This window comes from Microbacterium enclense, from assembly GCF_001456955.1.
In the GTDB taxonomy this organism is placed as follows: domain Bacteria; phylum Actinomycetota; class Actinomycetes; order Actinomycetales; family Microbacteriaceae; genus Microbacterium; species Microbacterium enclense.
This window is the reverse complement of record NZ_KQ758468.1, coordinates 1-55,814: the sequence shown is the minus strand read 5'-3', so window position 1 is coordinate 55,814 and position 55,814 is coordinate 1. Positions and strand designations below refer to the sequence as shown.

The 55,814-nt window shown below is 70.2% G+C and carries 57 protein-coding genes, 1 tRNA gene and 1 rRNA gene; 23 read left to right on the top strand and 36 right to left on the bottom strand.

Translation table 11 applies throughout. The features are described 5' to 3' along the window. Nucleotides 1-179: 179 nt before the first annotated feature. On the bottom strand, nt 180-2,123 hold the full coding sequence (locus AS029_RS03685; protein WP_058231260.1) for an ABC transporter ATP-binding protein: 1,944 nt from the start codon (nt 2,121-2,123) through the stop codon (nt 180-182). Nucleotides 2,124-2,332: 209 nt separating this feature from the next. Here AS029_RS03685 and AS029_RS03680 point away from each other — a divergent pair, with 209 nt between their 5' ends. After that, the gene (locus AS029_RS03680; RefSeq protein ID WP_058231259.1) at nt 2,333-3,820 is read left to right on the top strand and encodes an MDR family MFS transporter; all 1,488 of its coding nucleotides are present in this window, start codon (nt 2,333-2,335) and stop codon (nt 3,818-3,820) included. Between the two features lie 184 nt (nt 3,821-4,004). On the opposite strand, the gene AS029_RS17500 is transcribed toward AS029_RS03680, so the two are convergent. Next, nucleotides 4,005-4,142 carry a hypothetical protein gene (locus tag AS029_RS17500; protein WP_167345225.1) on the bottom strand — a complete coding sequence of 46 codons (138 nt, stop codon included), beginning with the start codon at nt 4,140-4,142 and terminating at the stop codon, nt 4,005-4,007. 144 nt (nt 4,143-4,286) lie between these two features. Between AS029_RS17500 and AS029_RS03675 the strand changes: the two genes are divergently transcribed. Beyond that, on the top strand, nt 4,287-4,835 hold the full coding sequence (locus AS029_RS03675; RefSeq protein WP_058231258.1) for a type 1 glutamine amidotransferase domain-containing protein: 549 nt from the start codon (nt 4,287-4,289) through the stop codon (nt 4,833-4,835). Nucleotides 4,836-4,893: 58 nt separating this feature from the next. Here AS029_RS03675 and AS029_RS03670 read toward each other — a convergent pair whose 3' ends face one another. The 3 genes from AS029_RS03670 to AS029_RS03660 all read right to left on the bottom strand — a co-directional run bounded on the left by AS029_RS03670 (nt 4,894) and on the right by AS029_RS03660 (nt 7,522). Further along, complete coding sequence (locus AS029_RS03670; protein ID WP_058231257.1) at nt 4,894-5,199, bottom strand: DUF4190 domain-containing protein; 306 nt, start codon at nt 5,197-5,199, stop codon at nt 4,894-4,896. Between the two features lie 82 nt (nt 5,200-5,281). Next, entirely contained in the window at nt 5,282-6,103 is an 822-nt protein-coding gene (locus AS029_RS03665) for a DNA-formamidopyrimidine glycosylase family protein (RefSeq protein WP_058231256.1), read from the bottom strand. Between the two features lie 12 nt (nt 6,104-6,115). Further along, nucleotides 6,116-7,522: a flotillin family protein gene (locus tag AS029_RS03660; protein WP_058231255.1), complete on the bottom strand. Its 1,407-nt coding sequence runs from the start codon at nt 7,520-7,522 to the stop codon at nt 6,116-6,118. A 172-nt stretch (nt 7,523-7,694) separates the two neighbouring features. Between AS029_RS03660 and AS029_RS03655 the strand changes: the two genes are divergently transcribed. Next, entirely contained in the window at nt 7,695-8,108 is a 414-nt protein-coding gene (locus AS029_RS03655; RefSeq protein ID WP_058231254.1) for a hypothetical protein, read from the top strand. Nucleotides 8,109-8,171: 63 nt separating this feature from the next. On the opposite strand, the gene AS029_RS03650 is transcribed toward AS029_RS03655, so the two are convergent. Beyond that, nucleotides 8,172-9,140: an aldose 1-epimerase family protein gene (locus AS029_RS03650; protein WP_058231253.1), complete on the bottom strand. Its 969-nt coding sequence runs from the start codon at nt 9,138-9,140 to the stop codon at nt 8,172-8,174. Between the two features lie 113 nt (nt 9,141-9,253). Then, nucleotides 9,254-9,424 (bottom strand): CsbD family protein, encoded by a 171-nt coding sequence (locus tag AS029_RS16815; RefSeq protein ID WP_074615838.1) that lies wholly within the window; start codon nt 9,422-9,424, stop codon nt 9,254-9,256. A 174-nt stretch (nt 9,425-9,598) separates the two neighbouring features. Here AS029_RS16815 and AS029_RS03645 point away from each other — a divergent pair, with 174 nt between their 5' ends. Continuing rightward, the gene (locus tag AS029_RS03645; RefSeq protein WP_058231252.1) at nt 9,599-10,906 is read left to right on the top strand and encodes a D-alanyl-D-alanine carboxypeptidase family protein; all 1,308 of its coding nucleotides are present in this window, start codon (nt 9,599-9,601) and stop codon (nt 10,904-10,906) included. A 23-nt stretch (nt 10,907-10,929) separates the two neighbouring features. Here the strand turns inward: AS029_RS03645 and AS029_RS03640 are convergent, their stop codons facing one another. After that, entirely contained in the window at nt 10,930-11,175 is a 246-nt protein-coding gene (locus tag AS029_RS03640; RefSeq protein ID WP_058231251.1) for a hypothetical protein, read from the bottom strand. Between the two features lie 42 nt (nt 11,176-11,217). Between AS029_RS03640 and AS029_RS03635 the strand changes: the two genes are divergently transcribed. The 3 genes from AS029_RS03635 to AS029_RS03625 all read left to right on the top strand — a co-directional run bounded on the left by AS029_RS03635 (nt 11,218) and on the right by AS029_RS03625 (nt 12,063). Beyond that, the gene (locus AS029_RS03635; RefSeq protein ID WP_058231250.1) at nt 11,218-11,466 is read left to right on the top strand and encodes a hypothetical protein; all 249 of its coding nucleotides are present in this window, start codon (nt 11,218-11,220) and stop codon (nt 11,464-11,466) included. Between the two features lie 85 nt (nt 11,467-11,551). Further along, the gene (locus AS029_RS03630; RefSeq protein WP_058231249.1) at nt 11,552-11,800 is read left to right on the top strand and encodes a type II toxin-antitoxin system Phd/YefM family antitoxin; all 249 of its coding nucleotides are present in this window, start codon (nt 11,552-11,554) and stop codon (nt 11,798-11,800) included. After that, nucleotides 11,797-12,063 (top strand): Txe/YoeB family addiction module toxin, encoded by a 267-nt coding sequence (locus AS029_RS03625; RefSeq protein ID WP_058231248.1) that lies wholly within the window; start codon nt 11,797-11,799, stop codon nt 12,061-12,063. Before AS029_RS03630 ends, AS029_RS03625 begins: the two co-directional genes overlap by 4 nt. 23 nt (nt 12,064-12,086) lie before the next feature. Here the strand turns inward: AS029_RS03625 and ychF are convergent, their stop codons facing one another. Continuing rightward, on the bottom strand, nt 12,087-13,160 hold the full coding sequence (ychF, locus tag AS029_RS03620) for a redox-regulated ATPase YchF (RefSeq protein WP_058231247.1): 1,074 nt from the start codon (nt 13,158-13,160) through the stop codon (nt 12,087-12,089). Between the two features lie 39 nt (nt 13,161-13,199). Further along, nucleotides 13,200-13,949 carry a class I SAM-dependent methyltransferase gene (locus tag AS029_RS03615; RefSeq protein WP_058231246.1) on the bottom strand — a complete coding sequence of 250 codons (750 nt, stop codon included), beginning with the start codon at nt 13,947-13,949 and terminating at the stop codon, nt 13,200-13,202. A gap of 146 nt (nt 13,950-14,095) precedes the next feature. Here AS029_RS03615 and AS029_RS03610 point away from each other — a divergent pair, with 146 nt between their 5' ends. Together AS029_RS03610 and AS029_RS03605 are read left to right on the top strand one after the other, a co-directional pair. Next, entirely contained in the window at nt 14,096-14,689 is a 594-nt protein-coding gene (locus AS029_RS03610) for a 3'-5' exonuclease (RefSeq protein WP_058231633.1), read from the top strand. Nucleotides 14,690-14,743: 54 nt separating this feature from the next. Continuing rightward, on the top strand, nt 14,744-16,093 hold the full coding sequence (locus tag AS029_RS03605; RefSeq protein WP_058231245.1) for a DNA recombination protein RmuC: 1,350 nt from the start codon (nt 14,744-14,746) through the stop codon (nt 16,091-16,093). Between the two features lie 9 nt (nt 16,094-16,102). Here the strand turns inward: AS029_RS03605 and AS029_RS03600 are convergent, their stop codons facing one another. Then, nucleotides 16,103-16,315 carry a hypothetical protein gene (locus AS029_RS03600; protein ID WP_055953550.1) on the bottom strand — a complete coding sequence of 71 codons (213 nt, stop codon included), beginning with the start codon at nt 16,313-16,315 and terminating at the stop codon, nt 16,103-16,105. 209 nt (nt 16,316-16,524) lie between these two features. Further along, nucleotides 16,525-17,514: a class II fructose-bisphosphatase gene (gene glpX / locus AS029_RS03595; protein ID WP_058231244.1), complete on the bottom strand. Its 990-nt coding sequence runs from the start codon at nt 17,512-17,514 to the stop codon at nt 16,525-16,527. Nucleotides 17,515-17,691: 177 nt separating this feature from the next. Here glpX and fbaA point away from each other — a divergent pair, with 177 nt between their 5' ends. Next, nucleotides 17,692-18,720, top strand: coding sequence for a class II fructose-bisphosphate aldolase (fbaA, locus tag AS029_RS03590; RefSeq protein ID WP_058231243.1), 1,029 nt, complete (start codon nt 17,692-17,694; stop codon nt 18,718-18,720). Between the two features lie 203 nt (nt 18,721-18,923). Here fbaA and AS029_RS03585 read toward each other — a convergent pair whose 3' ends face one another. The 5 genes from AS029_RS03585 to AS029_RS03565 all read right to left on the bottom strand — a co-directional run bounded on the left by AS029_RS03585 (nt 18,924) and on the right by AS029_RS03565 (nt 22,491). Next, nucleotides 18,924-19,469 carry an MOSC domain-containing protein gene (locus AS029_RS03585; RefSeq protein ID WP_058231242.1) on the bottom strand — a complete coding sequence of 182 codons (546 nt, stop codon included), beginning with the start codon at nt 19,467-19,469 and terminating at the stop codon, nt 18,924-18,926. A gap of 133 nt (nt 19,470-19,602) precedes the next feature. After that, nucleotides 19,603-20,304, bottom strand: a complete 702-nt coding sequence (locus AS029_RS03580; RefSeq protein ID WP_058231241.1) for a zf-HC2 domain-containing protein — start codon at nt 20,302-20,304, stop codon at nt 19,603-19,605. Beyond that, nucleotides 20,301-20,807, bottom strand: a complete 507-nt coding sequence (locus AS029_RS03575; RefSeq protein WP_058231240.1) for a sigma-70 family RNA polymerase sigma factor — start codon at nt 20,805-20,807, stop codon at nt 20,301-20,303. The genes AS029_RS03580 and AS029_RS03575 overlap by 4 nt, the downstream gene beginning before the upstream one ends. Nucleotides 20,808-20,866: 59 nt before the next feature. Further along, entirely contained in the window at nt 20,867-21,433 is a 567-nt protein-coding gene (locus AS029_RS03570; protein WP_058231239.1) for a DUF6264 family protein, read from the bottom strand. Then, nucleotides 21,430-22,491 (bottom strand): 4-hydroxy-3-methylbut-2-enyl diphosphate reductase, encoded by a 1,062-nt coding sequence (locus AS029_RS03565; protein WP_175456626.1) that lies wholly within the window; start codon nt 22,489-22,491, stop codon nt 21,430-21,432. Before AS029_RS03565 ends, AS029_RS03570 begins: the two co-directional genes overlap by 4 nt. Nucleotides 22,492-22,556: 65 nt before the next feature. On the opposite strand from AS029_RS03565, the gene xseA reads away from it, so the two are divergent. Genes xseA through AS029_RS03530 form a run of 7 tightly spaced genes read left to right on the top strand, consistent with a single transcriptional unit; the run spans nt 22,557 to nt 29,035 of the window. Next, nucleotides 22,557-23,951, top strand: coding sequence for an exodeoxyribonuclease VII large subunit (gene xseA / locus AS029_RS03560; RefSeq protein ID WP_074615859.1), 1,395 nt, complete (start codon nt 22,557-22,559; stop codon nt 23,949-23,951). 10 nt (nt 23,952-23,961) lie between these two features. Continuing rightward, the gene (locus AS029_RS03555) at nt 23,962-24,189 is read left to right on the top strand and encodes an exodeoxyribonuclease VII small subunit (protein ID WP_228375872.1); all 228 of its coding nucleotides are present in this window, start codon (nt 23,962-23,964) and stop codon (nt 24,187-24,189) included. After that, nucleotides 24,189-24,821 (top strand): DUF4245 family protein, encoded by a 633-nt coding sequence (locus AS029_RS03550; protein ID WP_058231237.1) that lies wholly within the window; start codon nt 24,189-24,191, stop codon nt 24,819-24,821. Before AS029_RS03555 ends, AS029_RS03550 begins: the two co-directional genes overlap by 1 nt. Then, nucleotides 24,818-25,489: a carbonic anhydrase gene (locus AS029_RS03545; protein WP_082642140.1), complete on the top strand. Its 672-nt coding sequence runs from the start codon at nt 24,818-24,820 to the stop codon at nt 25,487-25,489. The genes AS029_RS03550 and AS029_RS03545 overlap by 4 nt, the downstream gene beginning before the upstream one ends. A 35-nt stretch (nt 25,490-25,524) precedes the next feature. Next, nucleotides 25,525-26,919 carry a class II fumarate hydratase gene (locus AS029_RS03540; protein ID WP_058231236.1) on the top strand — a complete coding sequence of 465 codons (1,395 nt, stop codon included), beginning with the start codon at nt 25,525-25,527 and terminating at the stop codon, nt 26,917-26,919. Nucleotides 26,920-26,966: 47 nt separating this feature from the next. Beyond that, complete coding sequence (locus AS029_RS03535) at nt 26,967-28,382, top strand: sensor histidine kinase (RefSeq protein ID WP_082642139.1); 1,416 nt, start codon at nt 26,967-26,969, stop codon at nt 28,380-28,382. Then, nucleotides 28,379-29,035, top strand: coding sequence for a response regulator transcription factor (locus tag AS029_RS03530; RefSeq protein ID WP_058231235.1), 657 nt, complete (start codon nt 28,379-28,381; stop codon nt 29,033-29,035). The genes AS029_RS03535 and AS029_RS03530 overlap by 4 nt, the downstream gene beginning before the upstream one ends. Before the next feature lie 309 nt (nt 29,036-29,344). Here AS029_RS03530 and AS029_RS03525 read toward each other — a convergent pair whose 3' ends face one another. Continuing rightward, nucleotides 29,345-30,706: an RNA 5'-3' helicase PhoH2 gene (locus AS029_RS03525; RefSeq protein WP_058231234.1), complete on the bottom strand. Its 1,362-nt coding sequence runs from the start codon at nt 30,704-30,706 to the stop codon at nt 29,345-29,347. Nucleotides 30,707-31,101: 395 nt separating this feature from the next. Then, a complete protein-coding gene (locus tag AS029_RS03520; RefSeq protein ID WP_058231629.1) occupies nt 31,102-31,875 on the bottom strand; it encodes an isoprenyl transferase in 774 nt (257 codons plus the stop codon). Between the two features lie 164 nt (nt 31,876-32,039). Between AS029_RS03520 and trhA the strand changes: the two genes are divergently transcribed. After that, complete coding sequence (gene trhA, locus AS029_RS03515) at nt 32,040-32,732, top strand: PAQR family membrane homeostasis protein TrhA (protein WP_058231233.1); 693 nt, start codon at nt 32,040-32,042, stop codon at nt 32,730-32,732. A 68-nt stretch (nt 32,733-32,800) separates the two neighbouring features. On the opposite strand, the gene AS029_RS03510 is transcribed toward trhA, so the two are convergent. After that, nucleotides 32,801-33,073, bottom strand: a complete 273-nt coding sequence (locus AS029_RS03510) for a hypothetical protein (RefSeq protein WP_058231232.1) — start codon at nt 33,071-33,073, stop codon at nt 32,801-32,803. A 63-nt stretch (nt 33,074-33,136) separates the two neighbouring features. Here AS029_RS03510 and AS029_RS03505 point away from each other — a divergent pair, with 63 nt between their 5' ends. Together AS029_RS03505 and greA are read left to right on the top strand one after the other, a co-directional pair. After that, the gene (locus tag AS029_RS03505; protein WP_058231231.1) at nt 33,137-33,532 is read left to right on the top strand and encodes a DUF4307 domain-containing protein; all 396 of its coding nucleotides are present in this window, start codon (nt 33,137-33,139) and stop codon (nt 33,530-33,532) included. Between the two features lie 106 nt (nt 33,533-33,638). Further along, nucleotides 33,639-34,130 (top strand): transcription elongation factor GreA, encoded by a 492-nt coding sequence (greA, locus tag AS029_RS03500; RefSeq protein WP_058231230.1) that lies wholly within the window; start codon nt 33,639-33,641, stop codon nt 34,128-34,130. 588 nt (nt 34,131-34,718) lie between these two features. Here greA and ilvA read toward each other — a convergent pair. Further along, entirely contained in the window at nt 34,719-35,948 is a 1,230-nt protein-coding gene (gene ilvA, locus AS029_RS03495) for a threonine ammonia-lyase (protein WP_058231229.1), read from the bottom strand. Next, nucleotides 35,945-37,135 carry an AI-2E family transporter gene (locus tag AS029_RS03490; protein WP_058231228.1) on the bottom strand — a complete coding sequence of 397 codons (1,191 nt, stop codon included), beginning with the start codon at nt 37,133-37,135 and terminating at the stop codon, nt 35,945-35,947. Before AS029_RS03490 ends, ilvA begins: the two co-directional genes overlap by 4 nt. A 72-nt stretch (nt 37,136-37,207) precedes the next feature. On the opposite strand from AS029_RS03490, the gene AS029_RS03485 reads away from it, so the two are divergent. Continuing rightward, the gene (locus AS029_RS03485; protein ID WP_058231227.1) at nt 37,208-38,449 is read left to right on the top strand and encodes a winged helix-turn-helix domain-containing protein; all 1,242 of its coding nucleotides are present in this window, start codon (nt 37,208-37,210) and stop codon (nt 38,447-38,449) included. Nucleotides 38,450-38,484: 35 nt separating this feature from the next. Here AS029_RS03485 and AS029_RS03480 read toward each other — a convergent pair whose 3' ends face one another. The 10 genes from AS029_RS03480 to AS029_RS03435 all read right to left on the bottom strand — a co-directional run bounded on the left by AS029_RS03480 (nt 38,485) and on the right by AS029_RS03435 (nt 48,517). Next, complete coding sequence (locus AS029_RS03480; RefSeq protein ID WP_058231226.1) at nt 38,485-39,054, bottom strand: LemA family protein; 570 nt, start codon at nt 39,052-39,054, stop codon at nt 38,485-38,487. A 137-nt stretch (nt 39,055-39,191) separates the two neighbouring features. Further along, nucleotides 39,192-39,264 (bottom strand) — tRNA-Leu (locus tag AS029_RS03475). Nucleotides 39,265-39,551: 287 nt separating this feature from the next. After that, nucleotides 39,552-40,946, bottom strand: a complete 1,395-nt coding sequence (locus AS029_RS03470) for an NAD(P)/FAD-dependent oxidoreductase (protein ID WP_058231628.1) — start codon at nt 40,944-40,946, stop codon at nt 39,552-39,554. 8 nt (nt 40,947-40,954) lie between these two features. After that, nucleotides 40,955-42,295, bottom strand: coding sequence for a S8 family serine peptidase (locus tag AS029_RS03465; RefSeq protein ID WP_058231225.1), 1,341 nt, complete (start codon nt 42,293-42,295; stop codon nt 40,955-40,957). Next, entirely contained in the window at nt 42,292-42,810 is a 519-nt protein-coding gene (locus AS029_RS03460) for a DUF501 domain-containing protein (protein ID WP_058231224.1), read from the bottom strand. The genes AS029_RS03465 and AS029_RS03460 overlap by 4 nt, the downstream gene beginning before the upstream one ends. Nucleotides 42,811-42,921: 111 nt before the next feature. Continuing rightward, a complete protein-coding gene (locus AS029_RS17180) occupies nt 42,922-43,521 on the bottom strand; it encodes an FtsB family cell division protein (RefSeq protein ID WP_228375870.1) in 600 nt (199 codons plus the stop codon). Between the two features lie 168 nt (nt 43,522-43,689). Further along, complete coding sequence (gene eno / locus AS029_RS03450) at nt 43,690-44,970, bottom strand: phosphopyruvate hydratase (RefSeq protein ID WP_058231223.1); 1,281 nt, start codon at nt 44,968-44,970, stop codon at nt 43,690-43,692. A 188-nt stretch (nt 44,971-45,158) separates the two neighbouring features. Continuing rightward, nucleotides 45,159-45,836, bottom strand: coding sequence for an O-methyltransferase (locus AS029_RS03445; RefSeq protein ID WP_058231222.1), 678 nt, complete (start codon nt 45,834-45,836; stop codon nt 45,159-45,161). A gap of 206 nt (nt 45,837-46,042) precedes the next feature. Then, nucleotides 46,043-46,894, bottom strand: coding sequence for an SGNH/GDSL hydrolase family protein (locus tag AS029_RS03440; protein WP_058231221.1), 852 nt, complete (start codon nt 46,892-46,894; stop codon nt 46,043-46,045). A 177-nt stretch (nt 46,895-47,071) separates the two neighbouring features. Next, nucleotides 47,072-48,517, bottom strand: coding sequence for an MFS transporter (locus AS029_RS03435; protein ID WP_058231220.1), 1,446 nt, complete (start codon nt 48,515-48,517; stop codon nt 47,072-47,074). Nucleotides 48,518-48,643: 126 nt separating this feature from the next. Here AS029_RS03435 and AS029_RS03430 point away from each other — a divergent pair, with 126 nt between their 5' ends. Then, the gene (locus tag AS029_RS03430; protein ID WP_228375869.1) at nt 48,644-49,387 is read left to right on the top strand and encodes a helix-turn-helix transcriptional regulator; all 744 of its coding nucleotides are present in this window, start codon (nt 48,644-48,646) and stop codon (nt 49,385-49,387) included. Nucleotides 49,388-49,549: 162 nt separating this feature from the next. Here AS029_RS03430 and hisS read toward each other — a convergent pair whose 3' ends face one another. Together hisS and AS029_RS03420 are read right to left on the bottom strand one after the other, a co-directional pair. Further along, nucleotides 49,550-50,800: a histidine--tRNA ligase gene (hisS, locus tag AS029_RS03425; RefSeq protein WP_058231626.1), complete on the bottom strand. Its 1,251-nt coding sequence runs from the start codon at nt 50,798-50,800 to the stop codon at nt 49,550-49,552. A 148-nt stretch (nt 50,801-50,948) separates the two neighbouring features. Beyond that, the gene (locus tag AS029_RS03420) at nt 50,949-51,569 is read right to left on the bottom strand and encodes a nucleoside triphosphate pyrophosphohydrolase (RefSeq protein ID WP_082642167.1); all 621 of its coding nucleotides are present in this window, start codon (nt 51,567-51,569) and stop codon (nt 50,949-50,951) included. Between the two features lie 483 nt (nt 51,570-52,052). Here AS029_RS03420 and AS029_RS03415 point away from each other — a divergent pair, with 483 nt between their 5' ends. After that, nucleotides 52,053-54,725: a phosphoenolpyruvate carboxylase gene (locus AS029_RS03415; RefSeq protein ID WP_058231218.1), complete on the top strand. Its 2,673-nt coding sequence runs from the start codon at nt 52,053-52,055 to the stop codon at nt 54,723-54,725. 81 nt (nt 54,726-54,806) lie between these two features. Here AS029_RS03415 and AS029_RS03410 read toward each other — a convergent pair whose 3' ends face one another. After that, nucleotides 54,807-55,406, bottom strand: coding sequence for a gamma carbonic anhydrase family protein (locus tag AS029_RS03410; RefSeq protein WP_058231217.1), 600 nt, complete (start codon nt 55,404-55,406; stop codon nt 54,807-54,809). A 174-nt stretch (nt 55,407-55,580) separates the two neighbouring features. Further along, nucleotides 55,581-55,697 (bottom strand): 5S ribosomal RNA (rrf, locus tag AS029_RS03405). Nucleotides 55,698-55,814 lie beyond the last annotated feature (117 nt).

The following is a 55,814-nucleotide window of genomic DNA, read 5'->3' as shown; positions in this document are numbered from 1 at the left end:
GCACGCCGACTCCGACGCCGACCCCGATGACTCGCGGCCTGTGCACCCTCACCCGGCCCCCGCGCGACCATTTCCCGCAAGTCAACGCTCACCCAACACACGACGGCACCGCAGTGACGCAGCGCGCGCCAGCACACGTTCAACCAGGGATGCGGCGAAGGTGCGGGGCGGAGGGGTGTTTACGCGGGCGCTTCGTCGGCGCGGCGGGCGGGAAGCGCGGCACGGGCGAAGCCCGCGGCGTCGAGCTGCTCTTCCGCCAGCACGAACGAGGCGGCGAGCTGCTCGGCGGCGAGACTGGCGTAGAGGCCACCGGCGGCCAGCAGCTCACTGTGTGTGCCGGATTCGACGATGCGCCCGGCATCCACCACGTGGATACGGTCGGCACCGATGACCGTCGACAGCCGGTGGGCGATCGACAGGGTGGTGCGGCCGTGAGACGCGTTCTCGAGCGCCTCTTGCACGATGCGTTCCGACACGGTGTCGAGGGCGCTGGTCGCCTCGTCGAGCAGCAGCACGGGCGGGTCTTTCAGCAGCACGCGGGCGATGGCGATGCGCTGCTTCTCGCCACCCGACAGGCGGTAGCCGCGCTCGCCGACGACCGTGTCGTACCCCGCCTCGAACGAGGCGATGACGTGGTGGATGTTCGCGGCGCGGCACGCCGCTTCGATCTCGTCGTCGGTGGCATCCGGCCGCGCGTAGCGCAAGTTCTCGCGCACGGTGGCGTGGAACAGGTAGGTTTCCTGCGACACGATGCCGATCTCGTCGATGATCGATGCGCGGTCCAGGGTGCGTACATCGGCCCCTGAGAACATCACCGATCCACCCGTCGCCTCGTACATGCGGGGCGTCAGGTAGAGGATCGTCGTCTTGCCGGCGCCCGAAGGTCCGACGAAGGCGACGTGCTGTCCGGGCTCGACGGTGAACGACACGCCATCCAGGGTGGGCCGCGCCTGCGCCGGGGCGTCGGGGTAGCGGAACGCGACATCGCGGAACTCGATGCGGCCGATCGGGCCCGGCGCCGCCGCCACCGGCATCGCGTCGGGCACGTCGACGATGGCCGGCTTGAGGTCGAGGTACTCGAAGATGCGGGCGAACAGCGCCGACGAGGTCTGCACGTCGAGCGCCACGCGCATGAGACCCATCAGGGGCATGAGCAGGCGCGCCTGCACGGTGGTGAAAGCGACGATCGTGCCGGCGGTGATCGCGCCGGCGCCTCCGCCGATCAGGTATCCCGACACGAGATAGATGATCGCCGGAACGCTCGACATGATCACCTGCACGACGGCGAAGAACCCCTGCCCGCTCATCGCCCGGCGCACCTGCAGATGCACCTGGTTGTCGTTCTCGGCGTCGAAGCGCGCTGACTCGGTGCGCTGACGGTTGAACGACTTCGACAGCAGGATGCCGCTGACGCTCAGGGTCTCTTGCGTGATCGCCGACAGCTCCGACAGCGACTCCTGCGTCTCACCGGCGATACGCGCGCGCACCTGCCCGACTCGGCGCTGCACGAAGATCAGGAACGGCATGAGCGCGACGGCGATGAGGGTGAGTCGCCAGTCGATGAGGATCATCGCGACCAGCGATGCGATCACCGTGACGGCGTTGCCCAGGATGCTCGTGACGGTGTTCGTGAGCACCCCCGACACGCCGCCGACGTCGTTCTGAAGGCGCGATTGGATGACGCCCGTCTTCGTGCGGGTGAAGAAGCCCAGCTCCATGGACTGCAGGTGGTCGAAGAGGCGCGTACGCAGGTCGCCCGTCACGCGATTGCCGACCGTGGCGGTGAGCCAGGTCTGGCCCACGTTGAGCGCTGCCGAGAGGAGGAACAGCGCGATCATCACGCTGACGAGCACCGCGAGCAGCTGCAGGTCGGGACTCGATCCGTCGACGGGGAACAGTGCGTCGTCGAAGATGCGCTGCACGAGCAGCGGCGGGATGACGGCGACAGCCGCACCCACCACCACCAGCACGGCCGTGAAGGCGATGCGCCAGCGATACGGACGGAACAGCTCGACCACGCGTCGGCCCAGGTTCGCGACGCGCGGCGCCTGGGCGTTCTGCCGGCGCTGGACGTCGGCGTCCACGCCGCGGAACATGCTTCCGCCCACACCACCCGGGTTCATGCGGGCCAGCCTACGTCCGACCACCGACATCGGCTCCGGGCAGGTGCCGCGCAGAGGCGGCCGATAGAATCGGGTTCCTCGCCCTCTGCGGCATCCCTCCCCTCGGTTTTTTCCTCGACGTCGGAATATCTCGACGATCCGCGCCGTTCCCGCTCTTCGCAGTCACCCCCGTGGCGCCACGAAGCCCCCCGTACGAATAGGACCTCGTCATGGCCGCCACCGGCACCATCCGCACCGCCCCGACCAGCGCCGCATCGGCCGCCGGCGTCACCGCCGAGCAGAGCCGGGTGATCTGGCTGCTGCTCACGGCCGCGTTCGTCGCGATCCTGAACGAGACGACGATGAACGTCGCGATCCCGTTCCTCATCCGCGACCTCGGCATCACCGCCGTGGCCGCGCAGTGGCTCACCACAGCCTTCATGCTGACGATGGCCGTCGTCATCCCCATCACCGGTTTCCTGCTGCAGCGTTTCACGACGCGGCAGGTCTTCATCACCGCGATGTCGCTCTTCTCGGCGGGAACGCTCGTCGCGTTCCTCTCCCCCGGGTTCGAGCTGCTCGTCGTCGCGCGCGTCATCCAGGCGTCGGGCACGGCGATCATGATGCCGCTGTTGATGACCACGATCATGACGATCGTGCCGCCCGCTCAGCGCGGGCGCATGATGGGCCGGGTCAGCATCGTCATGGCGCTCGCGCCCGCCATCGGGCCGACCATGTCGGGTCTCGTGCTGCAGTCGCTGGGGTGGCACTGGATCTTCGGCATCGTTCTTCCGATCGCCCTGGTGGCGCTCTTCGTCGGCGCGAAGTGGATCCACAACCTCGGCGACACCCGCAACGCGCCGATCGACATCAGCAGCGTCATCCTCTCGGCGTTCGGATTCGGTGGTCTCGTGTTCGGTCTGAGCCAGATCGGCGGCGGGCACGGCGGCGAGTCCGGTGCGGCCGACGCGTCGATCGTCACGCTGGTCGTGTCGCTCGCGGTCGGCGTGATCGGGCTCGCGGCCTTCGTCTGGCGCCAGCTGCGCCTGCAGCGCGCCGACTCGGCGCTGCTCGACCTGCGCGTCTTCCGCTCGCGCAATTTCACCCTGTCGGTCGCGCAGCTGGGCGTGATGTCACTGGCGTTCTTCGGCGCGATCACCCTGCTCCCGCTCTACCTGCAGACGGTGCTCGAGAAGACGCCGCTCGAGACCGGCCTCGCCGTGCTGCCGGGGTCTCTCGCGATGGGGCTCGCGGGTCCCGTCATCGGCCGCATCTACGACCGGTTCGGAACGCAGATCCTCCTGGTCCCCGGCGCAATCGTCGTCAGCGCGACCCTGTGGTTCTACACCACCCTCGGCACCGACACGTCGTTCGTGCTGCTCATCGTCGTGCAGACGGTCATGATGATCGGCCTCGCCCTGTCGTTCACGCCGCTGTTCACGGCATCCCTCGGTTCCCTCGAACCGCGGTTCTACTCCTACGGCTCGGCGATCGTCGGGACCGTGCAGCAGGTCGCGGGGGCCGCGGGCATCGCGCTGCTCGTGACGGTGATGTCGTCGGTCTCGGCCGCGTCGGGCACCGGTCTCGAGGCGGACGCGGCGGGCACGCGCATGGCTTTCCTGATCGCGGCGATCATCTCGGTGCCGCTCATCGTCGGCGCATTCCTCATCCGCAAGCCCGCCGACCAGCCGGAGGGCACCGCGCCGATCGCCCACTGAGGCGGGCGGACGGCATTCGAGTCAGGATGCCGAGCGTTCACCGGCAGACGGCATCCGGTGCCGCGCTGCTCACGCGTGGGCACAGGATGCCGCGGCTCTCGCGACCACGCGGACGTTCGACCTCGAACACCGCTCATCCCGAGCGAGCCGTCGACCGTCGTTCAAGAAGCCGTGACGTCCCTCTTCAGAGCGAGCAGGAGCCGCCGCCGCAGCACTGCGATGCGGGCCGCGCCTCGTCGTCGGCTTCGACGGCGGGGGCACCCAGCAGCGTGATGAGCGGCTTCTCGGCGGGCTTCGTGTCAGACGCGGTGTCACCAGACATGCGCTCCATGCTACGCCGACGCGCGCCGACGGGGGCCGGACGCCGCCGCTAACCCCAGGCGGCGGCATCCGCAACCCCCGTCCCGGGCTCGACCCCCGTTCCTAGCGTGGATGCGACCCCGATCGAGAAAGAGAGAGTCGACCCATGACCGATCTCAGCGGCAAGCGCATCGCCTTCCTGGCCACCGACGGATTCGAAGACAGCGAGCTGACCAGCCCGTGGGAGGCCGTGACCTCCGCCGGCGCCGAGGCCGTGCTCGTCTCGCCGAACGACGGCAGCATCAGCGGCGAGAAGGGCCACGAGCAGAAGGTGGACCTGTCGGTGTCCAGCGCCTCGGCGGGCGACTTCGACGCGCTGGTCCTGCCCGGCGGCGTGCAGAACGCCGATGACATCCGCATCGTGAAGGATGCCGTCTCGTTCGCGCGTGACTTCTTCGACCAGCACAAGCCTGTCGCCGTCATCTGCCACGGCGGCTGGATCCTCACCGAGGCCGACGTGCTGAAAGGCCGCACGCTCACCAGTTACCCCACCCTGCAGACCGACCTGCGCAACGCGGGCGCGACCTGGGTCGACGAAGAGGTGCACGTCGACCAGGGCCTGGTCTCGAGCCGCAACCCCGACGACCTGCCCGCGTTCAACGCGAAGCTCGTCGAAGAAGTCGCCGAGGGGAAGCACTCGGGCCAGACGGCCTGAACCCCGCACGACGAAGGGGCCGCGGACTGCTCGTCCGCGGCCCCTTCGTCGTGCGTGATCAGCTGCAGGTGTACGCGACGCCGTTGACCTCGTGGATGCCGGGCCCGAGCTCGGCGCAGTTGCCGACGAACGAGAACGCGATCACCATGACCACGATGATGACGACCACGGTCGCAAGCGTCAGCACGGCGCCGATGATGATGCCGACGACCGCCGGGGCGTTCCGGTAGCCGGCTTTCTTCGACTGCACGAGCGCGACGATCGAGATGATGAGCCCGATCACGTTGAACGGGATCGATGCGATGAGGCCGACGATTCCGAGGGTCTTGCCGGGATCGGTGGTGGCGGGCGGCTGAACGGTCATGGGTGCTCCTGGTGGTTGGCGAGGTGGGCCGTCGCGTTCACCATATTGCGCAACACCTGTCCGGCGCACGCACTGCTACCGGTCAGGCAGCAGGCCCCTGACACGACGGGCACCACTGCCCGCCACCCTTCGTACCGGGAATGTCCTCGATCAGGCCGTCGCAGTCGGGGCAGGGCTCGCCCGTGCGTCCGTGCACGCGCATCGACGCGACCTTCGCGGCCTTCTGGTCCGCGATCGGCACTCCGCGCCGGGCGATGACGGCCGACGTCAGGGTGTCGTGCAGCGCGCTCCACAGGCGGGTGATGTCATCGTCCGTCAGCGACGCCGCGTGCGCGGTCGGCGACAGCCGCGCGGCGAAGAGGATCTCGTCGGAGTAGGCGTTGCCGATCCCCGCCAGGGTCTCCTGCTCCTGCAGCAGCGCCTTGAGCTGCTTCCGCCGGTGTCCCAGCGCCGCGGCGAGCATGTCGCGGGAGTAGCCCGGGTCGGCGGCATCCGGTCCCAGCTTGGCGACCGAGGGAACTTCGTCGGCCGCGTCGACGACGTGCAGCTGCACGGACAGCCACTCCCCGGCGTCGGTGATGCCCAGGATGCCGTGCGCGAAGGCGAACCGGGCGATCACGGCCGCGACGGGCGCGGTGTCGTCGTCCGCCTCGGGCGCGGAGTTCCACGTGGCCCAGCCGGCCCGGCCGAAGCCCAGCCCCAGGTGCACGCCGTCGAGATCGACGTCGATGTGCTTACCGTGTCGCGTGATAGTGGTCACCGTGCGGCCGACCAGCTCGTCGAGAGGGCGCGCGCGGGTCTTCAGCGCCCGCCCCTCGACCAGTTCGACGCCGGTCACCTCGTGACCGGTCAGGCGCTCGCGCAGGAACAACGCGAGCGCCTCGACCTCGGGTGCCTCAGGCACGGGCCACCGCGATCAGGCCTCCGACGACGTCGGCGGCGTGGTCGGAGCGGGGGAGGAACGCGTCGACGCCGGCTCCCCCGTCTTCTGCGCCTGTGCGAACGCGTCGGCGACGACGCGTCCCTGGATGATCTGCGTCAGATCGATGCCGGTGGCCGCGCGCACGGCCTCGAACGACGAACGCAGGCCGGTGGCCGACTCGGCCGCGAGATGACCGCTGGCTCCCTCACCGCCGAGCACCGTGATGTTGCCCACGCGGTCGTAGCCCTTGGCGAACTCGGCCATCATCGGCACGAGCGCCTCGAGAGCGCGCTGCGCGAGCAGGGCCTCCTGGTTGTGCGACAGGGCCTCGGCCTCGGCACGGATCGCCTCGGCCCGCGCTTCACCGGCCAGGCGAACGGCCTGCGCGTCGGCTTCGGCACGCACGCGCACGGCGGCGGCCTCCTGCTCGGCGATCTCGGCGCGTGCCTGGGCCGCCTTGATCTGCGCGTAGGCCTCGGCGTCGGCCTCTTTCTGCCGCTGGTACAGGTCGGCGTCGGCGACGCGGGAGACCTCGGACTCCAGGCGGGCCTGCGTGTTCTGCGCCTCCTGCTGCAGAACGGCCTGACGGCGCTCGGCGCGGGTCAACGCCTCGGCCTGCTCGGCCTCGGCGTTGGCCCGGCCGACCTCGGCCTTGGCCGCGGCGCTGTTCTTGTCGAGCGCGGTCTGCTCGATGAGGTTCGCCTCGTCGGTCGCGATCTGGCGAGCGCGGATTTCGCGTACCGCGTTGATGCGGGCGACCTCGGCCTCGCGCTTGACGCGCTCGACCTCGGTGGCGCCGAGTGCGGCAATGTAGCCGTTGCCGTCGGTGACGCCCTGGATCTGGAACGAGTCGAGGATGAGTCCCTGCGACGACAGGTCGCCCTTGATGCCCTCGGCGATCTGATCCGACAGACGCTGCCGGTCGCGCATGAGCTCCTCGACCGTGAGGGTCGCGACCACGCCGCGCAGCGCACCCTCGAGCTGCTCGGTCGTGAACTGCTCGATCGCCTTGTCCTGCGAGGCGAAGCGCTCGGCGGCGCGACGCACCGATTCGGGGTCGGAGCCGATCTTCACCAGCGCCACACCGCTGACGTTCACGGTCACGCCGTTCGACGACTGCGCGGTCGGCTCCATCTTGATCTGGCGCGCCCGCAGCGAGATCATCTCGCCCCGCTGCGTGAGCGGGTTGACGATGGCGCCGCCGCCGGTGATGACCGTGATGCGCGACGACTCGCCGTCGGCGCTCTTCTGCCGCTTACCGACGATGACCAGGGCCTCGTCGGCCTTCGCGACGCGGTACCACCCGCGGATGACGAGGGCGAGCACCGCGATCACGACGATCGCGACCACCACCACGATCGCGACGATCAGTCCGACGGCTCCTAATGCGGCGAGTTCCATGCTTCTCCTTCGACAGGCACCGGCCAGGCGGCGCGGGGAATTCCTCCCAACCTAACGGGGGGCCCCGCGGCCCTGTCCACCCTCTGCACGCACGATCCGCGTCCCGCGGGGGTGGGGAGGAGCGTACCGTTGAGGGTGAGGCGGCCCGAACCGCCGAAGAGAGGTCCCCCACATGAAGATCGTCTCGTCGCAGGACTGGCGCGATGCCATCCGCTTCGACGCCCCCGTCCTGGTCGCCGACGTCGTACCGGGCGACGCCACCCGCTGCGTCGCCTGCGGCGCCGATGGCCCGCTGTACGAGCGCACCGAGCTCTGGGCGGTCAAGCACCGCCATCCCAAGCATCACGGCGGTTTCGTGCGCTTCTACTGCGAGGCGCACAAGCCGGCGGCCGCTCCCCCGCCTGCCGCCGCGCCCGTCGCGAGCGCCCGCGCCCGGGCCGCTGCGGCGCCTCGCGCGCAACGTCGCACCACCTCGCCCAAGCCCACGCCGATCACCGATCGTCCGACGCGGACGATGTGCCCCGACTGCTTCGTCGAGGTGTCCGTCCACGGCGACTGCGGCATGTGCGGCGCGCAGGTCGTCTGACGCCGCCGACACGACAGAACCGCCCCGGGGGTCACCCCGGGGCGGTTCTGTCGTTGGGAGGTCTCAGCGCGCCGAGATCGTCCACCCGGCCTCGTGCGACGCGCCCGGGTCGAGCGACACCACGCCCGTGTCGAAGTCGTAGGCGTCGTCGTTGAAGGCGTCGGGCGCGCAGGTCATCGGCTCCACGGCAAGACCGGCGCGGTGCCCGGGCGTCCCGGGCCCCGCCGGCAGGTCGGCGGTGTGGATCTGCACCCAGGCGCACTCGCCCGCCCAGCTCATCGCCACCCCCGTGCCCGACGGATCGGTGACGACGACGCTCGCGCGGCCGTCGGCATCCCGGATCAGACCGGTGTACGCGTGGTCGATCTCGACCGCACCGAGCACCCGCTCGTCGCGGAAGTCGAAGCGTTCGGCGTCGACGGCGACGGATGCCAGGGCCACCGGCGACAGCCGGTCGGGCGTCACCTCGAGCACGGTGTCGGCCGGCAGGATCAGGCTCCATTCGTCCAGGGTCGCCGGGCCCGCGACGAGGTACGGGTGCGGGCCGGTGCCCCACGGTGCCGGCGTGTCCGACAGGTTCGTCGCGCGCACGGTCTGCGTGAGACCGTCGGTGCCGAGGCGGTAGGTGGTCGAGACGACGAGCCACCAGGGGTACCCCGCCTGCGCCGTGACGGTCGCCGCGAGAGTCACCGCATCGTCCGACGCATCGGTGACGTTCCAATCCGCCCACGAGAGCAGCCCGTGGAGCGCGTGCCCGCGGTTCGGCTCGGTCAACGCGAGCTGGTGCTCGACGCCGTCGAAGCGGTGGATGCCGTCGACGATGCGATTCGGCCAGGGCGCGAGCGTCGTGCCGCGGTAGGCGGGACGCAGTTCGTCGGCGTCGAACGGGACGACGAGATCGCGACCCTCGAAGGTCAGCGAGCGGAGGGAGGCGCCGACACTCGCGATGGCGGCTTCGTAGCCGTGGGCACGCAGGACGACGGGGGTGCCCGAGACGAGCGTGGGCGTCTCGGTGGGAACGACAGTGGTCATGACGCCATTATCGCGGTCTCGGCAACAAGCCCACGGCATCCGGACCCCGATCGGCCGCCGCGAGACGACGAATGCCCCGACCGCGGACGGTCGGGGCATTCAGGGAGGGCGACTTACTTGAAGGCGTCCTTGACGTTCTCGCCGGCCTGCTTGACGTGAGCCTTGCTCTGGTCGGCCTGACCTTCGGCTTCGAGGCGCTCGTTGTCGGTGCCCTTGCCGAACGCTTCCTTCGCCTTGCCGGCGATGTCTTCAGCGGCGTTCTTGATCTTGTCGTCGAGTCCCATGGCGGCTCCTCCCGTGTGGTCCTCGGGTATCTCCCGATGGCTCCAACGCTAGGTCGGGCGTCCGAGCGCGGCGGGGGGCTTGAATTTCTGCTCGGCGTGAGGCACGGTCGCGGGTTAGGTTCGAGGTGTGCGCGCCTCGTCTGCTTCCCTCCCCGTCCGCTCGCAGGCCTCCGCATGAGCTCCCTCGCCGACTTCCACGACCTGCTCGACGATGCGCCCCGCGAGCCGCAGAGCAACGGTCGGGCCGGCCGCATCGCTCTCATCGTCTTCCTCGTGGTCACGTTCCTCGTGCTCGGCGGCAGCGGCGGATACGTCTGGTGGGCGTCCTCGGCCCCCCTGCCGGCCCCGAGCGTCACCTCGCAGGCACCGGTCGCGGCCGCGGGGCCGGCGGCATCCCTCGTCCTTCCCGGCGACGGGGAGATGCTGATGAGCGTCGAGGGCGGCGAGGCCTACCTGGGCCCGGATGCCGCGGGCTCCTTCGCCTCGTCGGGTGGTGACGATGCGCGCCCCATCGCGAGCATCGCCAAGCTGATCACCGCGCTCGTCGTGCTCGATGCCCACCCGCTCGACGGCCCCGGCGACCCGGGGCCCACGATCGCCTTCACCGAGGCCGACACCGACCTCTACGACCAGTTCTACGTGCAGGGCGCGGTCATCGCGAAGATGCCCGACGGGCTGCGCCTGTCGCTGCACGACTCGCTCGCGACGATGCTGCTGCCCTCGGCGGCGAACTACGCCGTGGCCAACGCCCGCTGGGCGTTCGGTTCCGAGAGCGCGTACGTGCAGGCGGCGCGGTCGTGGCTGAGCGCGAACGGTCTGAACGACACGCGGATCGTGGATGCCACGGGCATCGACGACCGCAACACGAGCACGCCGAGCGATCTGGTCGCCCTCGGCCGCATCGCCGCGGCGAATCCGGTCATCGCGTCGATCGTGCGGACGCCCTCGATCAGCGTCGAGGGGGCCGGTTACGTCACCAACACCAACGACCTGCTGGGCACGCTCGGCATCACGGGGATGAAGACCGGCAACCTCGGCGACGGCACCTTCAACCTGCTCTTCACCTCGACGCTCGACGTCGGAATCGGGTCCCCTCTGAACATCATCGGCGTCCGGCTGGGCGGTGCGACGCACGACAGCACCGACAGCGACGTGGCGCGGCTGCTGCAGAGCCTGCAAGACGGGTTCCACGACGTCAGCCTGGGAACCGTCGGCGACGACATCGGCACGATCTCCACCCCGTGGGGGTCCACCGCGTCACTCGTGCTGGCGAAGACGACCGCGCTGCGCACCTGGTCCGACACCCCCGTCACGGTGGATCTCGTCACGTCGACGCCGCAGGACTACGCCGACGGCGAGGTCGTCGGCACGGTGACGTGGACCGCGGGCCCGCAGACGGCGTCATCCGAGGTGAGGATCTCCGGCGAGATCGACGAACCGACCCTGTGGTGGCGTCTGACGCACCCGACCGAGCTGGGTTGACGCGCCGTCACGCTTCACCTGCCTCAGACGCGGGTGGTGATCGTGACGCCACCGCTGCGGTGTACCCGCTCCGCGGTGCGCGACCCGCCGACGATGCGACCGGCTTCCCAGCCGTCGCCGGACACGCGGTCGTGCACGGTCCCCGCGGTGACGTTCGCCCAGAGGTCCCCCGACAGGGCCGGCGGGTCAGCCGTGGGCTCGTAGAGCCACCCGTTCGTCGCGGCGAAGGCCCGCAGGTCGCCGACACGTTCACGCGGCTGCTCGCTCATGCTGCCGACCCTAGCGGCGGCACGGGCGATAGCCTTTTCGCTGTGACCCCGACGCCTCCGCCTCGTTCGTTCGGCACGCACCTGGCGTTCTGCCTCGTCTTCGCCGCGCTGTTCGTGGGCGGCGTCATCCTGACGTTCGTCGCCGCGCCCCTCTTCGCCCTCACGCCGCTGCAGTGGGGCATCGCGCTCGTGATCACTCTGGCGGTGGGACTCGCGGCAGTGTGGGAGCTGCGCTGCACGCTGCAGGCGCGGCGATCCGCGAGGAGCACGCGCAACGGCAGAGCGATCTGAGTCGTCACGGTCGCGAGAGCGCCTGCACTTCGAGCCTCAGCATTCTGCCAGTAGTACCATTTCCGGTACGAGTGAGAGGATGCTTATGGCTATCACCACGAGCGAAGCGCGCCGCGATCTCTTCGGGCTCATCGAACGGGTGAACCTCGACCATTCGGAGATCGAGATCACCTCCAAGCGAGGGTCTGCCGTCCTCATGTCGAAAGACGAGTACGACTCACTCGTCGAAACGAGCTATCTGCTCCGCTCGCCGGAGAACGCGCGTCGCCTCTTGAACTCCCTGCACAGCGCGCGAGAGGGAGACGTCAGCGAGCACGAGCTTCTCGAGCCGTGAGCGATCGAGCGCCCTCGTGGACGCAGGAAGCCTGGGACGACTACCTGTACTGGCAGACGCAAGACAGGAAGACACTCCGGAGGATCAACCAGCTGATCGCAGACGTTCTCCACGGCGATCCGTTCGAGGGGATCGGCAAGCCCGAGCCGCTGAAGCACGCGCTGGCGGGAGCATGGTCACGTCGTATCGATGAGGCCCACCGCCTCGTGTACATCGCCGACGATCTGCGCGTGACGATCCTGCAGGCCCGCTATCACTACTGAGCGGCGGCTCGACGCGGAACGGCTCAGTTGTTGAAGCGGAACTCCACCACGTCGCCGTCCTGCATGACGTAGTCCTTGCCCTCGAGGCGGGCCTTGCCCTTCGAGCGGGCCTCGGCGACCGAGCCGAGCTCCACCAGGTCGGCGAACGAGATGACCTCGGCCTTGATGAAGCCCTTCTCGAAGTCGGTGTGGATGACACCGGCCGCCTGCGGCGCCTTCGCGCCCTGCGGGATCGTCCAGGCGCGAGCTTCCTTCGGACCGGCGGTCAGGTAGGTCTGGAGGCCCAGGGTATCGAAGCCGATGCGGGCGAGCTGGTCGAGGCCCGACTCGTCCTGACCCGTGGATGCCAGCAGCTCGGCGGCATCCTCGGGGTCGAGGTCGATCAGCTCCGACTCGATCTTGGCATCCAGGAACACCGCCTTCGCGGGCGCGACGAGCGCCGCGAGCTCGTCTTTCTTCGTTTGATCGGTCAGCACGGCCTCGTCGACGTTGAAGACGAAGATGAAGGGCTTCGCGGTCAGCAGACCCAGCTCGCGGATGGGTGAGAGGTCGAGACCGGATGCCGAGAGCAGCACGCCGCGCTGCAGAGCATCCTGCGCCGCCTTGGCGGCATCCAGCACCGAGGGGTCGAGCTTCTTGCCCTTGACCTCCTTCTCGTAGCGGGTGATCGCCTTCTCGAGCGTCTGGAGGTCGGCGAGCTGCAGCTCGGCGTTGATGGTCTCCATGTCGCTGGCGGGGTTCACCGCGCCGTCGACGTGAACCACGTCGTCGTCGGCGAATCCGCGGACGACCTGCGCGATGGCATCCGCTTCACGGATGTTCGCAAGGAACTGGTTGCCGAGCCCCTCGCCCTCGCTCGCGCCGCGGACGATACCGGCGATGTCGACGAACGACACCGCCGCGGGCACGAGACGCTCGCTGCCGAACACGTCGGCGAGCTGCTGCAGGCGCGCATCGGGAAGGTTCACGACCCCGACGTTGGGCTCGATGGTGGCGAACGGGTAGTTCGCGGCGAGCACCGAGTTCTTGGTCAGGGCGTTGAAGAGGGTCGACTTGCCGACGTTGGGAAGGCCGACGATTCCGATGGTAAGAGCCACGGGAGTCCAGGTTACCCCGCCCGGACGACCCTCACCGCGTCACGGCCGTCGCGCACGGAACGCGTGGGTGACGTACGGCAGCGCGACCGACCCTCCGTCGGCGAGTTCGGGAAGGGATGCCATGACGCCGTCGACCGCCGCGTCGATGCGCGCGCGCTCCTCGGGGCTCGCCGTGATGATGTCGCTGCGCGAGACGACGAGGTCGCGCAGCTGGGGCAGGGTGATCCGTCGTTCCCATCGCCACTCCCGGTGCTCCAACTCGCCGAACGGCTCGGCGACGCGCGGCCCCGTCGTGGCGAGGAGCACCTCGGCGTTCGAGCCGCCCATCGCCGCGGTGAGCCGCCGCACCCACTCGACGCCGTCGTCGCGGATGTTCCAGATCAGCCCGAGCGCTCCCCCGCTGCGCAGCACCCGTCCGATCTCGCGCGACCCCGGCTCGACGTCGACCCAGTGCCATGCCTGCCCCATGACGACGGCGTCGAGGCCGGCATCCGGCAAAGGCAGGTGCTCGGCCGTTCCCGCGAAAGTCGGCACGCCGCGCACGTTCTCGCGCAGGGTCGTGAGCATGTCGGCATCCGGATCGATGGCCACCACCTCGGCGCCCAGCTCGACGACGGTGCGGGTGAGCTTGCCGGTCCCCGCGCCGACATCGGCGACGCGCACGGCACGGCCGGGTTCGCGCACCTGCTCGAGCAGCCAGGCCACGGCCCCGGCGGGATACCCCGGACGCCCGGACTCGTAGGCGGAGGCCGCCTGCCCGAACGAGGTCGACTTCTCGCGATCGGTCATGCGCCGACCCTACGCCGCCCCCGGCGACATCGACCCGCCCCCGCACCGGCCTTGATCGGCCCGCGGCGGCCTCGATGGTGACGATGGATGCCACGGACACCGGCGCGCCTCACCGTCTCGCCGCCTCGGCGGGTGAGGGTGGAGGCGTGGCACTGGACTTCACCGCGATCGACTTCGAAACGGCGAACTCCAGCGGCGCCTCCGCCTGCGCGGTCGGCCTCGCCCGGGTGCGCAACGGCCGCGTCGTCGCCACCGCCGCCTGGCTCATCAAGCCCCCGACCGGACACGACCAGTTCGCGCCGATCAACGTCGGCATCCACGGCATCCAGCCGTCCCACGTCGCGAACGCGCCCTCGTGGAGCGAGCAGCTCGCACGCCTGACCGCGTTCGCCGGCGCCGATGTGCTGGTCGCCCACAACGCCGGGTTCGACATGTCGGTGCTGCGCCGCGCGTGTGCGGCAACCGGCGACGAGTGCCCGCCCTACCGCTATCTCTGCAGCGTGCAGATGTCGCGCAAGACCTACGCTCTCGCGTCCTATCGCCTGCCGCTGGTCGCCGCCGAGGCCGGATGCTCCCCCTTCGCGCACCACGACGCGCTCGCCGACGCGGTGGCCTGCGCCGAGATCACCATCGATTGCGCCCGGCGCGCGGGCGTCGACGACGTGCACGATCTCGCCGCGCACCTCGGCGTGCGGGTGTCGCAGATCGCGTCGGAGCCGGTGGAGCGCGCCGTCGCCTGAGCCGTTCGGCGGCGTCATCCCGCCGATGTCGGAGGTGTGCTGCATGCTGAGCCCATGGATGCCATCGCCCTCCTCCTCGTGATCGTCGCCCTCGCCGTCGGGGTCGCCGTCGGCTGGTTCGTCGGGTCGTCGCGGGCCACCGTGCGCGCCGCGGTCGAGCAGCAGACGCTCGCGTCCCGCGCCGCCGCGGCCGAGACGGCACGCGCCGGTGTCGAGGCCCAGCTCGACCACCAGGTCGCGCTCTATCGCGAGCTGGCTGGTCAGTCGCGGGCCGATCAGGCCGCGCGTGAAGAACGAGAACGCCGCGACCAGACGGTGCTGCGCGCGCTCGACCCGGTCCGCGAGACGCTCGACGCGATGCAGCGCAAGGTCGCCGACCTCGAGCGCGACCGCGTCGAACAATATTCGGCGCTGGGCGAGCAGCTGCGGCAGTCGCGCGAAGCCGACGAGGCCCTCCGCGCCACCACCGAATCGCTTGCATCGGCCATGCGCTCGGGGGCCACGCGCGGCGTCTGGGGAGAGACGCAGCTGCGACGCGTCGTCGAGGCGGCCGGCCTCACCCGCTACGTCGACTTCGACCTGCAGACGGCGATCTCGAGCGATGCCGGCGCGGGCCGCCCCGACATGGTGGTGCGCCTGCCCGGCGGCAAAGCTCTGGCCGTGGATGCCAAGGTCCCCCTCGACGCGTATCTGCAGGCGAGCGCCATCCCGGTGACCGCCACCGGCGATGAGGGGGCCCGGCGCTCCGCGCTCATGACGAAGCACGCGCGCGCCGTCCGCGCCCATGTCGATGCGCTGGCGAAGAAGGCCTATTGGGCCGGGCTCACCACGAGTCCGGAGTTCGTCGTCTGCTTCCTGCCGAGCGAGTCCCTGCTGGCGTCCGCACTCGACGAAGACCCGACGCTCCTCGAATACGCCTTCACGCGGCGCGTGGCACTCGCCTCACCCGTCAATCTGTGGGCCGTGCTGAAGACCGTCGCCTTCACGTGGACCCAGCAAGACGTCTCCGACGAGGCACGCACCCTCTTCGCCCTCGGCACCGAGCTCTACGACCGCGTCGGCGTGCTCGCCGGCCACGCGGGCGACCTGCGCCGAGCCATCGAGCGAACCGTCGACAGCTACAACAAGTTCGCCGGATCCCTCGAGACGCGCGTCCTCGTCACGGCACGCAAGTTCCCCGGGATCGACGAGACGAAGCTCGATGCGCTGGCGGCCCCCGCCCCGCTCGATGCCGCGCCGCGTCGGTGGACGGCTCCCGAGATGCTCGAGCTCAGCCCGGTGCCCCCGTCGACGGCGCTCACGACAGCCGACGACACCACCCCCGCGCCGCATGCAGGTGCAGACCTCGGCGCCGTGCGCGAGCGTGCCGGATGGGCGGAGGCAGAGCGCTCCGACGACGCGTGAAGGGCCGGCTCAGGCGCCGCCGGGCACCCAGCTCAGCAGGCTGATGACGGCGGCGGAGACGCCGACGAAGGCGCCGACCATCCACCACGCGCTGACCTCGTGGCCTTCTGCGCGGCGAACGCGCAGCAGAACATCGGGGCGGCGGGCCGGGTCGACGGCGCTGGCGATGACCGCCTGAGCACCTGTCTGAGGTGCGGTCTGGTTCGTCGGAGCTGTAGTCACGGACGATCCCCCTTCGGGTCTCGGAAGAACACAGCGTCACCGTTGACACCGGAAACGATTCTGCCAGAGTCCCGCTGGGCGACCGGTCACGCTTGCGTCACGACACGCCCGGCTGTATCTGCACGCTCCGAAACCTGCGCACCGCGCTCCTCGGCTCAGACGCCCCGCGACACCCGCACGTCGGCACCGCGCCGCCTACCGAAGAGGCGTCACAGCCACTTCGAGGTCAGGTGCTCCGACGAGATGCGGCGCAGCGTGCCCGACGCTCCGCGCAGCACCACGCTCTCGGTGTAGAGGAAGTCGCCTTCGCGACGAACACCCTGCACGAGCTGTCCGTCGGTCACGCCCGTGGCGACGAAGATCGTGTTCTTGCCCTTCACCAGCCCGTCGGCCTCGTAGACCTCACCGTCGACCTGGAGTCCGGCATCCCGGCCCTTCTCCTTCTCGTCGTCGGTGCGCGGTGCCAGGACTCCCTGGATGTGCCCGCCGAGCGCCTTGATCGCACAGGCGGTGACGATGCCCTCGGGGCTCCCGCCGATACCGACGCACATGTCGGTGCGAGCGTTGTGGCGAGCCGCATTGATACCGCCGGCGACGTCGCCGTCGCTCATCAGGCGGGTACCGGCACCGGCCTCGCGGATGTCGGCGACGAGCTGCTCGTGACGCGGACGGTTCAGCACCGAGACGACGATCTCGTCGACGGGCTTGCCGAGGGCCTTCGCCAGCAGGCGGATGTTCTCGCCGATGGGCAGGCGGATGTCGACCACACCGACACCAGCGGGACCCGTCACCAGCTTGTCCATGTAGAACACGCTCGACGCGTCGAGCATCGACCCCTGATCCGAGACGGCGATGACCGACAGCGCGTTCTGGCGTCCAGCGGCGGTCAGCGAAGTGCCGTCGATGGGGTCGACGGCCACGTCGCACTGCGGGCCGCGGCCGCTGCCGACGCGCTCACCGTTGTAGAGCATCGGGGCGTTGTCCTTCTCGCCCTCGCCGATCACGATCGTGCCGTCGAAGTTCACGGTGCTGAAGAAGGCGCGCATCGCGTCGACCGCGGCACCGTCCGCGGCCTCCTTGTCGCCTCGTCCGATGAAGGGGACGGCGCGGATGGATGCCGCCTCCGTCGCCCTCACCAACTCCAGAGCCAGGTTGCGGTCGGGGTGCAAAGGGCTCATGTCGGCAGTCAGGCTCACCATGGGGCCACTGTAGCCAGGGATGCGGCGACAATCGCCTGTTTTGCCCCGCTGCGAAGCGAAGGAATCACGCTTTTTACCGAAACGGCAGAACTGCCCGGTTCCTGTCGCGCCCGCGCTGTCACGATCCGACGCCTTCGCTAGGCTGACGTTGTCCCGACAACACCAAGGAGCACCTCCATGCCCGTCGCCACTCCTGAGCAGTACGCCGACATGCTCGACCGCGCCAAGGCCGGCAGCTTCGCGTACCCCGCGATCAACGTCTCGAGCTCGCAGACCATCAACTCGGTGCTCCAGGGCCTGACCGAAGCCGGCTCCGACGGCATCCTGCAGGTCACCACCGGCGGCGCCGACTACTTCGCCGGCCACACCGTCAAGGCCCGCGCCACCGGCGCGCTCGCCTTCGCGAAGTACGTCACCGAGGTGGCCAAGAACTACCCCATCACGGTCGCCCTCCACACCGACCACTGCCCCAAGGACGCCCTCCCCGGCTTCGTCCTGCCCCTGCTCGAGGCTTCCGAAGAAGAGGTCAAGGCCGGGCGCAACCCCATCTTCCAGTCGCACATGTGGGACGGCTCGGCCGTTCCCCTCGACGAGAACATCGACATCGCGGCCGAGCTTCTCCCCCGCATGAAGAACATCAACGCCATCCTCGAGATCGAGGTCGGCGTGGTCGGCGGCGAAGAAGACGGCGTTCAGCACGAGGGCTCGAACGACGCCCTCTACACGACCGTCGCCGACGTCACCAAGGCCGTCGAGCGCCTCGGCCTCGGCGAGAACGGCCGCTACATCTCGGCCCTCACCTTCGGCAACGTGCACGGCGTCTACAAGCCCGGTGGCGTCAAGCTCCGCCCCGAGCTGCTCGGCGAGATCCAGGAGGGCATCGCCGCGAAGTTCGGCACCGGCCCCAAGCCCCTCGACCTCGTCTTCCACGGCGGCAGCGGCTCGACCGACGACGAGATCGCCCTCGCCGTCGCCAACGGCGTCGTGAAGATGAACATCGACACCGACACCCAGTACGCCTTCACGCGCTCCATCGCGGGCTACATGTTCTCGAACTACGAGGGCGTGCTGAAGCTCGACGGTGAGGTCGGCAACAAGAAGCAGTACGATCCCCGCGCCTGGGGCAAGGTCGCCGAGTCGGCGATGGCCGTGCGCGTGGTCGAGGCCACGAAGCAGCTCGGCTCCTACGGCCAGTCGAAGAGCTGATCATCCGCTCCTGCGCGAACGCCCCGGCCCTCGGCCGGGGCGTTCGTCGTTTCCGGATGCCACGTCCAGGCGCCGACGAACGCTCTCGGCCCGAGCACATCGGCGGGGTCGCTGAGCGACATGCCGCACGCCGGGCCGTGACAACGGCGTGTCGACCGGAACATCCGCCGTTGCGCACGCCCAGGGAGGCACGCAGCCGACGATCAGCCGCGGTACATCTCCAACACCGTCTGCGCGCCCTCCGGCGACGACACCACCTCGATGGCATCCCCCGCGCGCACCTCGCCGGCCCGGCGAACGCGCAGGTAGGCGCCCAGGCGCCCCTCGTCGGAGAAACGCTTCACCCATCCCCGACCCGCGGCACCGCCCACCCAGCGCGCGAACGTCGCACACGGGGTGCGGGGCATCGTCACCTCGACCTCGACGGTGTCGCCGATGCGCCACACCTCGCCGATGCGCGCGCCGTTGACGTCGAGGCCCTCGACGCGCAGATTCTCGCCGAACCACCCCGAGGGCAGCTCGCGGCCGAGCTCGCCCTCCCAGAATGCGGCGTCCTCGTGGGCGTAGGCGTAGACCGCCTTGTCCGGACCGCCGTGGTGCTTGCGACTCGCCTGCACGTCAGCTCGCACGCCGAGTTTGCCGACCCGGACAGCACCCTCGATCGGGCGCTTGTCGATGGCGGTCACGCCGACCGATCCGGCATCCGGATGCAGGGTGTGAACGGCGCAGACGGCGACGAGATGAGGCATGCGACGATGCTAGAGCGTGCTCGCGGGCGTCCCGACCACCGGCGCGTCGGAGCCCTGACACCGCGGTCGTCGCACATCGACGGCGCGAACCCCGGCGGACCCACCAGCGGCTCCCCCGGCGTGAGCGCCGGCCCTACGGCGAGTCGAACGTCCGCCGCATGACGACACGATCACCGTCGACCGTGCGGATCTCGACCACGTCGATGTCCGCCGCGGCCAGATCGGTGCCGGCGCTGAGCTCGGTCGTCGACCCGGGCCCCGCGCGCCACGTCGACAGCACACTCGTCGAACCCGTGTCGTCGGTGACCGCCAGGGCGTAGGGCCAGCCGCCGGGCGGCGCGTCGAGCACCTGCCCGGTGTACTGGCACACGAGATCGATGCGCGTCCCCCACGGCACCGACGTGAGCTTGACCGATGCTTCCAGGGGCGCACCGCCGACGTCGTCGAGGGCATAGACGGCCCCCGGCGCCTGCGACGCGCCGTTCACCGCGATGACGCTCGGCACGGCGACGGCGATCAGGGCAACGGATGCCGCGAGCGTCCACGCCGTGACGCGGCGAGCCCGGCGGCGACGCGCGGCACGCACCACGCGTTCCCGCAGCGCGGGGTCGATCGCGGGCGCAGAGGCCGAGCCGGAATCGGCGCCGATCGCCCTCGCGCGCTCGCCCGACAGGCGCGACAGCAGACCCGCGGTCGGCGCCAGCTCCGCGACCGCGGCACGGCACTCGGCGCAGACCGCGAGGTGGGCTTCGAACTCGGCCCGATCGGCCGGGCCGAGCGCCCCGAGCACGTAGGCGCCGTCCGAGGTCGAAAGGCGTTCGTGGTCGGTGCTCATCGGGTCACCCCTCTCTCCTGCAAGGCGAGCCGCAGAGCCCGCACCGCATAGTGCAGCCGCGATTTCACGGTGCCGGCGGGGATGCCGAGCTCCTCGGCAGCCTGCGCCACACTGCGCCCGCCGTAGTAGGCGCTGACGATGACGGCGCGGTGGTCGGGGGTGAGGGTTGCGAGCGCCTCCTCGACCAGCAGCGCGTCGAACATGGCATCCGTGTCGTCGTCGCGCACCCGGTCGGGCACTTCGTCGACGGGAAGCTCGTGACGGCGGCGAGCGCTGCGCGCCTCGTCGATGACGATGTTGCGCGCGACGGTGTACATCCACGATCGCAGCGAGGCGGGATCGTCGCTCATGACGCGCGGCGTGCGCCACGCGCGCAGCAGCGTCTCCTGCACCACGTCGTCGGCGCCGGCATGATCGCCGGTGAGGCTGACGACGTAACGCCACACGGCGACAGCGTGGGCGTCGTACAGCGCCGTCAGCTGCGTGTGCTCGTCGCGCACCATGCCCCCTCCCCGTGTCCGAGAACCGTCTCAGGAGAACACGGGATGGCGGCCCACCCGGTTCAGTTCGGAACGCTGCCGATGATCGCGGTCATGAACTGCTGGTCGCCCACTAGGGCCAGGGTCACGCAGACGCCGGCGACGAGGGCGGTGGCGACGAAGCCGGCGATCGGGATCCAGAAGGCGATCTTGCCGCGCTTGAGACGTCGCCACGTGAGCAGGGCGGTCAGCAACCAACCGATGCCGTAGACCAGCGCGGCCGCCGCGCCCCACACGTAACCGCCCTGCAGGTTGGTGTACGTGGCGTCGACGCCCAGCACGTTCGCAGCGGATTCGGCGTAGCGGGGGAAGTCCAGCAGCTGCACGATGGTCGACACCGTCGACACGAGTCCGTAGGCGAGCAGACCGCCCGTGATGATGCGGTCCCAGAGGGGTCCGCGCAGCCCTCCCGGGCGTGCGGCGTCGACCGGGGCGGGCGCGGGCCGTTCGGGCTGCGGCGCGACTCCGGCGTCGAGCGCCTCGGTCACCTCGGGTCGCTGGATGCGCGCACGCTGCTCCTCGGGTGTGGCGTACTCGCCGTACTGCGGGCGCGGACGAGCCTCGCCGTTGCCGGTCGATCCGTCGCTCACGCCCGGCCCCGCCCGCCGAGGGCGCGGCTGTCGCGCTTGCCACTGGCATCCTGACGCAGTTCCTTGGGGAGCGAGAAGATCAGGTCCTCCTCGGCGGTGCGCACTTCTTCGACGTCGCGGTAGCCGGCTCCGGCGAGCTCCTCGAGCACCTCGGTGACGAGCACCTCGGGCACCGATGCGCCGCTGGTGACGCCCACCGTCTCGACGCCCTCGAGCCACTCCTGCTTGACCTCGTCGACGTAGTCGACGCGGTAGGCGGCCTTGGCACCGTGTTCGAGGGCGACCTCGACGAGCCGCACGCTGTTCGAGGAGTTCGCCGAACCCACGACGATCACCAGATCGGCGCCGACGGCCACCTTCTTGATGGCGACCTGGCGGTTCTGCGTGGCGTAGCAGATGTCGTCGGAGGGCGGGTCCTGCAGCTGCGGGAAGCGCTCGCGCAGACGACGCACCGTCTCCATGGTCTCGTCGACCGAGAGGGTGGTCTGCGACAGCCACACGACCTTCGACGGGTCGCGCACCTCGATGGTGTCGGCGTGGTCGGGCGAGTTGACGACGGTGACGTGCTCGGGGGCCTCGCCGGCCGTTCCCTCGACCTCTTCATGGCCCTCGTGGCCGATCAGCAGGATCTCGAAGTCGTCGCGGGCGAAGCGCACGGCCTCGCGGTGCACCTTCGTGACGAGCGGACAGGTCGCATCGATCGCCTGCAGTCCGCGATCGGATGCCGCGGACACGACCGCCGGCGACACCCCGTGCGCGCTGAAGACGACGTGCGCTCCCGCGGGAACCTCGTCGACCTCCTCGACGAAGATCGCGCCCTTCTTCTCGAGCTCGGTGACGACGTGGATGTTGTGCACGATCTGCTTGCGCACGTACACCGGCGCGCCGTAGCGCTCGAGCGCCTTCTCGACGGCGATCACGGCGCGGTCGACACCGGCGCAGTAACCGCGGGGCGCGGCCAGCAGCACCTTCTTGTGTCCGGTGACGGGGATATCCTGGAGCCGCCCGCGTCGACCCGGGATACGGGGAACGGGCAGGTGGACGGCAGGTGAGCTCACCCCTCGATTCTACCGGGGTGCCCCTGGACGCCGGCCGAACCGCGCACCTCGACCCTTCGGAGACCATGACCTCGTTCCAGCCCGAGACGATCGCGGGCCAAGCGCCGCCGGCCGACAGCGTCCACCCCCGCGACTCGCGCACCGACGCACCCACCTCGGTCTCGCGCCTGAACGACACGATCCGGGGCTTCATCGAGCGTTGGGGATCGGTCTGGGTCGAGGGCGAGATCACCTCGTTCAACCGCCGCGGCGGCAACGTCTTCGGCCGTCTGAAAGACCTCGGCACCGAGTCGACGGTGGCGTTCCGCATCTGGTCGAGCACGCTGAACCGCCTGCCGAAAGACCTCAAGGTCGGCGACCACGTCATCGCGTGCGTCAAGGCCGACTACTTCCCGCGCACGGGCGACTTCTCGTTCTCGATCTCGGCGATGCGCCACGTGGGCCTGGGCGAACAGCTCGAACGCCTCGAGCGCTTGCGCGTGCAGTTGCGTTCGGAGGGCCTGTTCGACCCCGTCCGCAAGAAGAAGCTGCCCTTCCTCCCCCACTGCATCGGTCTCATCACGGGTGAGAACTCCGACGCCGAGAAAGACGTGCACCGCAACGCCGAGCTGCGCTGGCCCCGGGTGCGTTTCCGCACCCAGCACGCCGCCGTCCAGGGCGACCGGTGCGTTCCCGAGACGCTCGCGGCACTGAAGATCCTCGATGCCGACCCCGAGGTCGACGTGATCGTCATCGCGCGCGGCGGCGGCGATCCGCAGACGCTGCTCGGCTTCAGCGACGAGCGCCTGCTCCGCGCCGTCGCCGCCGCCTCCACGCCGATCGTCAGCGCCATCGGGCACGAGAACGACCGGCCCCTCCTCGACGAGGTCGCCGACGTGCGCGCCTCCACCCCCACCGATGCGGCCAAGCGCGTGGTGCCCGACGTGAGCGAGCAGCGGGCGCTGGTCGCACAGCTGCGGGCGCGGTTGACGGGGCGCCTCACGCAGCGGGTGCTCCACGACATCGCCCAGCTCGAGCAGATCCGCTCGCGCCCGGCGCTGCGCACCCCGCACTCGATGCTCACCTCTCGGGCGCAGGAGCTGTGGATGCTGTCGAACCGCGGCCGCGACATCGTCGACCGCCGCATCGAGGGCGAGCGGCGCCGCGCGAGCGAGCTCGGCGCGGGGCTTCGCGCCCTCTCACCGCTGGCGACCCTCGCCCGCGGATACGCCATCGCGCAGCTGCCCGACGGCTCGGTCGTGCGCGACGCGTCGCAGGCCCCGGCCGGCACCGCCCTCCGCCTCACCGTCGAAGAGGGCACGGTGGCCGCACGGTCGGAGGGCGGTGTTCCCGACGCGGTTCCGCACGGGAAGGCCACGGCCGGCCGCGCTCCGGCGGACCGCTCCGACTCCGCGGCATCCGCGGATCGACCGCTCGACGACGAAGCACCCGGCGACGGAGTGTCGGAGGGTCGCGCCTAGAATGGATGCCATGACCGCGACGACACCCGGCCCGTCCGCCGACGTCGCGTCCCTCTCGTTCGAGCAGGCCCGCGACGAGCTCGTCCGCGTCGTCGCCGAGCTCGAGCAGGGCGCACCGACGCTCGAGGAGTCGCTGGCCCTGTGGGAGCGCGGTGAGAAGCTCTACGCCCGCTGCGAAGAGTGGCTGCTCGGCGCGAAGCGCCGGCTCGATGCCGCCCGCGGCGAGGGAGACTCCTGATGGCCCGCGTCGTCGCCCACCTCGGTCGCCCCGAGACCCCGCAAGAGACGGCCGACCGCAAGGCCGAGTTCTCTCGGCGGTACCGCTCGAGCAAGACGTTCCGCAACCTCATGGCGGCGATGCTCGTCACGATCGCCGTCGTGTTCGTGGTCGTGGCCGCCGTCCCCCGCGGCGAACCGGCTCCGCGGCCCGAACCCGACGTCGCCGCGCTGGCCGCCGATCTGCAGGTCGAGCGCGGGCGCCCCGTGCTCACGCCGTCGCTCGGCGAGGGGTGGCGCGTCAACCTCGCGACCACCGAGGGCGTCGGCGGCACCGAGGCGTGGACGATGGTCTACGTCCGTTCGGGCGAGTCCGGCTTCCTCCGCGTCGCGCAGGGGTTCGATGCCGACGAGGCGTGGGTGGGGCAGGTGCTCGACGGCACCCGCAGCACCGAGACCACCGAGATAGACGGCGTCACCTGGAACATCTACCGTCCGTCGAACCCCTCGGGCACGGGCAACATCGACTATGCGCTGGCCACCGCCGCCGGCCCCGACTACGTGCTCGTCTACGGCGACGCGGCACCCGAGACGGCGGCCCTCGCGGCCGCGTCCGTCACCACTCAGATCGAGCAGTTGAGAGAGGTCCCGTGAGCGAGCGCATGACCCCCCGTCAGGTGTGGCAGCAGATGGTGGAAGGAAACCAGCGCTTCGTCGCCGGTCAGCCCGCCCACCCCCGTCAAGACGTGGAGCGTCGCGCCGAGCTCGCCAGCTCGCAGCACCCCACCGCGGCGCTGTTCGGCTGCTCCGACTCGCGACTCGCCGCCGAGATCATCTTCGACGAGGGCCTCGGTGATCTGTTCGTCGTGCGAAACGCCGGTCAGGTCATCTCCGACTCCGTGATCGGCAGCCTCGAATACGCCGTGGGCGTGCTCGAGGTGCCGCTCATCGTCGTCCTCGCGCACGACGCGTGCGGGGCCGTGGGTGCCGCCATCGACAGCACCGGCCTCGATGCCCCCACCCTCCCGGCCTACATCTGGCGCCAGATCGCCCCGATCGTCCCCGCGGTTCGCCGCGTGCAGCGCGCGAGCGCCGTCGACGGCCACCTGCCCGAGCGGGTCGACCCCGAACAGGTCGGCCGCGAGCACCTGCGCCACACCGTGGGCGAGTTGCTGCGCGCCTCCGAGCTCATCAGCGAGGCCGTGGCCGACGGTCGCACCGCCGTCGTGGGCGCCAACTACCGACTCGACGAGGGAGAAGCCTTCCCCGTCGTCATCGTGGGCGACGTCGACGACGCGCGCGTCGAAGCCGTCCACAGCTGAGAACCACCGAACGACAGACCTGGAGGAACGACGACGTGACCGACATCGAGTACCGCATCGAACACGACACCATGGGTGAGGTGCAGGTGCCCAAGGACGCCCTCTACGCCGCGCAGACGCAGCGCGCGGTCGAGAACTTCCCCATCTCCGGGTCCGGACTCGAGTCGACGCAGATCGCCGCCCTCGCGCGCATCAAGAAGGCCGCCGCGCTCGCCAACAAAGAGCTCGGCACCCTCGACGCCCAGATCGCCGATGCCATCGCGCAGGCCGCCGACGAGGTGGTCACCGGGCGTCACGACGCGCACTTCCCCGTCGACACGTACCAGACCGGCAGCGGCACCTCGTCGAACATGAACATGAACGAGGTGCTCGCGACGCTCGCGACCGGCATCCTCGGTTCGCCAGTCCACCCGAACGATCACGTCAACGCCTCGCAGTCCTCGAACGACGTCTTCCCCACCTCGGTGCACATCGCCGTGACGCAGGCCCTCATCACCGACCTCGTCCCGGCACTCGAGCACCTGGCCACCGCCCTCGAGGCCAAGGCCGAGGCGTGGAAGGGCATCGTGAAGTCCGGCCGCACCCACCTCATGGATGCCACCCCGGTCACCCTCGGCCAGGAGTTCGGCGGCTACGCCCGTCAGATGCGCCTCGGCATCGAGCGCGTCGAGGCCACCCTGCCTCGCGTCGGCGAGGTGCCCCTCGGCGGCACCGCGGTCGGCACCGGCATCAACACCCCGCTCGGCTTCCCGCAGAAAGTGATCGAGCTGCTCGCGGCCGAGACCGAGCTGCCCATCACCGAGGCGAAGGACCACTTCGAAGCGCAGGCGAACCGCGACGGACTCGTCGAGGCCTCCGGTGCCCTCCGCACCATCGCGGTCTCGCTGACCAAGATCAACAACGACATCCGCTGGATGGGTTCAGGCCCCAACACCGGTCTCGGCGAGCTGCACATCCCCGATCTGCAGCCCGGATCCTCGATCATGCCCGGCAAGGTCAACCCCGTCGTGCCCGAGGCGACCCTCATGGTGTGCGCGCGCGTGATCGGCAACGACGCCACCGTCGCCTGGGCGGGCGCATCCGGCTCGTTCGAGCTGAACGTCGCGATCCCCGTCATGGGCACGGCCCTGCTGGAGTCGATCCGCCTGCTGTCGAACGCCATGCGGGTGCTCGCCGACAAGACCATCGACGGGCTCGAGGCCAATGTCTCGCGCGCCGAGGCGTTCGCGGGCATGTCGCCCTCGATCGTCACCCCGCTGAACAAGGTCATCGGCTACGAGGCCGCGGCGAAGATCGCCAAGCACTCGGTCGCCAAGGGCATCACCGTGCGCGAGGCCGTCATCGACCTCGGCTACGTCGAGCGCGGCGAGATCACCGAAGAGGTGCTCGACGCCAAGCTCGACCTGCTGTCGATGACCCACCCGGGCTGAGTACCGCGACGACCGTCCACGACGCCGAGGCGCGCCATAATCAGAGGATGAGCCGCACGACGAGACCCGTCTCGACGCGCGTGCGACTCCTCGGCGCGATCCTCGGCGTCGTGTTGCTCGGCATGATCCTCGCCGGCGGTGTGACGTTCCTCGTGCAGAGCGACCGCGTGATCGCGAACGCCGAGCGTCAGCTCGACGGCTTCGTCGCGACGGCGTCGACGAGCAGTCAGGATGCCGCCGACCTCGCCGCAACCGTGATCCCGGGCCGCACCGACGGCACCCTCGCCCTCGCCGGCACGCAGGTGCTCGCCGGCACGCCGTCGCCTCCGGGACTTCGACTGGCCGACGACGCCGAGCTCGTGGCGTCCCTCGCCCAGGCGATCGCCGACGGACGCCTGCGGGGGCGGCTCGACAGCGACCAGGGACCGGTGCTGTACGCCGCGGTCGAGGGGCGTGGCGGAGCGATCGTGCAGGTCATCTCCGTCGACCAGCGCATGGAGCTCGTCGCGCTCTCCAGCGTCACCTACGGGGTCACCGCTCTGGGCGTGCTCATCCTCATCGGCGTCGCCGGCTACTTCGTCACGGGGCGGCTGTTCTCGCCGCTGCGCCGTCTGCGGGCCACTGCTGACGCGATCACGATCGACGACCTCGGTACCCGCCTGCGGGCGCACGGCAACGACGAGATCTCCGATCTCACGACCTCGGTGAACTCCATGCTCGACCGTCTCGCGATGTCGGTCGACGCCCAGCGTCAGCTCCTCGACGACGTCCGTCACGAGCTCAAGACACCCATCACGATCGTCCGGGGGCACCTCGAGATGATGGACCCGGCCGACCCGCACGACGTCGCCGAGACGCGCGACCTCGGCATCGCCGAACTCGACCGCCTGTCACGGCTCGTCGACGACATCGACGCCCTCGCCGATATCGAGTCGGGTGCGCTCTCGGCCGCCGTGATCGACGTGGGCGCGCTCACCGACCGGGTCGCCGAGCTCGCCGGAGCGATCCCGGGGCACACGTGGACCGTCGAGCAACGTGCGCGCGTGCGCATCCGCGGCGATGCCGACCGCCTGGTCCAGGCCTGGGTGCAGCTCGCCGACAACGCCGCGAAGTACACCCCCGACTCCAGCCCGATCGAGATCGGCAGCACGGCCGACGACAGCACCGCTCAGCTGTGGGTACGCGATCACGGTCCGGGCATCCCGCCGGCCGCGCGTCACCGGGTGTTCCGCCGCTTCGACCGCCTCTCGACGCGGCGCGGCGTGGAGGGGTCGGGCCTCGGCCTGTCGATCGTGGATGCCATTGCCAAGGCGCACGACGGCCACTGCTCGATCTCCGACACTCCCGGCGGCGGGGCCACCCTGACACTGCACATCCCCCTCACCAGTGCCCAGTCCCCCGCCCGCCTGCCGACGCCCGTGCGCGCCGGCGATGTCGTCATGCAGAGAGAGGCCACCGGATGACCCGCATCCTCATCGCCGAAGACGAGGAGCGCATCTCCTCCTTCGTGGCGAAGGGCCTGGAGTCCGCCGGCTATCAGACCGTGATCGTCGACGACGGCGCCGACGCCCTCGACACCGCCCTCTCGGGCGAGGTCGACCTGGTTCTGCTCGATGTGGGGCTCCCCTCGCTCGACGGCTTCGAGGTGCTGCGCAGCCTCCGCGGTCAGGGATCGAACCTTCCGGTCATCATGCTGACGGCCCGCACGAGCACCCGCGACACCGTCGACGGGCTCGACGCCGGCGCCAACGATTACGTCGCGAAGCCGTTCAAGTTCGACGAACTGCTCGCCCGCGTGCGCTCGCGTCTGCGCGAGCCCGTCACCGTCGGCACGATGACGATCGGCCACGGCGACGTCTCGCTCGACGTGCTCGCGAGGCGCGCCACCGTCGGCACCCGCGAGATCGACCTCAGCGCCCGCGAGTTCGCGCTGGCCGAGGAGTTCCTCCGTCACGCCGGTCAGGTGCTCAGCCGCGAGCAGCTGCTCAGCCGCGTCTGGGGCATGGACTTCGACCCGTCGTCGAACGTCGTCGACGTGTACGTGCGGTACCTCCGCGCCAAGGTCGGCCCCGGCCACATCGTCACGGTCCGCGGCGCCGGATACCGCTGGGAGTGAGGCCCAACCGGGGAAACCCGAAAAACCCCCGGCGGGGGGAACCGGGGGTTTTTCGGAGGGACGCGTCCGGTGGTCTTCCGCTCACCCGAAGAGCGGTGACCTGCGCGCGACGTGTTCTCTTGTTTCCATGGGGGAACCGCCGAGGCGGTGACGAGGTCTCCCTCGTCGACATGATCAACAATGGCGGTCCATTGTGAGAAGCCGGGGAGCCGAACATGAGAAAGCTCTCATGTCGACCGGCGCGAGCGGCCGCGGCGAACGCAGAAGGGCCGGGATGCCATGGCATCCCGGCCCTTCATCGACCGCGCCTCACGACAGTTCGCCGGCCTCCAGCAGTTCGGTGACGAGCGCCGCGATCGCGGAACGCTCGGACCGCGTCAGGGTGACGTGGCCGAACAGGCCGTGCCCCTTCAGCGTCTCGATCACCGAAGCGACGCCGTCGTGGCGACCGACGCGCAGGTTGTCGCGCTGCCCGACGTCGTGGGTCAGCACCACCCGGGAGTTCTGGCCGATACGGCTCAGCACGGTGAGCAGCACGTTGCGCTCCAGCGACTGGGCCTCGTCGACGATGACGAACGCGTCATGCAGCGACCGGCCGCGGATGTGCGTGAGCGGCAGCACCTCGAGCATGCCGCGCGCCAGCACCTCTTCGAGTACGTTGCCCGAGACGACCGAACCGAGGGTGTCGAAGACGGCCTGACCCCAGGGGCCCATCTTCTCGGCCTGGTCACCGGGGAGGTAGCCCAGCTCTTGCCCGCCGACGGCGAACAAGGGCCGGAACACGATGATCTTCTTCTGCTGCTGGCGCTCCAGCACCGCCTCGAGGGCGGCGCACAGGGCGAGCGCCGACTTGCCGGTACCGGCCCGGCCGCCGAGCGAGACGATGCCCACCTCGGGGTCGAGCAGCAGATCGAGGGCGATGCGCTGCTCCGCCGATCGCCCGTGCAGGCCGAAGGCCTCGCGGTCGCCCCGAACGAGCCGGAACTGCCCCTTGCCGGTCACCCGGCCGAGAGCCGATCCGCGCTCGGAGTGGATGACGAGGCCCGTGTTGACCGGCATCCCCGCGACCGCGTCGCTCACCGCGACCTCGGTCTCGTAGAGGTCGGCGAGGTCGTCGCCCGAGACGTCGATGGTGGCGATGCCGGTCCACCCCGAGTCCATCGCCTGCTCGGCGAGGTACTCCTCGGTGTTCAGACCCAGGGATGCCGCCTTCACGCGCATCGGGAGGTCCTTCGAGACCACGGTGACCTCGGCGCCGTCCTTCGCGATGTTCATCGCGACGGCGAGGATACGGCTGTCGTTTCCGCCCGTGCGCATGCCCGACGGCAGGACGCCGGGGTCGGTGTTGTTGAGTTCGACGCGCAGGGTGCCGTCGTTTCCGACGGGGACCGGGAAATCGAGTCGACCGTGCTCGACACGGAGTTCGTCGAGGTGCCGCAGGGCCTGGCGGGCGAAGTACCCGATCTCGGGGTCGTGGCGCTTGCCCTCCAGCTCCATGATCACCACGACGGGGATCACCACCGAGTTCTCCGCGAACCGGAAGAACGCCCGGGGGTCGCTCAGAAGGACAGAGGTGTCCAGGACGTACGTGCGCAACGCCTGATCGACGCCGGCTTCGGACTCGGTGCTCTCGACGACGTGACGCTGGTCGTACGGTGCTCGTGCAGTCACAACCCACTCCCGACCCGGGTGGAACACCCGGTTGTCACGAGTCGACCTGTGGGTCACGAGTCGCAATCCGAAGGCCGACTCGATCGGACTCCGTGTCCGATGTCATCACCGTACGACGCCCCGACAGCCCCGAGGGTCGTTAACACGCCGCGAATATGACGAGTTCGTGAACACCGCGTTCACGCGGTGGGGGTCGCCGGATAGTTCGGATGCCGCTGTCTGCGACCCGGATTCTCCGACGCGCTCACGGTCCCCTGACGCGCCCGCGGCGGCGGCACAGGTGACCGAGCCCGTCGACGATTCCGACCCTCGCGGCGCACCGAACGCGCGCGGCCGCCACTCCGCGGCCCGCGGGATGGAAACCGCCGACGCCGCCCCCGCGGGAGCCGCCCGAGCTACTGACCGAACCGGCGGTCTCGTGCGGCGAAGTCGCGAATGGCACGCAGGAAGTCGACCTCGCGCAGGTCGGGCCCGAGTGCCTCGACGAAGTAGAACTCGGAATGCGCCGACTGCCAGAGCAGGAAGTCGCTGAGGCGCTGCTCGCCCGATGTGCGGATGACGAGATCGGGATCGGCCTGGCCGCCCGTGTAGAGATGCTCGCCGATCTGTTCGGGAGTGAGGCTGGCCGCGAGTTCTTCGAGCGAGCCGCCCGACTCGTCGTGCTGGGCGATGATCGAGCGCACGGCATCCACGATCTCGCTGCGGCCCCCATAGCCGACCGCCAGGTTGACGTGGAGGCCCTTGTGACCGCGCGTGCGCTCGGTGACCTCGTCGAGCACCTCCGCCAGCGCCGGCGGCAGATCGTGCGACCGGCCCACGTGCTTGACCCGCCAGTCGGGCTCGTGCGAGAGCTCGTGAGCGAGTTCGCCGATGATCTCGAGCAGGTCCTGCAGCTCCTTGCTGTCGCGTTTGACCAGGTTGTCGTTCGACAGCAGGTAGAGCGACACGACCTCGATGCCGAGGTCGTCGCACCACCGCAGGAATTCGTGCATCTTGGCGGCACCCGCGCGGTGGCCGTGGGCCGCGCTGTCGTAGCCGAGCTGTCGCGCCCAGCGTCGGTTGCCGTCGATCATCATCGCGACGTGGTGGGGCACGGTCGTCGGCATGCGCCGACGCAGGCGCGAGATGTAGAGACGGTAGAGGGGGCCCCGCCCCTCGTTCTTCCACACGCGCGCCACCCGCCTACGCTACCGCGTCGGACGCCTCCGACACCGCGGGGTCGGGTGTCGTCGCCTGTGCGAAGGGTGAGTGCGGTCGCCATGTTCCCCCGAGAGCATGGGAGCAGACGTAATGTCGAGGAGTGACACGTCCGACCCCCGCCGACGGCCCCGAGATGCCGCAGCTCCCCCTACTCGAAGCGGGAGCGGTGGGCGCGGCGGTCGAGCTCAAGCCGACCTGGCGGGGGTGGATCCACGCGGGAACGTTCCCCGTCGCCATCGCCGCGGGAATCGTTCTCATCGCCCTGGCGCACGGGGCGCCCGCCAAGTGGGCGTCCGCGGTCTTCATGGCGACGTCGCTGCTGCTGTTCGGCAACTCCGCGCTGTACCACCGCTTCCACTGGAAACCCACGACCCGCGCGGTGCTGAAGCGCATCGATCACGCCAACATCCTGCTGCTCATCGCGGGCACCTACACGCCGATCGCGGTGCTGGCCCTCCCCACGCCGCAGACCGTGCTGCTGCTCTCGATCGTGTGGGGCGGGGCGATCCTCGGCATCCTGTTCCGCGTGTTCTGGATCAACGCGCCGCGGTGGCTGTACGTGGCGCTGTACCTGGCGCTCGGGTGGGCGGCGGTCATGTATCTCGGCGACCTGCTCGCGGCGAACGTCGCGATGATGGTGCTGGTGGTCGTCGGCGGTCTGCTCTACACCGCGGGCGCGGTGGTCTACGCGGTGAAGAAGCCCAACCCCTGGCCCGGTCACTTCGGCTTCCACGAGATCTTCCACGTGTGCACCGTGCTGGCGTTCCTCAGCCACTGGACGGCGTGCCTGCTCATCGCCCTTCAGCCGGCGTACCACGGCGGGTGAGAACAACCAGCCCGTCGCCGGATGCCCGTCTGACGGGCGGACCGGGATGCCGAGCACCCCGGTCACGATCAGCGACGCGGAGCCGCCGGGTCGGTGTCGTCGTCGGTCTCGCCGGCCGCCGCGGCCGCGCGCGCCTGCTCCTCGGCATCCAGCTCGGCGTTGACTTCTTCGCGGTAGCGTCCGCGGCGGATGCGGCGCAGCATGTCCCACACGAGCAGGAACACGGCGATCCCGATGAACGCGATGGCGGCGAAGCCCAGCGGGCCGGGCGTGACGATGGACTCGTCGGGGGTGGTGGCCGGGGAGGGCGTGGTCGCGAGAGCGACGATCACGGGAAACATGGAGTCCTTCGGTCCGGGCGGAAGCGCGTAGCCTGGAACTCCAGCCTAAAGCCCGGAGAGACCATGACGACGCAGGCCCAGCTCGACGATCGCTACGGGCGCACGCGCTCGCCGCGGCGGCGGCTGCTGGGCTGGACGATCGTGGCCGTGCTCGCGCTCGGCGCCATCGGCTACCTCGGGTGGACGACCGTCGCCAGCAGCGCGGCGTCGGTCACCGCGACCGACACCGGGTTCACGGTGAACGACGACCGCTCCGTGTCGGCGACCTTCCAGATCACCGCACCCGTCGGCCGCGCCGTCGCGTGCGCGCTCGAAGCCCGCGACGAGGAGCACGGCACCGTGGGTTGGCGGGTCGTGCAGTACCCGGCATCTGATGAGCATTCCCGCGCTTTCACCGAGACGATCCCGACGCTCTCGCTCGCGACGACGGGTTTTGTCAACGCTTGCTGGGTGCCGTAAACTCGCGGGATCACGACGCGCCCCGGCTCGATGCCGGGGCGTTCGACATATCCCCCGCCGACGGCTCCGAACTCGCCGCCGTCTGCGCCTCGACGAAGGAGTAAACGTGTCCAACGACGCTCAGGTGACGTTCCTCACGCAAGACGCCTACGACCGTCTCCACAACGAGCTGGAGCACCTCTCGACCACGGGTCGCGAAGAGATCGCGAAGCGCATCGAGGCCGCACGCGAAGAGGGCGACCTGAAAGAGAACGGCGGCTACCACGCCGCGAAAGACGAGCAGGGCAAGCAGGAGGCCCGCATCCGCACGCTCCAGCAGCTCCTGAAGGATGCCAAGGTGGGCGAGGCCCCCGAGAGCCACGGCGTCGTCGAATCGGGCACCGTCGTCACCGCGGTCATCGCCGGCGGCGAAGAGCGGTTCCTGCTCGGCAACCGCGAGATCGCGGCAGACTCCGAACTCGACGTGTACAGCGAGGCCTCGCCGCTGGGTGCCGCCATTCTGGGCCTGAAAGAGGGCGACAAGGGCTCGTACACCGCTCCCAACGGCAAGGAGATCTCGGTCGAGATCGTCAAGGTCGAGACGTACTCGGGTCAGTAAGCCCCGCACGCTTCGCGAGCCGCTCCCCCGTCGCCGGGTGGGCGGCTCGCGGCGTTTCCGTTGCCCTGACGAATGGTCTTCCGCGTCGACCAGACGCGCGCGAGGTCCCGGCGCCCCTTCGGTCGGCGCCTCGGGCTTCGCTGGCGCGTGTCGTCCTGGGCGTGGCCCGCGTGCGGTGTCCTGGGCCCGGTCGGCGCGGGGCGTCTCGGGCCCGGCAGGCGCGGGACGTCTCGGGCCCGGCCGGCGCGGGCTTCCCGGTTTTGGGGCGGATTCCGCCATTCGGGGCGAGAATATCCCGCCCCGAACACCAGAATCCGCCCCAAACCAGAAGGTACTCACGCCGGGACACGAGGACGCATCGGGGCTCGCATCACTCACCGAACCGCATGACGACCGCCCCGGAGCACCGACCACGCCTCGACGCGCCTCGTTCGGGGCGGACTTTGCTGATCGGGGCGCATGAATCCCGCCCCGAACACCCCAATCCGCCCCGAACCATCGTCCGGTCGTGACCCAAGCAGGACAGGCCCGCCGGCGTGCCAAACCACCCCGGTACACGGCTCATGCACCGGTCGACGGAGGACGCCGTCAGTCGGGAACGACGGTCGCGACGAACCCGGCCTCTTCGAGCGTCTCGATGACGAGGGCACGGTGCTCGGAGCCCCGCGTCTCGACGCTGAGCTGCAGGATGACCTCGCTGATCTGCAGACCCTGCCCGTGGCGGGTGTGCAGCACCTCGATGACGTTCGCGCCGACGCCGGCCAAGAGCTCCGACACGCGGGCGAGCTGCCCCGGGCGATCGGGCAGCGGGATGCGCAGCGACATGTACCGACCGGATGCCGACAGACCGTGCGCCACCACCCGCTGCAGCAGCAGCGGGTCGATGTTGCCGCCGGAGAGGATCGTCACCGTGGGACCGCTGGCCGTGACCTTGCCGGCCAGGATCGCGGCCACGCCGACGGCGCCGGCGGGCTCGACGACCTGCTTGGCACGTTCGAGGAGCACGAGGAGCGCGCGGGCGATGTCGTCTTCGGTGACGGTGACGACCTCGTCGACGTACTGACGGATGAGCTCGAAGGGAAGGTCGCCGGGGCGGGCGACGGCGATACCGTCGGCGATGGTCGGCGTCGTCTCGACCTGCAACGGGTACCCCGCGGCCAGCGAAGACGGATAGGCCGCGGAGTTGTGCGCCTGCACGCCGATGATGCGCACCTCGCGCCCCTCGGCGGCGGCGCGCGCCTTGACGGCCGCGGCGACGCCGGCCGCGAGGCCTCCCCCGCCGATGCCGACGATGACGGTCTCGAGATCGGGCATGTCTTCGACGAGCTCGAGGCCGAGGGTGCCCTGGCCCACGACGATGTCACGGTGGTCGAAGGGATGGATGAGCACGGCACCGGTGCGCTCGGCGAACTCGGCGGCCAGGCGCAGCGGGGTCTCGACCGTCGCCCCCTCGAGGATGACCTCGGCTCCGTAGCCGCGGGTGGCGAGCAGCTTCGGCACGGGCACGCCCAGCGGCATGAAGATGGTGGCGGCGATGCCCAGCTGCTGCGCGGCGAGCGCGACGCCCTGCGCGTGGTTGCCGGCCGAGGCGGCGACGACGCCGCGCGCACGCTCCTCGGCGGTGAGGCGCGACAGGCGGTAGGTGGCCCCGCGGATCTTGAACGACCCCGTGCGCTGCAGGTTCTCGAGCTTCAGGTTGACCGGCACTCCGAGCAGTTCGCTGAGATGCTGGGATTCGTCGAGCGGGGTGCGCGTGATGATGCCGCGCAGAGCCTGCGCGGCATCCTCGAACTCGGCCAGGGTGGGAGTGTCGTTCATGATCTCCTTGCGCGGTCGCGCGGAACGGTCTGCCAGATGAGGTCTCGGGATGCCAGCGCTTCGCCCTCGTGCAGCCACGCCTTCTGACTGAGGTAGACGGAGACGACGTTGACGAACGCCGCGAGAGGCACCGCGAAGAGGGCGCCCGCGATCCCCCCGACCATCGCGCCGCCGGCGACCACGAGCACGACGGCGAGGGGGTGCACCTTGACCGCCGATCCCATGAGGATCGGCTGGAGGATGTGGCTCTCGATCTGCTGCACCGCGAGCACGACGATCAGCATGAACAGGGCGATCAGCGGGCCGTTGTAGACCAGCGCGATGAACACGGCGAGGGCGCCGGTGGCGACCGCGCCCACGAACGGGATGAAGGCGCCGAGGAAGACGAGGACCCCGATGGGGATAGACAGCGGGACGCCGAGGAGGAAGGCACCCAGGCCGATGCCGATCGCGTCGATCGTGGCGACGAGCAGCTGCGTGCGGGCGTAGCTCTTGACCGTCCGCCAGCCCGCGCGCCCGGCGCCGTCGACCGCAGGGCGGGCGACGCGCGGGAAAAGGCGCGTCGTCCAACGCCAGATGCCACCGCCGTCGGCGAGCAGACACAGCAGGATGAAGAGGGTCAGCAGCAGGCCCGCGCCGACGTGACCGAGCGTCGTGCCGATCGCCAGCGCACCGGTCCACAGCACCTCGGCCTGCTGCTGCAGGAACGTGCCGGCCTGCTGCAGACCGTCGTCGATCTGCCGTGCACTGAGGTGCAGCGGTCCGTCGATGAGATACTGACGGAACTGCTCGACCGCCTGGGTGGTGCGCAGACGAACCGAACCGAACTCGCGGGTGATCTGCCAGACCGCGAGCCAGATCAGGCCCGTGATGATGGCGATGGTGCCGAGCACCGTCACGACGATGGCCAACCACCTCGGCCAGCCATGACGAATAAGGAGCGAGAACCCCGGCCACACCAGCGCGGTCACGAGGATCGCCACCAGGAGCGGGATGACGAGCAGCTTCAACTGGATGACGAGGAAGACGACGACGGCCAGAGCCGCCGCGATCACGAGCAGACGCCACGCGTAGGCGGTGGCCTGACGCAACGCCGGCGGAACCGGCGGTTGGAGATCGCTCGATACGGTTCGCCGTTTCAGCGCGTCGAGGAACGATCCGCGGGGTTCGGGATCGGTTCCACTCATTCCGCCAGCCTACCGCCGCCCTCGGACATCGTTCGCGGGCCGATGTCGGGGGTCGCAGCTAGCGTGAGGGGCATGACCATGACCGTGAGCCGTGCCGAGGCGCGCCGCATCGCCCTCGCCGCTCAGGGGTTCGCCCGACCGCGCCCCGAGGCGGTCGGCACGCGGCAGATCTCCGCCGCGCTGCACGGCATGCGCATCCTGCAGATCGACTCGGTCAACGTCTTCGCGCGCTCGCACTACATGCCCCTGTTCGCACGCCTGGGCGCGTACGACACCGAGCTGCTGGATCGGCTCGCCTTCTCGCGTCGACCGAAATGGGTCGAGTCGTGGGCGCACGTGGCATCCCTCGTCTCCGTCGACGACTGGCCGCTGCTGCACTTCCGGCGCGACGACCTGCGCCGCAAATACGGCCACGACGCCTGGGCGGAGGCCAATCAGCCCCTGCTGCAGTGGCTCCGCGACGAGTTGGCTGCCCGCGGGCCGCTGCGCCCGGCCGAGATCGACCACGACGCCCGCAGCGGATCACGCGGTCCGTGGTGGGGCTGGGACGACGTCAAGAACGGTCTCGAACGCCTCTGGCTGTTCGGCGATGTCGCCATCTCCGGGCGACGCGGGTTCGAGCGACGATACGCCCTGGCGTCCGACGTCCTGCCGGCGTCCGCGCTCGAGACGACGGTTCCCCGCGCCGAGGCGATCACCGAGCTGACGCGGCGGGCAGCCGTCGCGTACGGCGTCGCCACGGCATCCGACCTCGCCGATTACTGGCGCATCCGCGATCGTCCGGCGGTGCTCGCCGGCATCCGTCAGCTGGTCGACGCGGGAGAGCTGGTTCCCGTCGAGGTCGAGGGGTGGCAGATCGCCGGTCGTCCGGCGAGAGCGTGGCTGCACCGCGACGCGGCGCATCCGCGACGGGTCGATGCTGCGGCTCTGCTCACCCCGTTCGATCCGGTGGTGTGGTTCCGCGACCGCGCCGAGCGCCTGTTCGACTTCGACTACCGCATCGAGATCTACACGCCCGCGCCCCGGCGCCGGTTCGGCTATTACTCCCTGCCCGTGCTGGTGGGCGACGACATCGTGGGCCGGCTCGATCTCAAGGCCGACCGCGCGTCGAGCGTGCTGCGCGTGCAGTCGGCGTGGTGGGAGGCGGGAGCGCCATCGGATGCCGCCGACCGCATCGCCGCCGAACTGCTCACCGCCGCTCGGTGGCATGGCCTCGACCGCATCACCGTCGCGCGCTGGGGTGACGCGTCGGATGCCATCGCCGGCGCCCTCGCGGCCGAGAGACACGACCACCCCGACGGCCGGGTGAATTGAAACGCCCCCTCTGCCGGAGCGGAGGGAGCGTTCGATCAGAACTGCACGCGGGGTGGCTCTGCGATCGCGGCGCCGTCGACGACCTCGAAGAACTCCCGTTCGTGGAAGCCGAGCTGGCGGGCGAAGAGGTTGTTGGGGAAGACCTTGATCTTCGTGTTCAGCTCTCGCACCCCGCCGTTGTAGAACCGGCGCGAGGCCTGGATCTTGTCTTCGGTGTCGACGATGGAGTGCTGGAGCTGCAGGAAGTTCTGACTCGCCTGAAGCTGCGGGTAAGCCTCGGCGACGGCGAACAGCGATTTCAGAGCCTGCTGCATGTGACCCTCGGCGACACCGGCCTCGGCGGGACTCTGGGCCGACAGGGTCTCGGCGCGGGCGCGCGTGACGTTCTCGAACACGGCCTTCTCGTGCGCCGCGTACCCCTTCACCGTCTCGATGAGGTTGGGGAGCAGGTCAGCGCGGCGTTTCAGCTGCACGGTGATGTCGCTCCAGGCCTCGTCGACGCGCACGTTCAGCGCGACCAGGGCGTTGTAGGTGGCCCACAGGTAGATGCCGGCGATCACCAGGATGCCGACGATCACAAGGACCGGTACGAGCCACTCCCACATAAGTCCCCACACTTCCGTTCGCGAGATTGCCCCTCAGTCTAACGACCGGGTCGAGCGGCGACCGGGTGGTGGTATGGACTCCCAGGGGATCCGGATCGAGCCGTCGATGGGAGCGCGGGACGATCGTGCGCGTGCTGTACCCCCGGTGGGACTCGAACCCACACTGAAGCGATTTTAAGTCGCCTGCCTCTGCCGTTGGGCTACGGGGGCCCGTTCCTCCACCGTATCGCGGGGTCACCCCGCCCGCCGTCCCGCGAAGGTTCGACTCGCGCCACCCCGGATGCCGCGACCCGACCCGTCCGCGCCCGCGAACGGTCGGGCGGATCGCGACGCCGACACGCCGGCCCGCAGCGCCGCGGCCCCGCGGGTGCGCTCCTAGTCTGCACGACGGCGCGCCGCCGCCGACGTCGCGCGATGATCCGCCGACTCCGACGCGGCATCCGCATACGCCGAGACCCCCGCGCCCGACACGGGCACGGGGGTCTCGAAACGGGGCGTTACTTCGCCGCGACGGGCTCGGCCTTCTTGTCGGCGGAAGCCGGGGCCGGCGCGTCGGCCGCGGGAGCGGCCGGACGCGGGCGTGCGGCGAACTCCTCGAACGCGGCGCGGGGCTGCTGCACCGCCTCGAGCGAGACGACCTCGCGGCCGTGCACGAAGTTCTGCATCCAGTCGCCGATCACGCGGAACTTGCGCTCCCACGTGGGCATGGCCAGACCGTGATAGCCGCGGTGCGCGAACCAGGCGATCAGGCCGGTCAGGGCGATGTTGCCCGACTGGAACGCACCGTTGTACAGACCGAGGCCGGCGACGGCACCGAGGTTCTTGTGGAAGTACTGCTTGGGCTCCTCGCCGCGCAGCACCGCCACGATGTTCTTGGCCATGAGCTTGCCCTGGCGCACGGCGTGCTGCGCGTTGGGAACGCAGAAACCGCCGACGCCGCCACCCGACAGGTCGGGAACGGCCGAGACGTCACCGGCGGCCCAGGCGCCCTCGACGATGTCTTCGTCGGTGCCCACGCGCAGGTCGGGGCGCGTGCGGATGCGGCCGCGCTCTTCGACGGGCAGGTCGCTGCCGCGGACGACCGTGGGGTTCGCCATGACGCCGGCGGTCCAGATGATCAGGTCGGTCGGCAGCTGCTCGCCGGTGGAGAGCTCCACGACGCCGTCGACGGCGCCCTTGACCTGCGTGTCGAGGTGCACGAACGCACCCTTCTTCGCCAGGTCGGCGAGCACCCACTCGCTCGTCTTCTGCGAGACCTCGGGCATGATGCGGCCCATCGCCTCGATGAGGTGGAAGTGCGTGTCGTCGAACGTCAGCGTCGGGTACTGCTTCAGCAGCGACGACGCGTAGGCGCGAAGCTCGGCGAAGACCTCGATGCCGGCGAACCCGCCGCCGACGACGACGACGGTCAGCAGGCGGTCGCGCTCGGGACCAGCCGGCAGCACCGACGCCTTGTCGAAGTTCGAGGTGAGACGGTCGCGGATGGCGACGGCCTCTTCGATGGTCTTGAGGCCGATGGCGTTGTCGGCGATCCCCGGGATCGGGAACGTGCGCGAGACGGCACCGGCTGTCACCACGATCTGGTCGTAGCTGTGCTCGAAGGTCTCATCGCCGGCGATCGGCGTGATCGTCGCCGTCTTGGTCGCGTGCGAGATGCCCGTGACCTTGCCCGCGATGACGGTCGTGCGCTTGAGGTGGCGACGCAGACCCACCACGACGTGGCGGGGCTCGATCTCGCCCGCGGCGACCTCGGGGAGGAACGGCTGGTACGTCATGTACGGCAGCGGGTCGACGAGCGTGACGTCAGCCTCGTTACGGCCGAGGAGCTTCTCGAGCTTCCACGCGGTGTAGAAACCTGCGTAGCCCCCACCGACGATGAGGATTCTGGGCACGGTAGTGGTCACGATGGGAGGGACTCCTCGTTAGTGATGCGGCTCGGCTCGCGGGAGGTGCGCGCCTGTCGGGATCGCCGGGCAGCAGCACTGACGCCGAGCGCAATCATTATAGCGGCCAGCGTGGCAGCACCGAGCGGCAACGACCCGTAGAGCACGCTATCGCGCGACGGCAGAAGAGGCGAACTCGCCTGGGGCGCCGACTCCACCGGCGGGAGGGGCGGGATGGTCACCGGCGCCGCGCTCGGCTCGGGTGCGGGCTCGGCGTCCGCCCGGCGGTAGAGGCGGATCCACTCCGTGAGACTGCCCAGGGGGTTCTCGCTGACCGCGGCGACCGCGCTCGACGACACGGCACCCGCGGCATCCACCAGTCCGTAGCCGTACAGCTTGTCGGGCGTGGTCGACGCGCCGGCTGCGGGCTTCGCCGTCTGGATAAGACGGTTCAGCACGTTGTTCGCGTCCAACCCGGGGTGGGCTGCGCGCACCAGGGCCGCGATCCCGGCCACGATGGGGGCCGCACCGCTGGTTCCGTTCCACTGCACGAGGGCGCCGTCGGCCGAGACGCCGATGAGCCGCTCGCTGGGTGCGGACAGGCCGATGGTGATGCCCTGCGTCGAGGCGCTGTTGCTCGCCGTACCGCTCGGATCGACACCACCCACCGCCAGGACGCCGGGGATGGTGGCGGGAGCGCCGACGCGATCGGTGCCGCTGCCGCGGTTGCCGGCGGCCACCACCACGACGACGTTCTTGTCGAAGGCGTACTCGAATGCCTCGTCCCAGCTGCGATCCCAGTCGAGCGTGTTGGTCGTGAGCGAGAGGTTGATGACGGTCGCACCGTTGTCGACGGCCCACTTCATGGCCTCGGCGATCTGCTCGGTGAACGGCTTCGACGTCGTGGCGCCGAAGCCGACGGAGATCGACAGCAACTCCGCCTCGGGTGCGACGCCGATCATGCCGCGACCGTTGCCGGTGCCGCGCGCGGCGGCGAGCGAGGCGACCCAGCTGCCGTGGTTGGCATCCACCGCCCCGACGGGAGTCCGTCCGTCGGACGAACCGACGCCCGAGACGTCAATGCCGCCGACCACGGCCCCGCTGAACTCGGCGGGTCCCCGGCCGATCCCGGTGTCGATGATGGCGATCTTCTGTCCGGCTCCGCGCGTGGTCTTCCACGCCTCCCGCACACCGTACTGATCGAGCCAGTACTCTGCGGCGCGCACCGAGTCGGTCGGGTCCTCGGCCACGGGACCGGCCGGGGCCTGCGGAGGCGCCGACGCGCCGGGTGCCGCCGTCGCACCCGTCAGCACCGCCACGAGGATGACGGATGCCACGGCGGCGACGACGCGTTTCATCCGCTCGTCCCGGGGCTCTCGCACTGGCAGCGTTCAGGCGACCAGGTGCCGCGCTCGAGCGCACGGTCACCGATCGGGTTGACGCCGGGACCGGCGGCGAGCGCGTGTCCGGCGAGCGCGTGCAGGCACTTCACGCGGGTGGGCATGCCGCCGGCGGAGATGCCCGCGATCTCGTCGGGCTCGCCGTACGCGGCGCGGTCGCGCAGGTACGCCTCGTGCGCCGAGGCGTACTGCTGCCGCAGTTCGTCGCTTTCGGCGAGCTCGTCCGAGAACTCCTTCATGACGTGGCCCGCCTCGAGCACCGACATGGCCGCGGTCGCGGCGGGGTGGGTGAGGTAGTAGAAGGTGGGGAACGGACTGCCGTCGTCGAGACGGGGCGAGGTCGCCACCACCGTCGGGTTGCCGCACACGCATCGCGCGGCGATGCCCACGACTCCACGCGGCACGCGGCCGAGCTGCGCCTGCAGAACGGCGAGGTCGGCGTCGGATGCGGGGGGAAGCGTTGCGGTAGTCATCGCTTTCAGGGTACCCGGCCGCCCTCGTCGTTCGCCGAGGGGGTGGCGGAGCCGGCACGAGAGGCGGACACTGTGGTCCCGATGCTCGCTCCCCAGGCGAGGGACCCGCGCTCAGCCCGCCGGGGTCTCGGGCGCCGGCGTCGGATCGGGCACCCCGATCGTGGGCACCGCGACCTGCGCGGCGCCGGAGGCGGCCACCGAGCGGACGAGCTGCGCCATCCAGTCGGTGCGCGTCTGACCGACGTCCTCGCTGACGTCGTCCTGTTCCTGCGGCGTGGCCGAGGCGGGCAGGTCGTTGTCGATGAGGTAGACGACCTCGCCGGGGAACGTGTAGCCGAGCCGCTCTCGAGCCTGCGTGCGGATGTACGCCGGGTCGGACCAGCGATCGCGCTGCATCTGCAGGTCTTCCACCTCGGACTGGCTCACCTTGACCGCGCTCTGCAGCGCCTTGATCTGCTGACGCTGATCCATGTAGGTGCCGACCGTCGGGACGAGCACGAAGGTGCCCAGCACGACGAGCCCGAGCATGATGACCACGAAACCCGAGACGCGCACGCGGGCCAGCCAGTCGCGCACGTCCACACGACGCTCGGTCACGGTTCGGCGCGGCGCGCGAGCGGACCGCGCGGAGGAGGCGCGCTTGCCCTTCTGCGACGAGACGGGTGTTCCGGATGCCACGGGCCGACGGGGAGGCAGAGTCGGTCGTTCCACGCCTGCTCCCTTCGATCCGTGCACGGGTGTGCCGGCCGCACGCGAGTCTACGTCGCGTCGTCGGACGGTTCCGGGGACGCGCCGGGTCGGTGGCATCCGCTCAGGCGACACTCTGGAGACGACGAAGGAGGGGGAGCCTGCCGGCTCCCCCTCCCCCAGGTCGAACGATCAGCCCTTGAAACGGGGGAACGCCGAACGGCCCGCGAAGACCGCGGCGTCGCCCAGGTCTTCCTCGATGCGGAGCAGCTGGTTGTACTTCGCGACGCGCTCGCTGCGCGCCGGGGCACCGGTCTTGATCTGGCCGGCGTTCACGGCGACGGCGAGGTCGGCGATCGTGGTGTCCTCGGTCTCACCCGAACGGTGCGACAGCATCGAGGTGTAGCCCGAGCGCGTGGCCAGCGCGATGGCATCCAGCGTCTCGGACAGCGTGCCGATCTGGTTGACCTTCACGAGCAGCGAGTTGGCGACACCGAGGTCGATACCCTGCTGCAGGCGCTTGGGGTTGGTGACGAACAGGTCGTCGCCCACGAGCTGGACCTTCGAGCCGATGGCGTCGGTCAGCTTCTTCCAGCCGTCCCAGTCGTCTTCGGCGAGCGCGTCTTCGATGGTGACGATCGGGAAATTCGCGACGAGGTCGGCGAAGTAGTCGACGAGCGTGTCGACGCTCCACTCCTTGCCCTCGACCGTGTAGACGCCGTCCTTGTAGAACTCGGTGGCGGCGACGTCGAGGCCGACGGCGATCTCCTTGCCGGGGGTGAAGCCGGCCTTCTCGATCGCGCGGATGAGGAAGTCGAGGCCCTCGCGGTTGCTGGGCAGGTCGGGGGCGAAGCCACCCTCGTCGCCGAGACCGGTGTTGTAGCCCGCGGACTTCAGCTCGCCCTTGAGGACGTGGTAGACCTCGGTGCCCCAGCGCAGCGACTCGCCGTAGGTGTCGGCGCCGATGGGCGCGAGGAAGAACTCCTGGAAGTCGATGCCGTTGTCGGCGTGCTCGCCACCGTTGATGACGTTGAACAGCGGGACGGGCAGGAGGTGGGCGTTGGGGCCGCCCAGGTAACGGAACAGCGGCAGGTCGGCGCTGTCGGCGGCGGCCTTGGCGACCGCGAGCGAGACGCCGAGGATGGCGTTGGCGCCGGTGCGCGACTTGTTCTCGGTGCCGTCGGTCTCGATGAGGATCTCGTCGATGATGCGCTGCTCGCTGGCCTCGACGCCCTCGATCGCGGGGCCGAGCTCGTCGACGACCGCGGCGACGGCCTTGAGGACGCCCTTGCCGCTGTAACGGCTCTTGTCGCCGTCACGCAGTTCGTAAGCCTCGAACGCGCCGGTGGACGCGCCGGAGGGGACGGCCGCACGCTGGACGATTCCGTCGTCGAGGAGCACCTCCACCTCGACGGTCGGGTTACCGCGCGAATCCAGGATCTCGCGCGCGTTGACAGCCTCGATAAGTGCCACGAAGGACTCCTCGTTGGTTCTGGGGAAAGAGGGTGGAGCGTCGTCGGTCCGTCGTCGAGTCTAGTGATGTCGCCCGGCGGGCGTGGGGTCGGGTCGGGTGCGAAGCGGCGGAGCCCGTCGAAGCCACCGGTGCGCGGGTTCCGGTCCCTTCGACGAGCTCAGGGACCTCCTCAGGCCCAGGGACGTGCTCAGGCTCCGGGTCCTGCCACGGCATCCACGACGATCGCCACCGCGACGCCGTCCCACCCCTTGCGATCGAGGGTCTGCAGAGCGGTCGCGTCGAAGCGGGGGTCGGCGCCGAGCATCTCGACGCCCCGCCGAGCGCCCCGCACCTTCGTGTCGGCCGTGGCGGCGTCGGCGACCTCGCCCCCGCGCACGACGTTGTCGAGCACGACGACGGTGCCGGGGCGGCCCAGGCGCGCGGCCCAGTCGAGATAGATGGTGTTCGACTCCTTGTCGGCGTCGATGAAGACGAGGTCGAAAGGCTCCTCGCTCGCAAGGGTCGGCAGCACGTCGGCACCGCGGCCGACGCGGACCTCGACGCGATCCGACACCCCGGCACGCGCCAGGTTGGAACGGGCGAGGTCCGCGTTGACGGCCTCCGCCTCGATCGTCACGACCCGGCCGCCGTCGCCGACGGCCCGGGCGAACCAGATGGTCGAGTATCCGCCGAGGGTTCCGATCTCGAGCACCCGGCGGGCCCCGGCGATGCGCGTCAGCAGGTGGAGGAACTTCGCGTTGACCGGTGCGACTTCGATCGCCGGGAGGCCGGCGTCGTGCTGCGCCCGCAGCGTGGCATCCAGGATCGGGTCGTCGCCGACCAGGGTGGTGGTGAGGAAGACGTCGACGTCGTCGTGGGTGGGCACGGTTCCAGCCTGTCGGCGTGCGGGCCGGGGGTCAACGCTCCCCGCGCAGGTGGGCGCGGGTCATCTCCGCGTAGTCCTCGTCGGACAGGTCGTGTTCCATGACTCGAGTCTGGCGTGGGGCGGGATTGCGGGGCGTGCCGAACTCCGGACTTTTTGACCTTGCGAGCTGCACCGGCCGCGGAAACAGCCCGGGCAACGGGAGAAATTCAGGAGTTCGGGACGCCGTCAGCCCGTCTCACCCGTTCAGGGACTGGATCGACGGGTGGCCGGGAGGTCTCCAGCGCGGCGAGCACCGCGGGCAGCAGGGCCTCGGCCGTCCGTCGGTAGCCGAGCGCGCTCGGATGGAAGCGGTCGACGCTGAACATCTCGTCGGGGCGCTCGGCGAAGACGGGCCCCACCGCGCGGGCGAGTGCGACGACGCGGCCCCCGGCCCGGTGGACCGCCACCGCCTGCGCGGACGCGAGTTGGCGTGACGACCGGGCAGCCAGCGCGCGCAGCGGTTGCGGGATCGCGCGCAGGGTGCCGAGATCGGGACACGTGCCGACCACCACCGGCACTCCCCCGTCGCGCAGCGCGAGCACGACCCGTTCGAGCTGCTCCGCCGATCGGGATGCCGGGACCCGGTGCGTCACGTCATTGCCGCCGACGACGATCACCGCGGCGTCGGCACGGTAGCCGTCGGGGAGGGCGGCGAGTTGAGCGGCGAGCGCCGAGGTCTCCGACCCCACCACCGCCGCGGTGCGAAGCCGAACGGGGCGTCGTTCGCTCCGCGAGATCCCTTTCGCCAGCCGGGCGCCGAGGGTGTCGCGACGGTGCCCCGCCCCGAGCCCCGCGGCGATGGAGTCGCCCAGAAGCAGCAGATCGATCGGCTCGCCGGGGTGCTTCTTGCCGCGCCAGACGCGGTCGGCATCCAGCGCCTGCTCTCCCAGCGGCTTGCCGATGCGGCGGCGCGCGAGGGCGGCCTGGCGGGCGATGAGGGTGCGCACCCCCATCGCGCCGGCGCCGAGCAGGGCGACGGCCGAGGCGGCGGCCAGGGTCACCGGACGACGCGTGCGCATGCTCCGATGACACCGGCAGGTGATGAACGCCGGGTGGACGCCCGGTGACGGTCCGCGGACGTGGGGCTCCCGGCATCCCGTGAGTTGCGCGATCCTTTCGCCGGCGCGCCATGAGGCACGTCGCCGATCGGCCGAGTCCCGAAAACCCACGTGGGACCGACTCGCGCCCGCCCCCGTTCACGCAGTGCGGCGGCGTCCCCGCGCCCGCAGCACGAGTGCGACGACGAGTACCGCGGCGGCGAGGCCGATGTCGAGCACGAGGCCGGCCACGAGCTCGTCGCGCCCGGAGACACCGGTGAAGGTCACCACGCCGCCGATCACGATCACGCCGAACGACAGCGCGAGCTGCTGGGCGGTGCTGAAGATCCCGCCCGACAGGCCCGCGGCCTCGACGGGTACCTCGCGCACGACCAGCTGCGTCAGCGGCGAGAAGATCAGCGCCTGCCCGGCGCCCAGCAGCACGAGAGCGGGCTGGAGCCAGAGTCCGATGTTCGCGCCCCACGCGAAGGTGAGGGTGCCGGCCATCGCCACCAGGGCGAGGATCTGCAGCGTGACGCCGACCACGAGGGTGGAGTCCCCGAGACGGCTTTGTATTCGCGCGACGGCGAGCGACACCCCCGCGAAGACGACGGCGAAGGGCAGGAGCGCCATCCCGGCCTCGAGCGACGACAGTCCGCCGGCCTCGACGGCGCGCGGGAAGACGTACAGCAGGGCGGAGTAACCCGCGAAGAACAGCCCGGCCGCGACGACACCCAGTTGCAGGGGGCGCAGACGCAGAATGCTCGGGGGCAGCAGCGGTACGCGCCCAGAGCGCTCCACGGCGTCCTGGTGCTTCCACATCGCGACGAGGGCGACGGCCGCGATCGCGAGCGCCAGCGCGACCGGCCACGACCAGTCCCACACCGGACCGAAGGTCAGAGCGACGGACGCCGCGAGGATGCCGATCCCCAGCGCGCCGGTTCCCACGAGGTCGATCGCGACCACCTCGTGCGCGCGCGAGCGGGGGGCCAGCGGGGCGAGCACGATCGCGGCGAGGGCCGTCAGCGCCACGACGACGAACACCGCGCGCCACCCGTCGACCGAGCCGAACGTCATGGATGCGAGGGCACCGCCCGCGACCTGGCCGACGGCGGCTCCGATGCCGCCGCTCGCCCCGAAGGCCGAGATCGCGCGGGTGCGCGCCGCTCCCTGCGACGTCGCCTGGATGGTTCCGAGCACCTGGGGTGTGCACAGCGCCGCGCCGACGCCTTGGACGATGCGGGCGGCGACGAGCGTCTCGATCGACGGTGCGAGCGCACACGCGATCGCCGATACGAGGAACAGCCCCATACCGAGCGTGTAGAGCCGGTGGCGCCCGAAGCGATCGCCGAGTCGACCGCCCAGGATGAGCAAGACAGCGAACGGGACGCCGTAGCCCGCAATCACGAGTTCGAGCGCGACGTCGCCGGCGCCGAACCGCTCGCGCAACGTCGGCAAGATGACCGTCACCGCATTGAAGGCGAAGGTTCCGACGCCCGGCCCGATGAGGAATCCGACGTAGCGCCACGTGGGAACCTCGGTACTGGCGCCGGGGCGGATCGGCACGGGGGCGCTGCCCGTCTCGGGCTGTGCGGTGGTCGTCATGGTGCCAGCATGGAGAACGCGGCATCCTGGTACCAGGAGCCCCGTCATCCTGGTACTACAGCCACTCCCCTGCGGCCGAAGCGGTGTCGGAGCGTGGTCCTATGATCGCCGGAGAGGAGGGATGCCATGAGCCGATCCGACGAGGTCAGGGCCGAGTTCGCCGGCTTCCTGCGCAGCCGCCGCGCGCGGCTCCGACCCGCCGACGTCGGGCTGCCCGATGGTGCGCGCCGCCGCGTCGCCGGCCTCCGCCGCGAAGAGGTCGCTCAGCTCGCCGGAGTCGGACTCACCTGGTACACCTGGCTGGAGCAGGGGCGCCCGATCGCGGCATCCGCGCAGGTGATCGCGGCGATCGCCCGAGCGCTGCGCCTGAGCGACGACGAGCGCGACCACCTCTTCGCCCTCGCCGACCTTCCCCTTCCCGACCGCGAGGCACGCCTGTGCGTCGGGCAGAACCACCTCGATCTGCTCGAAAAGCTCCTGCCCTACCCCGCGGCGGTGCAGACCTCGCGCTTCGACATCCGGGCGTACAACCGCGCTTACCGGTATCTGTTCGACGATCTCGACGACATGCCGGACGAGCGCCGCAACTGCGCCGTCCTCCTCTTCACCGACACCACCTGGCAGCGGGCACACATCGACCTCGACCACGCTCAGCGCCGCATCGCCGCGCGTCTGCGCTCCGCGTACGGCCGCCACCACGAGGAGCCGTCGTGGCAGCGCTTCATCGGGGAGCTCGAAGAGATGTCGCCGCGCTTCTCGGAGCTGTGGCGCCTGGGCGACGTCGGCGGCGAGCGCAACGCCAGCAAGCATCTCGTTCATGCGCGCGTCGGCGAGCTGAACCTCGAGATGTCGAGCCTGTGGATCGACTAGGGGCTCGGCTCGCGCATCGTGTGGTTCTCGCCCCGCGACGCCGCGACCGCGGCGCGCCTGGAACGCCTCGCGGCGGAGAAGCCCGAGGAGGCGCTGATCAGCGCGGTCGCGTAGCGCGGAGCCGATGCGCTCGCAGCTGCGCGCGGCGAGGCCGCGGGTCGCTCAGCTCAGCGGCTTGAGCTCGAGCGACTCCACGGTGGTGTCGGTGCCGACCGCCGCGAACGAGGTGTACCCGTCGGCTGCGGACCGCTCGAGCAGCGCCTTCATGTTCTTGGGTCGCTGCTCGATACGCACCCGCGCGCCGTCGGCGACGAGCTCCGCCTTCAGGCGCAGCAGCTGCGCGAGCGGCACATCGCGGTCGTTCACGAGCACGACGGCGCGCTCGGCCGTGTCAGCGGCGTCCTGCAGCAGGTCGACAAGGCGCTCGAAGCCGATGGAGAACCCGACCGCGGGCACCTGCTGGCCGAGGAAGCGCCCGATCATGCCGTCGTAGCGTCCGCCCCCACCGAGCGAATAGTCCACACTCGGGTGGGCGAGCTCGAAGATCGTGCCCGTGTAGTAGCCCATACCGCGCACGAGGAACGGGTCGAAGACGAGCGGCGCGCCGGCGCCGCGCGCCGCGGCCACCGTCTCACCGAGGGCGACGAGGTGGGCGATGACCTCGTCCGGGATGCCGGCGGGCAGCGCGGCACGGATGCCGGCGTCGTCGAACGACGGCGTCCGCGTCGGCTGGTCGAGGTAGGCGGCGAAAGCGTCGACGGCCCCGCCGGTCGCTCCGCGGTCGCGCAGCTCGGCGACCACGCCCGAGGGGCCGATCTTGTCGAGCTTGTCGATCGTGATGAGCACGCCCGGGCGCTCGTCGGGCGCGAAACCGAACACGTCGAGCATCGCGTCGAGCACCCGCCGGTCGTTGATGCGGATCGAGCCGCCCTCGAGCCCCAGAGCGTCGAGGACGTCGAGGCTCGCGATCATCAGCTCGGCCTCGGCACGCGCGGACGCGTCACCGATGATGTCGATGTCGCACTGCACGAACTGGCGGTATCGGCCCTTCTGCGGACGCTCGGCACGCCAGACCGGAGCGATCTGGATGGAGCGGAACACCGTCGGCAGCTGCCCACGGTTCGTGGCGTAGAACCGGGCCAGCGGGACCGTGAGGTCGTATCGCAGGCCGAGATCGGCCAGCGCTGCTACGGGGTCGTCGGCCGCGGCGCGGATGGCCTCGGCATCCATTCCCCGCTTGAGGATGCTGAACGACAGCTTCTCGTTGTCGCCGCCGATGCCCGCGTGCAGGCGGTCGTAGTCCTCCATGACGGGGGTCTCGATCTCGTCGAAGCCGTGGGCGCGGTAACGCTCGCGGATGACGGCGAGCACACGCTCGCGACGGGCCTTGTCAGCGGGGAGGAAGTCGCGCATGCCGCGCGGCGGGTTCACGGATGCCACGGACCCATTGTTCCAGGGTCGGGCGGGTGGTTCTGTGCGGGGTGCGGCCGTCGAGATCACCCGTGTCGGCCGAGACGATGTCCTCCGCGCCGCCGTCCCGAGTCATTTCGGAAATCGCGCATCATCTCGGCGCGGGACGGACGCTGCTCGCCTCCGCCGCGCGAACCTCGGTACGCAGGGCGCGCAGGCGCTCGCGCAGGGCACGCTCTGCGTCCCAGCCGCGGGTGCGAGCCAGCTGCACGAGCGTGAGCAGAGCGTCACCGAGCTCGGCCTCGGTCGCCGGGTCGGCCAGTCGGTGCGCCGGGGCCGGCACGTCGACCTGCGCGGCCTTGCCGACGAGCTTCTGGGCCAGCGCGAGAGCCGGCATGTGGTCGCTGACCCCGTCGAGCACGCTCGTCCGCTCACGCTTCTCGGCGGCCTTCGCCGCGTTCCAGTGAACGAGGACTTCCTCGGGAGTGGATGCCACGGCATCCCCGAACACGTGCGGATGCCGGCGAACCATCTTCTCGGTGAGCCCGCGCGCGACGTCGTCGATGTCGAACGGATCGTCGGGGTCGCCGGCGGCGATCTCGGCGTGGAAAAGGACCTGCCAGAGCAGGTCGCCCAGTTCCTCGCGCAGGTCGGCCCGCGTGCCGTCCTCCACGGCGTCGATGACCTCGGCGCTCTCCTCGACGAGGTAGGGCACGAGGTCACGGTGGACGATCGTCCGCGTCCACGCGCAGCGCTCGCGCACCACGCGCATCGTCTCGGCGGCCTCTCGCAGCGCGTCCTCGCTCACGGCGTCTCCCTCCGCAGGCCGTCACCCCGGCATCCGCCGGGCCCGCCGGCACCACTGACCCGAGTATCCTCCGTGCGACGCCACACCGGCACGCACCGCACCCCGCGTGCCGCACGTCCGCCCGCCGCACGTGCGCTCGCCACACCTCCGCACGCCACCGTCCGCTCGCGGCACGTCCACCCGCCGCGGCCCGCCCGGTGTCCGGGTCGCGCCCGCGACGCGACGTCCCCGCTGTCCCGCCCCGTGGGTCACCCGCGTACCCCGTACCGGTCTCCGGAGTTTTCGCCGCATCTCGGGCCGGCATCCCGGGTTTCTCGCGACACCCCCGCCCGCGGCCGGAGAAACTCCGGAGTTCGGCACGCCATCCGGGGCTCGGCGCAGCGACGAATCGTCCCACCCCCGTTACACGTGAATTCGGAGCCCCGCGACGCCGATAATCTTGGCCGTGTGCGTGAACTGACCCCGACCGAGGCCATCGACCTCGTGGGCCGCTTCGAAGCCGGCCAGGAGCTCCCCGAACAGATGCGTGCCGATGTGCGCCTGCTCGGGTCGCTGCTGGGACGCGTGCTTCGAGAGAGCGGCTCCCCCGGACTGTACGACGACGTCGAGCGTCTTCGCTCTGCGACGATCCAGGCCTATACCGACGAGACATCCGAGGCGTTCGAGCGCGCGGCTGCCATCGCCGACGGCTTCTCGATCGAACGCGCCGACGAGGTGGCGCGCGCTTTCACGGCGTACTTCCACCTGGTCAACCTCGTCGAGGAGCACCAGCGCGTCCGCGTGCTGCGCGAGCGCGGCGATCGTCCCTCCCGCAACGGGATCCCCGACACCATCGCCAGCGCGTTCGAGCGTCTGTCGAGCGAGGTCGGCGAAGAGACGGCGCTCGCCCGCCTGCAGGCCCTGCGCTTCCATCCCGTCTTCACCGCTCACCCGACCGAGGCCCGTCGTCGCGCGATCTCCACGAGCATCCGGCGACTGTCGGAACTCCTCGGCGAGCGGGATGCCGCGGGCGAGAACGCAGCCGAGACGCGCCGCACCGAGCGCCGCATGCTCGAAGAGATCGACACGCTCTGGCGCACCGCTCCCCTCCGCCGCGAGAAGCCGTCGCCCGTCGACGAGGTTCGATCGGTCATGGCCGTCTTCGACGAGACGCTGTACACGGCGGTCCCACAGGTCTACCGCCGCATCGACGACGTCCTCCAGGGCGAGAACGCGGGCTCTCGCGCTCCGATCGTGAAGCCGTTCGTGCGCGTCGGCTCGTGGGTGGGCGGTGACCGCGACGGCAACCCGTTCGTCACGGCATCCGTCACGCGCAAGGCCGCCGCCATCGCGAGCGAGCACGTGCTGCTCGGCCTCGAGCGCACGGCGCTGCGTGTCGGACGCGGTCTGACCCTGGATGCCGGGACCACCCCGCCCAGCGACGCCCTCGTCTCACTGTGGCACCGCCTGCGCGCGGCCGACGAAGACGCGGCGGCCGAGATCGCCGAGCGCTCCCCCGAGGAGCCGCACCGCCGCATCCTGCTGCTGCTGGCGCGCAAGATCGCCGCCACCCGCACGCGCAACGCCGACCTGGCGTACCGCGACCCCGAGCACCTCCTCGCCGACCTGCGCACGGTGCAGGACTCGCTGGTCGCGGCCGGCGCCGCCCGGCAGGCGTACGGCGCCCTGCAGCGGCTGGTGTGGCAGGTCGAGACGTACGGCTTCCACCTCACCGAGCTCGAGGTGCGACAGCACTCGGCCGTGCATCGCAAGGTGCTCGACGAGCTGCGCGCCGGCCATGCCCGCAGCGAGCAGACCGACGAGGTGCTGGAGGTCTTCCGCTCCATCGCTTACGTGCAGGAGCGCTTCGGTCCCCGCGCCGCCGGCCGCTACATCGTGTCGTTCACGCAGTCCGCCGACGATCTGGCGAACGTGCACGAGTTGGCCTCGTACGCGATGGGTCCCGGCGAGAGACTTCCCGTGCTCGACGTCATTCCGCTGTTCGAGACGTTCGCAGACCTCCAGGCCGCCCCCGGCATCCTCGCCGAGATCGTGACGCACCCCGCCTTCGTCAGCCGGATGGATGCCACCGGCCGCCGCCTCGAAGTGATGCTCGGCTACTCCGACTCGTCGAAGGACGTCGGACCGGTCGCCGCCAACCTCGCCCTGTACGAGGCGCAGGCGAAGATCTCGACGTGGGCCGAGACCGAGGGCATCGAGCTGACCCTCTTCCACGGTCGCGGCGGCGCGCTCGGCCGCGGCGGTGGCCCGGCCAACTCCGCGATTCTCGCTCAGCCCCCGCACTCCGTGGACGGACGCTTCAAGCTCACCGAGCAGGGCGAGGTCATCTTCGCCCGCTACGGTGACGCCGACATCGCGATGCGGCACATCGACCAGGTGGCGGCGGCCGTCCTCACGGCATCCTCCCCCTCCATCGAACGCCGCAACCGTGGTGCCGCCGACGCCTTCGCCGACGTCGCCGAGACGATGGACGTCGCCTCGCGCGAGCGCTTCTTCGCCCTGGTCAAGGCGCCCGGGTTCGCTCCCTGGTTCGCCACGGTCACGCCGATGGAAGAACTGGGGCACCTCGCCCTCGGCTCGCGCCCGGCACGCCGCGGTCTGTCGGTCGAGTCCCTCGAGGATCTGCGCGCGATCCCGTGGGTGTTCTCGTGGACGCAGGCCCGCATCAACCTCGCCGGCTGGTTCGGTCTCGGTACCGCTCTGGATGCCGTCGGTGACGAACAGCGCCTTCGCGAGGCGTACGAGCAGTGGCCGCTCTTCCGCACCATGATCGACAACGTCGCGATGAGCCTGGCCAAGGCCGACGAGCGCATCGCGCGCCGCTATCTCGCGCTCGGCGACCGGCAGGACCTCGCCGAACTGGTGATGGACGAGATGCTCCTCACCCGCTCCTGGGTGGAGCGCATCACGGAAGGCGATCTGCTGGGCAACAAGCCCGTGCTGCAGCGGGCCGTGAAGATGCGCAGCCCGTACGTCGACGCGCTCTCGCTGCTGCAGCTGCGGGCGCTTCGCGCCCTGCGCGACGCCGCGACCGAGTCGGAGACTCCGGATGCCGAGCACCAGCGCCTCCTGCTGCTGTCGGTCAGCGGAGTCGCAGCGGGTCTGCAGAACACCGGTTGATCGACGCCCTCGAGCGCGACGCGTCGGCACCCCTCGGGTGGCCGGCGCGTCGTGCTTCCGGCGAGGGATTTGCGCCGGCCGTCAGTCGAGTCGGCGATCTTCCGAATGGCGTGACAGACTGCGTCCGTAGCGTTCCGTGAGTTGCACCATGAGATCAGGAGTGTCCCGGTCGAGCCCGAAGACGTAGCCCGGGAAGTCGAGTTCCTTCTGCGCCGCCCAGATCTCTTCGTGGCTGTCGGGGGGAAGGATCTGCAGGGGGTCTCCCACGGCAACCCAGGAGATCGGAACGACGGTTCCTGCCGGAAGGACCGTCCGCAGGTGCACGACAGCGTTGATCCGCACTTCGCAGCGGTCCCCCACTTCGGCCCCGTTGAAGATCCGCGTGCCGGTTGCGAGGAAGACCTCTTCACCGATGTCAGCCCCGGCCACGCTCGCCATCGGACCGATCAACGTGTGAGAGCCGACGTGCACCGCGTTGGTCGAGCTCGCCCGCACGAGGGCGTGCTCCATCACGATCGTGTTCGGTCCCACGACGATCGGGCTCCCTTCCGCCGTCAAGACGGCCCCGTGCAGCACCTGGCAGCCCGCGCCGATGCTGACGTCGCCGCTGATGACGGCGGTGGGGGCGATCACCGCGTCGGGGTGGATGCGGGGCTCTTGCCCGAGGTGACCGAATCGCATGACAGCGCCCTTCCCGTTGGTGCCGTCAGCGTATCGCCGCCGCTCATCCAGGGGCGAGGGGGAGGTGCCTCCGTATGCGAAACAACGTCGCGGCACGGGCGTCACATACCCGGCGATTGTGTCCGTAAATGCGAAATGGCCACCCAGCGTTGGGTGGCCATTTCGTTAAAGGAAGTCCGGCGGTGTCCTACTCTCCCACAGGGTCCCCCCTGCAGTACCATCGGCGCTGAGAGGCTTAGCTTCCGGGTTCGGAATGTGACCGGGCGTTTCCCTCTCGCTATGGCCGCCGAAACACTATTGATGTGTTCGTAAACCAACAACGATTGTTTCATTGTTGTTGTTCTCGACCGTACATCGAGAACCACTCAGTGGACGCAAGCACCAAAAACAGGTGTGTTATCAAGTCAT

Coding starts and splice junctions, on each gene's coding strand:
- AS029_RS03630 (WP_058231249.1), top strand. CDS start 11,552: ATGGCTATCACCACGAGCGAAGCGCGCCGCGATCTCTTCGGGCTCATC.
- AS029_RS03585 (WP_058231242.1), bottom strand. CDS start 19,469: ATGCCTCATCTCGTCGCCGTCTGCGCCGTTCACACCCTGCATCCGGAT.
- AS029_RS03580 (WP_058231241.1), bottom strand. CDS start 20,304: ATGAGCACCGACCACGAACGCCTTTCGACCTCGGACGGCGCCTACGTG.
- AS029_RS03555 (WP_228375872.1), top strand. CDS start 23,962: ATGACCGCGACGACACCCGGCCCGTCCGCCGACGTCGCGTCCCTCTCG.
- AS029_RS03430 (WP_228375869.1), top strand. CDS start 48,644: ATGAGCCGATCCGACGAGGTCAGGGCCGAGTTCGCCGGCTTCCTGCGC.
- AS029_RS03420 (WP_082642167.1), bottom strand. CDS start 51,569: ATGCGCGTGGTGCGCGAGCGCTGCGCGTGGACGCGGACGATCGTCCAC.
- AS029_RS03410 (WP_058231217.1), bottom strand. CDS start 55,406: ATGCGATTCGGTCACCTCGGGCAAGAGCCCCGCATCCACCCCGACGCG.
- AS029_RS17500 (WP_167345225.1), bottom strand. CDS start 4,142: ATGTCTGGTGACACCGCGTCTGACACGAAGCCCGCCGAGAAGCCGCTC.
- AS029_RS03440 (WP_058231221.1), bottom strand. CDS start 46,894: ATGCGCACGCGTCGTCCGGTGACCCTGGCCGCCGCCTCGGCCGTCGCC.
- AS029_RS03480 (WP_058231226.1), bottom strand. CDS start 39,054: ATGTGGGAGTGGCTCGTACCGGTCCTTGTGATCGTCGGCATCCTGGTG.
- AS029_RS03605 (WP_058231245.1), top strand. CDS start 14,744: ATGGATGCCATCGCCCTCCTCCTCGTGATCGTCGCCCTCGCCGTCGGG.
- hisS (WP_058231626.1), bottom strand. CDS start 50,800: ATGCGCGACTTCCTCCCCGCTGACAAGGCCCGTCGCGAGCGTGTGCTC.
- xseA (WP_074615859.1), top strand. CDS start 22,557: ATGACCTCGTTCCAGCCCGAGACGATCGCGGGCCAAGCGCCGCCGGCC.
- AS029_RS03615 (WP_058231246.1), bottom strand. CDS start 13,949: ATGACCGATCGCGAGAAGTCGACCTCGTTCGGGCAGGCGGCCTCCGCC.
- ilvA (WP_058231229.1), bottom strand. CDS start 35,948: ATGAACGACACTCCCACCCTGGCCGAGTTCGAGGATGCCGCGCAGGCT.
- AS029_RS03530 (WP_058231235.1), top strand. CDS start 28,379: ATGACCCGCATCCTCATCGCCGAAGACGAGGAGCGCATCTCCTCCTTC.
- AS029_RS03650 (WP_058231253.1), bottom strand. CDS start 9,140: ATGACCACTGTCGTTCCCACCGAGACGCCCACGCTCGTCTCGGGCACC.
- AS029_RS03510 (WP_058231232.1), bottom strand. CDS start 33,073: ATGTTTCCCGTGATCGTCGCTCTCGCGACCACGCCCTCCCCGGCCACC.
- AS029_RS03505 (WP_058231231.1), top strand. CDS start 33,137: ATGACGACGCAGGCCCAGCTCGACGATCGCTACGGGCGCACGCGCTCG.
- AS029_RS03460 (WP_058231224.1), bottom strand. CDS start 42,810: ATGACTACCGCAACGCTTCCCCCCGCATCCGACGCCGACCTCGCCGTT.
- AS029_RS03485 (WP_058231227.1), top strand. CDS start 37,208: ATGACCATGACCGTGAGCCGTGCCGAGGCGCGCCGCATCGCCCTCGCC.
- AS029_RS03670 (WP_058231257.1), bottom strand. CDS start 5,199: ATGACCGTTCAGCCGCCCGCCACCACCGATCCCGGCAAGACCCTCGGA.
- trhA (WP_058231233.1), top strand. CDS start 32,040: ATGCCGCAGCTCCCCCTACTCGAAGCGGGAGCGGTGGGCGCGGCGGTC.
- glpX (WP_058231244.1), bottom strand. CDS start 17,514: ATGGTGAGCCTGACTGCCGACATGAGCCCTTTGCACCCCGACCGCAAC.
- AS029_RS03575 (WP_058231240.1), bottom strand. CDS start 20,807: ATGGTGCGCGACGAGCACACGCAGCTGACGGCGCTGTACGACGCCCAC.
- AS029_RS03680 (WP_058231259.1), top strand. CDS start 2,333: ATGGCCGCCACCGGCACCATCCGCACCGCCCCGACCAGCGCCGCATCG.
- AS029_RS03685 (WP_058231260.1), bottom strand. CDS start 2,123: ATGAACCCGGGTGGTGTGGGCGGAAGCATGTTCCGCGGCGTGGACGCC.
- AS029_RS03490 (WP_058231228.1), bottom strand. CDS start 37,135: ATGAGTGGAACCGATCCCGAACCCCGCGGATCGTTCCTCGACGCGCTG.
- AS029_RS03660 (WP_058231255.1), bottom strand. CDS start 7,522: ATGGAACTCGCCGCATTAGGAGCCGTCGGACTGATCGTCGCGATCGTG.
- AS029_RS16815 (WP_074615838.1), bottom strand. CDS start 9,424: ATGGGACTCGACGACAAGATCAAGAACGCCGCTGAAGACATCGCCGGC.
- AS029_RS03655 (WP_058231254.1), top strand. CDS start 7,695: ATGAAGATCGTCTCGTCGCAGGACTGGCGCGATGCCATCCGCTTCGAC.
- fbaA (WP_058231243.1), top strand. CDS start 17,692: ATGCCCGTCGCCACTCCTGAGCAGTACGCCGACATGCTCGACCGCGCC.
- AS029_RS03675 (WP_058231258.1), top strand. CDS start 4,287: ATGACCGATCTCAGCGGCAAGCGCATCGCCTTCCTGGCCACCGACGGA.
- AS029_RS03465 (WP_058231225.1), bottom strand. CDS start 42,295: ATGAAACGCGTCGTCGCCGCCGTGGCATCCGTCATCCTCGTGGCGGTG.
- AS029_RS03535 (WP_082642139.1), top strand. CDS start 26,967: ATGAGCCGCACGACGAGACCCGTCTCGACGCGCGTGCGACTCCTCGGC.
- AS029_RS03550 (WP_058231237.1), top strand. CDS start 24,189: ATGGCCCGCGTCGTCGCCCACCTCGGTCGCCCCGAGACCCCGCAAGAG.
- AS029_RS03435 (WP_058231220.1), bottom strand. CDS start 48,517: ATGACGACCACCGCACAGCCCGAGACGGGCAGCGCCCCCGTGCCGATC.
- AS029_RS03640 (WP_058231251.1), bottom strand. CDS start 11,175: ATGAGCGAGCAGCCGCGTGAACGTGTCGGCGACCTGCGGGCCTTCGCC.
- AS029_RS03645 (WP_058231252.1), top strand. CDS start 9,599: ATGAGCTCCCTCGCCGACTTCCACGACCTGCTCGACGATGCGCCCCGC.